Source organism: uncultured Actinomyces sp., assembly GCF_963542285.1.
Classification (GTDB): Bacteria; Actinomycetota; Actinomycetes; order Actinomycetales; family Actinomycetaceae; genus Pauljensenia.
Genome location: NZ_CAUTWQ010000003.1, coordinates 57,672 through 115,136 on the forward strand (window position 1 = coordinate 57,672; position 57,465 = coordinate 115,136).

The 57,465-nt window shown below is 55.2% G+C and carries 55 protein-coding genes (1 of these 55 cut by a window edge); 6 read left to right on the plus strand and 49 right to left on the minus strand.

Annotated features, from left to right (window positions below):
- Together RW023_RS02295 and RW023_RS02300 are read right to left on the minus strand one after the other, a co-directional pair.
- Window positions 1-606 carry the 5' portion of an SseB family protein gene (locus tag RW023_RS02295; protein ID WP_315579701.1) on the minus strand. 159 nt of this gene lie to the left of the window's left edge, so the window shows 606 of its 765 coding nt (coding positions 1-606); it begins with the start codon at window positions 604-606; its stop codon lies off the left edge, out of view.
- Complete coding sequence (locus RW023_RS02300) at window positions 606-1,319, minus strand: hypothetical protein (RefSeq protein WP_399499245.1); 714 nt, start codon at window positions 1,317-1,319, stop codon at window positions 606-608. Before RW023_RS02300 ends, RW023_RS02295 begins: the two co-directional genes overlap by 1 nt.
- Window positions 1,320-1,372: 53 nt before the next feature.
- On the opposite strand from RW023_RS02300, the gene RW023_RS02305 reads away from it, so the two are divergent.
- A complete protein-coding gene (locus RW023_RS02305; RefSeq protein WP_315579702.1) occupies window positions 1,373-1,606 on the plus strand; it encodes an RNA-binding S4 domain-containing protein in 234 nt (77 codons plus the stop codon).
- A gap of 75 nt (window positions 1,607-1,681) precedes the next feature.
- Here the strand turns inward: RW023_RS02305 and dnaE are convergent, their stop codons facing one another.
- The 21 genes from dnaE to dinB all read right to left on the minus strand — a co-directional run bounded on the left by dnaE (window position 1,682) and on the right by dinB (window position 24,968).
- On the minus strand, window positions 1,682-5,230 hold the full coding sequence (gene dnaE, locus RW023_RS02310) for a DNA polymerase III subunit alpha (protein ID WP_315579703.1): 3,549 nt from the start codon (window positions 5,228-5,230) through the stop codon (window positions 1,682-1,684).
- 57 nt (window positions 5,231-5,287) lie between these two features.
- Window positions 5,288-6,202: an RluA family pseudouridine synthase gene (locus tag RW023_RS02315; protein WP_315579704.1), complete on the minus strand. Its 915-nt coding sequence runs from the start codon at window positions 6,200-6,202 to the stop codon at window positions 5,288-5,290.
- 2 nt (window positions 6,203-6,204) lie between these two features.
- Window positions 6,205-6,669 (minus strand): signal peptidase II, encoded by a 465-nt coding sequence (lspA, locus tag RW023_RS02320; protein WP_315579705.1) that lies wholly within the window; start codon window positions 6,667-6,669, stop codon window positions 6,205-6,207.
- A gap of 82 nt (window positions 6,670-6,751) precedes the next feature.
- On the minus strand, window positions 6,752-7,369 hold the full coding sequence (locus RW023_RS02325; protein WP_315579706.1) for a DivIVA domain-containing protein: 618 nt from the start codon (window positions 7,367-7,369) through the stop codon (window positions 6,752-6,754).
- Between the two features lie 194 nt (window positions 7,370-7,563).
- Window positions 7,564-7,872 (minus strand): YggT family protein, encoded by a 309-nt coding sequence (locus RW023_RS02330; protein WP_048712172.1) that lies wholly within the window; start codon window positions 7,870-7,872, stop codon window positions 7,564-7,566.
- A gap of 2 nt (window positions 7,873-7,874) precedes the next feature.
- Window positions 7,875-8,339, minus strand: a complete 465-nt coding sequence (locus RW023_RS02335) for a cell division protein SepF (RefSeq protein ID WP_315579707.1) — start codon at window positions 8,337-8,339, stop codon at window positions 7,875-7,877.
- A 59-nt stretch (window positions 8,340-8,398) separates the two neighbouring features.
- Entirely contained in the window at window positions 8,399-9,145 is a 747-nt protein-coding gene (locus tag RW023_RS02340) for a polyphenol oxidase family protein (protein WP_315579708.1), read from the minus strand.
- Window positions 9,145-10,383: a cell division protein FtsZ gene (ftsZ, locus tag RW023_RS02345; protein WP_315579709.1), complete on the minus strand. Its 1,239-nt coding sequence runs from the start codon at window positions 10,381-10,383 to the stop codon at window positions 9,145-9,147. The genes RW023_RS02340 and ftsZ overlap by 1 nt, the downstream gene beginning before the upstream one ends.
- Before the next feature lie 136 nt (window positions 10,384-10,519).
- A complete protein-coding gene (locus RW023_RS02350) occupies window positions 10,520-11,605 on the minus strand; it encodes an FtsQ-type POTRA domain-containing protein (protein WP_315579710.1) in 1,086 nt (361 codons plus the stop codon).
- The gene (gene murC / locus RW023_RS02355; protein ID WP_399499266.1) at window positions 11,602-12,960 is read right to left on the minus strand and encodes a UDP-N-acetylmuramate--L-alanine ligase; all 1,359 of its coding nucleotides are present in this window, start codon (window positions 12,958-12,960) and stop codon (window positions 11,602-11,604) included. The genes RW023_RS02350 and murC overlap by 4 nt, the downstream gene beginning before the upstream one ends.
- Window positions 12,961-13,004: 44 nt before the next feature.
- Window positions 13,005-14,132, minus strand: coding sequence for an undecaprenyldiphospho-muramoylpentapeptide beta-N-acetylglucosaminyltransferase (gene murG, locus RW023_RS02360; protein WP_315579712.1), 1,128 nt, complete (start codon window positions 14,130-14,132; stop codon window positions 13,005-13,007).
- Complete coding sequence (locus RW023_RS02365; RefSeq protein WP_315579713.1) at window positions 14,129-15,412, minus strand: putative peptidoglycan glycosyltransferase FtsW; 1,284 nt, start codon at window positions 15,410-15,412, stop codon at window positions 14,129-14,131. The genes murG and RW023_RS02365 overlap by 4 nt, the downstream gene beginning before the upstream one ends.
- Window positions 15,409-16,863 carry a UDP-N-acetylmuramoyl-L-alanine--D-glutamate ligase gene (murD, locus tag RW023_RS02370; RefSeq protein WP_315579714.1) on the minus strand — a complete coding sequence of 485 codons (1,455 nt, stop codon included), beginning with the start codon at window positions 16,861-16,863 and terminating at the stop codon, window positions 15,409-15,411. The genes RW023_RS02365 and murD overlap by 4 nt, the downstream gene beginning before the upstream one ends.
- Window positions 16,845-17,930, minus strand: coding sequence for a phospho-N-acetylmuramoyl-pentapeptide-transferase (gene mraY, locus RW023_RS02375; protein ID WP_315579715.1), 1,086 nt, complete (start codon window positions 17,928-17,930; stop codon window positions 16,845-16,847). Before mraY ends, murD begins: the two co-directional genes overlap by 19 nt.
- Window positions 17,927-19,321, minus strand: coding sequence for a UDP-N-acetylmuramoyl-tripeptide--D-alanyl-D-alanine ligase (murF, locus tag RW023_RS02380; protein ID WP_315579716.1), 1,395 nt, complete (start codon window positions 19,319-19,321; stop codon window positions 17,927-17,929). Before murF ends, mraY begins: the two co-directional genes overlap by 4 nt.
- Window positions 19,322-19,363: 42 nt before the next feature.
- Window positions 19,364-21,067 carry a penicillin-binding protein 2 gene (locus tag RW023_RS02385; protein WP_315579717.1) on the minus strand — a complete coding sequence of 568 codons (1,704 nt, stop codon included), beginning with the start codon at window positions 21,065-21,067 and terminating at the stop codon, window positions 19,364-19,366.
- Between the two features lie 56 nt (window positions 21,068-21,123).
- Window positions 21,124-21,519, minus strand: coding sequence for a hypothetical protein (locus tag RW023_RS02390; RefSeq protein WP_315579718.1), 396 nt, complete (start codon window positions 21,517-21,519; stop codon window positions 21,124-21,126).
- Window positions 21,516-22,529: a 16S rRNA (cytosine(1402)-N(4))-methyltransferase RsmH gene (rsmH, locus tag RW023_RS02395; protein ID WP_315579719.1), complete on the minus strand. Its 1,014-nt coding sequence runs from the start codon at window positions 22,527-22,529 to the stop codon at window positions 21,516-21,518. Before rsmH ends, RW023_RS02390 begins: the two co-directional genes overlap by 4 nt.
- A gap of 72 nt (window positions 22,530-22,601) precedes the next feature.
- Window positions 22,602-23,033 carry a division/cell wall cluster transcriptional repressor MraZ gene (gene mraZ, locus RW023_RS02400; protein ID WP_019127157.1) on the minus strand — a complete coding sequence of 144 codons (432 nt, stop codon included), beginning with the start codon at window positions 23,031-23,033 and terminating at the stop codon, window positions 22,602-22,604.
- A gap of 333 nt (window positions 23,034-23,366) precedes the next feature.
- Window positions 23,367-23,741 carry a DUF3040 domain-containing protein gene (locus RW023_RS02405; RefSeq protein ID WP_315579720.1) on the minus strand — a complete coding sequence of 125 codons (375 nt, stop codon included), beginning with the start codon at window positions 23,739-23,741 and terminating at the stop codon, window positions 23,367-23,369.
- A gap of 9 nt (window positions 23,742-23,750) precedes the next feature.
- Window positions 23,751-24,968: a DNA polymerase IV gene (dinB, locus tag RW023_RS02410; protein ID WP_315579721.1), complete on the minus strand. Its 1,218-nt coding sequence runs from the start codon at window positions 24,966-24,968 to the stop codon at window positions 23,751-23,753.
- A gap of 30 nt (window positions 24,969-24,998) precedes the next feature.
- On the opposite strand from dinB, the gene RW023_RS02415 reads away from it, so the two are divergent.
- Window positions 24,999-25,796 (plus strand): fused MFS/spermidine synthase, encoded by a 798-nt coding sequence (locus RW023_RS02415; RefSeq protein ID WP_315579722.1) that lies wholly within the window; start codon window positions 24,999-25,001, stop codon window positions 25,794-25,796.
- Here the strand turns inward: RW023_RS02415 and RW023_RS02420 are convergent.
- Window positions 25,793-26,980, minus strand: a complete 1,188-nt coding sequence (locus RW023_RS02420; RefSeq protein ID WP_315579723.1) for a PAC2 family protein — start codon at window positions 26,978-26,980, stop codon at window positions 25,793-25,795. The two genes, RW023_RS02415 and RW023_RS02420, sit on opposite strands and share 4 nt — an antisense overlap.
- A gap of 174 nt (window positions 26,981-27,154) precedes the next feature.
- On the opposite strand from RW023_RS02420, the gene RW023_RS02425 reads away from it, so the two are divergent.
- A complete protein-coding gene (locus RW023_RS02425) occupies window positions 27,155-29,410 on the plus strand; it encodes an AAA family ATPase (RefSeq protein WP_315579724.1) in 2,256 nt (751 codons plus the stop codon).
- An 84-nt stretch (window positions 29,411-29,494) separates the two neighbouring features.
- Here RW023_RS02425 and nrdR read toward each other — a convergent pair whose 3' ends face one another.
- Window positions 29,495-29,977, minus strand: a complete 483-nt coding sequence (gene nrdR / locus RW023_RS02430; protein ID WP_178707089.1) for a transcriptional regulator NrdR — start codon at window positions 29,975-29,977, stop codon at window positions 29,495-29,497.
- 72 nt (window positions 29,978-30,049) lie between these two features.
- The gene (locus RW023_RS02435) at window positions 30,050-30,496 is read right to left on the minus strand and encodes a LysM peptidoglycan-binding domain-containing protein (RefSeq protein ID WP_315579759.1); all 447 of its coding nucleotides are present in this window, start codon (window positions 30,494-30,496) and stop codon (window positions 30,050-30,052) included.
- A 194-nt stretch (window positions 30,497-30,690) separates the two neighbouring features.
- Between RW023_RS02435 and lexA the strand changes: the two genes are divergently transcribed.
- Complete coding sequence (lexA, locus tag RW023_RS02440; RefSeq protein ID WP_315579725.1) at window positions 30,691-31,377, plus strand: transcriptional repressor LexA; 687 nt, start codon at window positions 30,691-30,693, stop codon at window positions 31,375-31,377.
- A gap of 81 nt (window positions 31,378-31,458) precedes the next feature.
- On the opposite strand, the gene RW023_RS02445 is transcribed toward lexA, so the two are convergent.
- The 3 genes from RW023_RS02445 to hflX form a co-directional block, all read right to left on the minus strand.
- Complete coding sequence (locus RW023_RS02445; RefSeq protein WP_315579726.1) at window positions 31,459-32,445, minus strand: L-lactate dehydrogenase; 987 nt, start codon at window positions 32,443-32,445, stop codon at window positions 31,459-31,461.
- A gap of 94 nt (window positions 32,446-32,539) precedes the next feature.
- Window positions 32,540-34,489 (minus strand): ATP-dependent DNA helicase, encoded by a 1,950-nt coding sequence (locus RW023_RS02450; RefSeq protein WP_315579727.1) that lies wholly within the window; start codon window positions 34,487-34,489, stop codon window positions 32,540-32,542.
- Window positions 34,486-36,033, minus strand: coding sequence for a GTPase HflX (hflX, locus tag RW023_RS02455; RefSeq protein WP_315579728.1), 1,548 nt, complete (start codon window positions 36,031-36,033; stop codon window positions 34,486-34,488). Before hflX ends, RW023_RS02450 begins: the two co-directional genes overlap by 4 nt.
- 139 nt (window positions 36,034-36,172) lie before the next feature.
- On the opposite strand from hflX, the gene RW023_RS02460 reads away from it, so the two are divergent.
- The gene (locus RW023_RS02460) at window positions 36,173-36,790 is read left to right on the plus strand and encodes a methyltransferase (protein ID WP_315579729.1); all 618 of its coding nucleotides are present in this window, start codon (window positions 36,173-36,175) and stop codon (window positions 36,788-36,790) included.
- A 101-nt stretch (window positions 36,791-36,891) separates the two neighbouring features.
- On the opposite strand, the gene RW023_RS02465 is transcribed toward RW023_RS02460, so the two are convergent.
- The 16 genes from RW023_RS02465 to RW023_RS02540 all read right to left on the minus strand — a co-directional run bounded on the left by RW023_RS02465 (window position 36,892) and on the right by RW023_RS02540 (window position 53,166).
- On the minus strand, window positions 36,892-38,181 hold the full coding sequence (locus RW023_RS02465) for a S8 family serine peptidase (protein ID WP_315579730.1): 1,290 nt from the start codon (window positions 38,179-38,181) through the stop codon (window positions 36,892-36,894).
- Window positions 38,182-38,201: 20 nt separating this feature from the next.
- Window positions 38,202-38,750: a hypothetical protein gene (locus RW023_RS02470; RefSeq protein WP_315579731.1), complete on the minus strand. Its 549-nt coding sequence runs from the start codon at window positions 38,748-38,750 to the stop codon at window positions 38,202-38,204.
- A 65-nt stretch (window positions 38,751-38,815) separates the two neighbouring features.
- On the minus strand, window positions 38,816-39,808 hold the full coding sequence (gene miaA / locus RW023_RS02475; RefSeq protein ID WP_399499255.1) for a tRNA (adenosine(37)-N6)-dimethylallyltransferase MiaA: 993 nt from the start codon (window positions 39,806-39,808) through the stop codon (window positions 38,816-38,818).
- Window positions 39,801-41,339, minus strand: a complete 1,539-nt coding sequence (miaB, locus tag RW023_RS02480) for a tRNA (N6-isopentenyl adenosine(37)-C2)-methylthiotransferase MiaB (protein WP_315579733.1) — start codon at window positions 41,337-41,339, stop codon at window positions 39,801-39,803. The genes miaA and miaB overlap by 8 nt, the downstream gene beginning before the upstream one ends.
- Before the next feature lie 12 nt (window positions 41,340-41,351).
- Window positions 41,352-41,852, minus strand: a complete 501-nt coding sequence (locus RW023_RS02485; protein WP_315579734.1) for a CinA family protein — start codon at window positions 41,850-41,852, stop codon at window positions 41,352-41,354.
- Entirely contained in the window at window positions 41,842-42,438 is a 597-nt protein-coding gene (locus RW023_RS02490) for a regulatory protein RecX (RefSeq protein ID WP_315579735.1), read from the minus strand. The genes RW023_RS02485 and RW023_RS02490 overlap by 11 nt, the downstream gene beginning before the upstream one ends.
- A 3-nt stretch (window positions 42,439-42,441) precedes the next feature.
- A complete protein-coding gene (recA, locus tag RW023_RS02495; RefSeq protein ID WP_315579736.1) occupies window positions 42,442-43,533 on the minus strand; it encodes a recombinase RecA in 1,092 nt (363 codons plus the stop codon).
- Between the two features lie 201 nt (window positions 43,534-43,734).
- The gene (locus RW023_RS02500; protein WP_315579737.1) at window positions 43,735-43,983 is read right to left on the minus strand and encodes a DUF3046 domain-containing protein; all 249 of its coding nucleotides are present in this window, start codon (window positions 43,981-43,983) and stop codon (window positions 43,735-43,737) included.
- Window positions 43,980-44,303, minus strand: a complete 324-nt coding sequence (locus RW023_RS02505) for a helix-turn-helix transcriptional regulator (RefSeq protein ID WP_315579760.1) — start codon at window positions 44,301-44,303, stop codon at window positions 43,980-43,982. The genes RW023_RS02500 and RW023_RS02505 overlap by 4 nt, the downstream gene beginning before the upstream one ends.
- A gap of 199 nt (window positions 44,304-44,502) precedes the next feature.
- Window positions 44,503-45,147, minus strand: a complete 645-nt coding sequence (gene pgsA, locus RW023_RS02510; protein WP_315579738.1) for a CDP-diacylglycerol--glycerol-3-phosphate 3-phosphatidyltransferase — start codon at window positions 45,145-45,147, stop codon at window positions 44,503-44,505.
- An 18-nt stretch (window positions 45,148-45,165) separates the two neighbouring features.
- A complete protein-coding gene (locus RW023_RS02515; protein ID WP_315579739.1) occupies window positions 45,166-47,844 on the minus strand; it encodes a DNA translocase FtsK in 2,679 nt (892 codons plus the stop codon).
- Window positions 47,845-47,916: 72 nt separating this feature from the next.
- Window positions 47,917-48,849, minus strand: a complete 933-nt coding sequence (locus tag RW023_RS02520) for a PfkB family carbohydrate kinase (RefSeq protein ID WP_315579740.1) — start codon at window positions 48,847-48,849, stop codon at window positions 47,917-47,919.
- Between the two features lie 54 nt (window positions 48,850-48,903).
- Window positions 48,904-50,595, minus strand: a complete 1,692-nt coding sequence (locus RW023_RS02525; RefSeq protein WP_315579741.1) for a ribonuclease J — start codon at window positions 50,593-50,595, stop codon at window positions 48,904-48,906.
- Between the two features lie 47 nt (window positions 50,596-50,642).
- Window positions 50,643-51,194, minus strand: a complete 552-nt coding sequence (locus RW023_RS02530) for a GNAT family N-acetyltransferase (RefSeq protein WP_315579742.1) — start codon at window positions 51,192-51,194, stop codon at window positions 50,643-50,645.
- Window positions 51,191-52,522, minus strand: a complete 1,332-nt coding sequence (locus RW023_RS02535) for a pitrilysin family protein (RefSeq protein ID WP_315579743.1) — start codon at window positions 52,520-52,522, stop codon at window positions 51,191-51,193. Before RW023_RS02535 ends, RW023_RS02530 begins: the two co-directional genes overlap by 4 nt.
- Entirely contained in the window at window positions 52,522-53,166 is a 645-nt protein-coding gene (locus RW023_RS02540) for a hypothetical protein (protein WP_315579744.1), read from the minus strand. Before RW023_RS02540 ends, RW023_RS02535 begins: the two co-directional genes overlap by 1 nt.
- Before the next feature lie 168 nt (window positions 53,167-53,334).
- Between RW023_RS02540 and RW023_RS02545 the strand changes: the two genes are divergently transcribed.
- A complete protein-coding gene (locus RW023_RS02545; protein WP_315579745.1) occupies window positions 53,335-54,054 on the plus strand; it encodes a LacI family DNA-binding transcriptional regulator in 720 nt (239 codons plus the stop codon).
- A 39-nt stretch (window positions 54,055-54,093) separates the two neighbouring features.
- Here RW023_RS02545 and RW023_RS02550 read toward each other — a convergent pair whose 3' ends face one another.
- The 4 genes from RW023_RS02550 to RW023_RS02565 are packed head-to-tail and all read right to left on the minus strand — an operon-like array spanning window position 54,094 to window position 57,366.
- A complete protein-coding gene (locus RW023_RS02550) occupies window positions 54,094-54,390 on the minus strand; it encodes a 4Fe-4S dicluster domain-containing protein (protein ID WP_314501086.1) in 297 nt (98 codons plus the stop codon).
- 13 nt (window positions 54,391-54,403) lie between these two features.
- A complete protein-coding gene (locus RW023_RS02555; RefSeq protein WP_315579746.1) occupies window positions 54,404-55,708 on the minus strand; it encodes an FAD-dependent oxidoreductase in 1,305 nt (434 codons plus the stop codon).
- Between the two features lie 8 nt (window positions 55,709-55,716).
- Complete coding sequence (locus tag RW023_RS02560) at window positions 55,717-56,589, minus strand: electron transfer flavoprotein subunit alpha/FixB family protein (protein WP_315579747.1); 873 nt, start codon at window positions 56,587-56,589, stop codon at window positions 55,717-55,719.
- Between the two features lie 15 nt (window positions 56,590-56,604).
- Window positions 56,605-57,366, minus strand: coding sequence for an electron transfer flavoprotein beta subunit/FixA family protein (locus tag RW023_RS02565; RefSeq protein ID WP_315579748.1), 762 nt, complete (start codon window positions 57,364-57,366; stop codon window positions 56,605-56,607).
- Window positions 57,367-57,465: the final 99 nt, after the last annotated feature.

The following is a 57,465-nucleotide window of genomic DNA, read 5'->3' on the forward strand; positions in this document are numbered from 1 at the left end:
AAGAATGATGCGACAGATTTCCTGGCCGGCATATTCCACGTGGAGATCGCTCACTGGCGAGAATTCCTGGCTTGCCTGCTCAAGTAGCAGATTCTTAAGGTCTCGATCTTTCCACGCAGGAAGCCAATGATCACCCTGAGCCAAAGCCGCGGTTGCACTTCGAGGAACCACGATATCTGCGCTGTGGGGGTCAAAGACGACGCGCCCTGCGCTTTCAACCAAAGCGACCAGAGCAACTCGCTTGAAAGGAACTCCCATGGGACGCGAACTCGGATCAAAATCCGAAAGTGATGCAGAGGAGCTAAACGCAGCAATTGCTGGGCCCGCGGAGGTTTCAACCACGAGAAACCCAGCTGGATCATGCCCCAACTCGCCCGCATGGACTCCAGTTACTCGAGGATCCTCTTCGACACGGATTGGGACGATCACACGCTCATCCTCAAGAGCATAGACCAGCTCTTCGAGTTGCTGTGCGCTACCCTTAGGGCACTCAAGCGCATGCTGAGTTTTACTCAGCACCTGCCCGTGATCATCTCGGTTGTGCGTAGCCATCGAAAGACGCTGCGCCAAACGGTTCTTCTGTTCTTCGCCAATTGCCTCGGCCATCAACGCTTCCTAAACCACGAGAAGGGACCGCGGCGCCCTCCCTTTCCATCCGCTTGAATAGAATCGGGATAGTCGGAGGGAAGAGTTCGACCAAGCAATAGATCCTCGGTCGCCTGAGGCATTGCCCCCAGCAACAGTCCTGCCGGAATATCATCCTCGCTACTTCCATTAACGTAGCGCTGCGCAGTGATCTGGCCTGACACACCGGGCTCAACACCGTCGCCTTCAACCAGCCAGGACATAATCGCAACGGCACCATACTTCGACAGTCGCGAAATCACCGAGGCAATCCGATCAACTTCCGGTGGCATTGGACGACGTCCTGTCAGAAGCACATTGAGTTCTTCTTCTTGAGTCGTCTGGGTCTGCACTCGCAGCCACACCCCCGTCCACGGCTTCAAACGCACCACGGCCTCGTGAATACCGGAAAGAGCGAGCAGCGAATGGAGGGCTTCGGCGGAAGGGATGGGAGCAAGTACGAGGGCAACGGAGAGCTTGCCCCCCTCAAGGTGAAGCGACTCATCAACGGGGGTATCAAGAGCGTCTCGTGTCGACGATGCATTCTCCCCCGCATCTTGTGGCAGATCCCCCTCGAGATCGGACTCCATGTCTGCGACTAGATCACGAAACTGCGCATCCAGATCCCGATTATTGTCTTCAGACACAAGGGCCTCCACTTCCTGTTGGGTAACAGCGTTATCGTATCGCGACATAGCGGCGTGTGATAATACAAAGCGAGAAACACCCCTCAAGCACAGGAGCGCACATGCCTTCTATCCCCACTATCGAGGTCCGCGGCTCGATCCGACTAGGCCAATTCCTCAAGCGCGCTGGTCTGGTTGAGGATGGTGCAGAGGCGCGCGACTTGATCCAAAGCGGTGACGTGAGTGTCAATGGCGAAGTTGAAACCCGCCGCGGGCACGCCCTAGAAGATGGCGAGATCGTCGAGCTTCGCACGCCACAGGGAGTCTTTGCCGCTCAAGTTCGCGTCATCGACTAGCAGTCGAGGCCAACGCGCCCTCTCGTCGCGCCGGTTCCCTTCTCTAAGTCCACGAGGCCTGCACGAGTGCACGTCTCAGTGAGAGGTCAGTACTCCTTCAGCACCAACAACCGCCTTCACGTGGCTAAAGAATGGCCCCGATTGGGTGACGCGCAGGGATGAATCCAATTCGACAATTGTCACGCGTCCAGGTTCACGCAGGTGCAAACGTACGGGTGAAGAGCCCGGGAAGGTCTCCAGCACTTCCTTCAACTCACGCAAAAGCTCAGGAGTGCAACGCGAGGCAGCCAGTTCCAAGTCAAGGGGAACATTTCCGTCTTCGCGTAGCTCGAGAATGTTCATCGACTGACCATAAATTGACACCTGCTCATCGCGAGTGTTGACACGACCCTCAATCTGAACAACAAGGTCAGGAGCTAGGAAGGTTTGTACTGTCTCATAGGCGCGCGGGAAGAAGAGCACTTCGACCGAACCGCTCAGGTCTTCGATTGTCGCAATTGCCCAGGGATTACCCTGCTTCGTCACTTTGGTTTGAAGCGATGAAACCAAGCCCGCGATTTTGACAGTGCGGTCGACCACGCTCTCATCGCCGCCAACAATCTGCGCAATCTCGACGTCTTGGTGGCGCTCCAAGGCACCTTCAAGCCCGCGCAAAGGATGGTCCGAAACGTAGAGCCCCAGCATCTCGCGTTCTTCGGCGAGCTTTTGACGACGGTCAAACTCAGGAAGATCCGGAATTTCGATTGCCAGAGAAGAACCTGAATCCTCCCCCATGCCCATTCCGCCAAAGAGATCAAACTGTCCGATCGCTTCATTACGCTTAACGTCAATCACCGCATCCACGGCCTCGTCACAGCGCGACAGAAGAGCGCGGCGCGTGTAACCCAGCGAGTCGAAAGCACCTGCGCGCACGAGCGACTGGATCGTTCGCTTATTGCACACCACCTGAGGAACCTTGTCCAAGAAGTCTTGGAAGGTTACGAACTTGCCCTTCTCATGACGCGTCTCGACAATCGCGTCAACGACGTTGGCACCAACATTCTGAATAGCATTCAGACCGAAGCGAATGTCCTTGCCATCAGGAGCAAAGGTGCCCATCGAGGCATTGACATCCGGAGGAAGGACGGTAATTCCCATATGGCGGCACTCCGCCAAGTAGAGCGCGCGCCTGTCCTTATTGTCTTTCGTCGAGGTCAAAAGAGCGGCCATGTACTCGGTGGGATAGTTTGCTTTAAGGTAGGCAGTCCAATACGACACCAAACCGTAGGCTGCAGAGTGGGCCTTGTTGAATGCGTACGCCGAGAAGGGAACAACCACATCCCACAGAGCCTTGATTGATTCTTCGGAATAGCCGTTATCTAGCATGCCCTGCCGGAAGCCCTTGAACTGTTGGTCCAGAACTTCCTTCTTCTTTTTACCCATGGCCTTACGCAAGATATCTGCTTGGCCAAGAGAGTAGCCAGCAAGTTTCTGGGCAATCTGCATGACCTGCTCTTGATAGACAATCAGACCGTAGGTCGTTCCCAGAATGTCCTTCAAAGGCTCCGCAAGTTCGGGGTGGATCGGAGTGATCTCCTGGCGCCCGTTCTTACGCAAAGCATAGTTTGTGTGCGAATTTGCACCCATAGGACCGGGACGATAGAGCGCACCTACAGCGGAGATATCTTCGAAGTTATCCGGTTTCATCAGCTTGAGAAGGTCACGCATACCGCCACCATCAAGCTGGAAAACGCCCAAGGTATCGCCGCGGCCCAACAACTCATATGTCGCCGAATCATCTAGCGGGACATGGTCTAGATCGGGATCCTGCTTGCCATTGAGTTTGATGTTTTCAAGAGCATCAGAAATAACCGTCAGGTTGCGCAGTCCCAAGAAGTCCATCTTGAGAAGCCCAAGACCTTCACAAGTCGGGTAGTCGAATTGGGTGATGATCGCCCCGTCTTGAGGGCGTTTCATGATGGGGATAATGTCCGTCAGCGTATGCGATGACATGATGACCGCACATGCGTGGACGCCCCATTGACGGGTCAGGCCTTCAAGCCCCAGTGCGTACTGAACAACCTCGTGGACATCGGGGTTCTCTTCATAGTACTTACGGAACTCCGCAGCTTCGGCGTAGCGTTTATCCTTCTCGTCGAAAATACCCGCAACCGAGATGTCCTTGCCCATAACCGAAGGAGGCAGTGCTTTCGTCAGCTGCTCCCCCACCTTGAAGTCGCGTCCCAAGATTCGCGCAGAATCTTTCAGGGCCTGCTTGGTCTTAATTCGACCGTAGGTGACCACTTGTGAAATGCGGTCTTCGCCGTACTTTCGTTTAACGTACTCAATGACCTCATCGCGACGACGTTCGTCAAAATCAACGTCAAAGTCGGGCATCGAAATACGCTCAGGGTTCAAGAAGCGTTCGAAGATCAGTCCGTGGTTGAGCGGATTGAGCTCGGTGATCTTCATGGCGTAGGCGACCATGGACCCCGCACCCGAACCACGACCGGGCCCCACGCGGATTCCCTGACTTTTTGCCCAGTTGATGTAGTCGGCAACGGTGAGGAAGTAGCCCGGGAAGCCCATCTTGATGATGACGTCTTCCTCGTATTCAGCCTGCTTGCGGACATCATCCGGAATGCCTTTGGGGAAACGCTCCTGAAGGCCCTTTTCAACTTCTTTAATAAACCACGAGGTCTTATCTTCCCCTTCCGGAACAGGGAAGTCAGGCATGTACGAGGCCCCCTCAGCAGTGGTCCTGAAGTGGACATCGCATCGCTCTGCAATTTCCAGCGTCGAATTGCAGGCTTCTGGCAGTTCCTTCCAGATCGAGCGCATCTCTTCGGAAGAACGAATGTAGTAACCGTCTCCGTCGAACTTAAAGCGATCCGGATCAGAGATTCGAGAACCCGAGTTGATGCACAGCAGTGCGTCCTGAATTCCGCGGTCTTCCTTTTTGACGTAGTGTGCGTCATTTGTAGCGACCAGCGGTGCGTCCATGAGCTTCGCAAGTTCGAGGAGTTGTTTTTGCGTACGCCTCTCGAATTCAATTCCGTGGTCCATAACTTCCACGTAGAAATTCTCGGGTCCAAAAATGTCGCGCAGCTCTGCGGCCTCAGCCACGGCCTCGTCCCACTGGCCCAAACGCATGCGTGTCTGAACTGCACCTGAAGGGCAACCGGTGAAAACGATCAGTCCTTTGTGGAAGCGTTCAAGCAGTTCCTTATCGGCGCGAGGCCACTTACCGAATTGCCCATCGACCGAGGCGTAACTTCCCAAGCGGAAAAGGTTGTGCATTCCCTCTGTTGAGTACGCAAGCAAGGTGAGGTGGTTATACGAACCCGAAGCTGATACGTCGTCAGCTCGCTGCCAAGGCTCACCCCAAGTCACCTTTTGACGATCGAAACGTGAAGTACCTGGAGTGACATAGGCTTCCAAGCCAATGATGGGCTTGATACCGGCCTTTGTCGCAGCATCGTAAAACTCATATGCACCGAAGAGGTAGCCGTGATCGGTCAGGCCAATTGCGGGCTGCCCCAGCCTTGCAGCTTCTGCAACCATCGGCTTGATTCGTGCTGCTCCATCGAGCATCGAGTATTCCGAGTGATTGTGCAGATGCACGAAAGAGTCCGCTGGTGCCATGGTGTCAGTCTAGTGTTTCTTGAGCCAGCACACTGGGCGAAGCATGAAACAAAATGCTTACGCGTGACGCAAAATCTCCAAAGCGTGATTGAGGTCATCCGGGTAAGGGGCTCGCACTGTCACAGGAAGTTGAGTTCGCGGATGCGTAAATCCAAGCTCAACCGCGTGCAGCCACTGACGGTCCAAACCCAACTGTTCTGCTTTCTTGGGATCGGCTCCATAGAAGACATCGCCAACACAGGGATGGCCGATAGCAGCCATATGCACGCGAATCTGGTGAGTACGTCCGGTTTCCAGATGCACATCCACAAGCGCGGCACCCGCCATGAGCTCGAGGGTGTCGTAGTGCGTCACCGCACGCTTCCCCCCGTCTATCACCGCCATACGCCATTCCCGTGAGGGATGGCGTCCAATCGGCGCGTCAATCGTTCCCGAGGCCGGGTCTGGGTGTCCCGCAACCACCGCATGGTAGATCTTGCGTACAGTACGTTCCTTGAAGGCGCGCTTCATCACCGAGTACGCGAGTTCGGACTTGGCAACCATCATTGCGCCCGAGGTTCCTACATCCAGTCGATGAACAATTCCTTGACGTTCAACTGGGCCATGAGTAGTGATTCGATATCCCGCCGCCGCGAGGTTGCCAACAACAGTAGGACCTGTCCAACCCGGACCCGAATGCGCTGCAACACCAACCGGCTTGTTGACGACGACAATATCGTCATCGTCGTAGAGGATATCCATCCCGACTACTGGAGTTACAGGAGTTTCCACTTCAGGGATCGTAATTTCTAAAAGGTCGCTCGCTCCAAGCCTGTCCGATTTAGAGGCGCACCTACCATTAATCGCCACATTCCCATCAAGGATGAGCTCACTACAACGTGAACGCGACAGACCGAGAATACGCGAAAGCGCTGCGTCGACGCGCTCTCCAACCAACGCATCGGGCACGGGCATCAAACGAGTATCGGACATATTCAGCGCACCGAGTGCTTGTTACCGGTAAAGCTTGCAATGAGCAGGATAACGACCGCACAGACAATCCAAATATCTGCAACGTTACCAATGAACCAAGTCCCGTATCCTATGAAGTCGACGACGTGGCCACTTCCCCATCGGGGTTCCTGAATAAAACGATCAATTAAGTTACCAGCCGCACCGCCAAGGAGCAGAGCGCATCCGCTGGCAACCAAGCGCGACTCAACGCGTGGAAGATACATAACAATCGCAGTAACAACAACGCAGGCGATACAGGTGAAGATGATTGTCGTCTGCGAGCCCAAGGAAAAGGCTGCGCCTGGATTCGCAGTGAGCTCCAGCCTAAGGAAGGATCCAAGGAGCGGGCGTTGCTGCCCATCACTCAGATTCCTCAGTGCCCAAAACTTTGAAGCCTGATCCGTTGCCAATGCGATTAAGGCAATGATGTACGCCCAGATGAGCATGCTGCGATTATTTTTCTTCACATAAAGAATTATGACGGTGGCGCCGCGAAGGCGCCACCGTCATAGAGATCTTGATCCGAAATCAGTTCTGAGTTCCAGCGTTCACTTCCTGGAGCAAACCTTCCAGGTGCTCGCGCAGATTTGCACGGTACTCGGACTCGAAGGAACGCAGTTCGTTGATCTTGCCTTCGAGCAGTGCGCGCTCCTGATCCAGCTGAGAAAGAATGTTCTGGTGCTGGTTCTGTGCGTCAGCAATAATTTCGTCACGCTTTGCATTTGCGTCGGAGATGATGCGATCGGCTTCTTCGCGACCGTCGCGGACGTACTCGTCGTGGACGCGCTGTGCCAGTGCAAGCATCGAGGTTGCCGACTCTGCGCTCTCGGGAGTAGCAGCGACTGCAGGGGCAGCAACAGCAGTCTCGGTGACGGAAGGCTCGGATACAACGGGCTCTTCAACGACAGGAGCAGCGGCCTCTTCTGCAGGCTTGTAGCTGGGGGCTTCGCCACCGGACAGCTCAGCGACACGACGCTCAGCAGCCTCAAGCTCTTCGCGCAGGTTCTGGTTCTCAGCCTGGAGAGTATAGATCGTGGAGACAACCTCATCGAGGAAGTCGTCAACCTCGACCTGGTCATATCCTTCACGGAACTTCACGATGTTGAAGGTTTTTTCCAACACATCTTCGGTTGTGAGCAGAGCCATTTGTTTACCTCTCGGTACTTGTTGTGTGACGCTCGTATGCTTGCGTCACCGGATCACCGATGAGGATGACCCGAACTACACACTGGAATAATAGCGGAACTAGCGTCACAATAACACCAATTTCCCCATATTTCACTTATTACTCAGGTGACATGCAACCGCGATAGAACCGAGGTCACTGCCAAACGCAGGAGCTAAAAGCCCAAGCTGCGAACGAAAACCCCAAGGTTTTCAACAATGATCGTGGCCAAGAACAGGATCATAAATCCCAGATCAATGGCAACGTTCCCTCCAAGACGCAGCGGCGGAATAATCCTGCGTAGGAAAGAAAGAGGAGGATCAGTCAGCGCATAGACCAGGTTCGCGATGGGCAGAATGACCCCTGACGGCCGCCACAGTGGAGAGAAGAAGCGAATCCAATCAAAAATCATGCGCGCGATCAACACGAGCATGTACAGACCCGCAAGAAGAGCAATCGCTCCCCCCAACCACTGGGAGATCATGATCAGCGCCCGAAGAGCGAAGTCGCCGAACGGTTCGAGCCGGTCACGTCGCCGGTTACCTCAACGCTGTGAGGCGAAAGAAGGAAAACACGATCGGTGACGCGTTCAAATACGCCTTGAAGCCCATAGGTCAAGCCGACAGCGAAGTCAATGAAACGCTGTGCATCCTTATCTGAGACCTCAGAAAGATTCATGATGACGGGAACACCATCACGGTAGGGCTCGGCAATTGCCGGCGCATCGTTGTAGTTCAGCGGACGCACGGTGACGATACGCGAAAGATCCGCCTGCTGAACGCTGCGGCGTTCCTCGCGGTGAATGGGCGTGACATTCGACGCGGGGGTAATGCGAGCCACTTCTGTCTCCTCAACTTCTTCGGGAAGGAAGTCCAAGGTGCTCTCATCGACCTCTTCCGGGGTGTACCAACCCATGAATTGGCGTGCTTTTGCTCCGAAGCCTGACATCATGCTCTCCTCTACGTAATGGGACCTGAGCACAAGGTAATGCTCCGGAGCGATTCACACGGTTAAGACTGTCGGCATGTCGCAATTACTGATGCGAAACGCCCACAGCCTGGGTCTCGACGAAAGGAATGATATAAGGGATTTTCCAGAGTGCATTCATTGATCCACGAGGCCGTGATCCCGCGCTCCGCAGCCCATGCCAATGCCGCACCGGGAAGATCTAGGGCATCACTCCCCCACGATGTGCGCGAGACTATCGCGGGAGCAATAAGCGCGCTCTGATCTTTCATTGAAGTCGGGACTTCGTAGCACCGGCCGCAGATAGACGGCCCAATAAGCATCTGAATATCGGCGGTGTCCACACCAAAAGAAGCAAAAACCTCACATGTTCGGTCGAGAATCCCTCCGAGGAATCCCACACGTCCAGCGTGAACTGCGCCGATGACTCCGTTTCCACTACTCAGCAAGATCGGCATACAGTCTGCCGTCATCACGGCTAAGGCTGGAGCTTGCTCCCACTGACGTGCGTCGATCACGACACCATCGCAGTCAAGGGGGCCTATTTCCCCTTGATACTCCCGTGACGAAAGAGAGGCACCCGCAGGGGTAAGCGCTTCAACATTCACCGAATGCGTCTGATTCATCCAAACAATTGGATGACCAATTAGGGCAGAAAGCTCACGACGACGCTCATGCACAAGATCCGCGCTATCGCCAACGTGCGTCCCAAAGTTGTCCCGATATGGGTCAGTGCCCGCGCCGACTTCAGTGAAGTAAACGCGGGCACCGTGCAGGTCAGTGTGCTTCATCAGCGCAGGAAATCAGGAATATCCAAGACGTCCGAAGGCTGTTCCTCTTCGAAGACACGAGGTACTTCGAGGGAAGGAACTTCCTTCGACGACTCTTCTTCGCTCTGGCGGGCAATCGGAATCTGGTTGGTGCGCGTTGGCAATTCAGGATCCGCGCGGTGAGCTGCGGTGTGAGCCGAGGCCACCTCCCCGATGCGGCGCTGAGGAGCTGCTGGAGCTTCGGTCTTTTCCTGACGAGCGTGGACCGGTCGAGGAGCCACGACGGGCTCATTTACCGGAGAAGATTGGGATGCCACCTCGTCAAATCCCGCCGCGATGACGGTCACGCGAATTTCGTCGCCAAGGGAGTCATCGATGACAGAACCGAAGATGATATTTGCCTCGGGATGCGCGGCCTCGCGAACCAAGAGCGAAGACTGGTAGATCTCCTGCAAGCCCAGGTCGGAACCACCCTGGAAGAACATGAGGACGCCGTGTGCACCATCGATCGAAGCTTCAAGAAGCGGCGAGGAAATGGCGGACTCGACTGCCCGCAGAGCGCGATCTTCACCGGTTGCCGAGCCAATACCCATGAGGGCGGAACCCGCGTCCTTCATGACGGACTTCACATCGTTGAAGTCCACGTTGATCAGACCGGGGGTGGTGATCAGTTCAGTAATACCTTGAACGCCAGAAAGCAGAACCTGATCGGCGGCACGGAAAGCTTCGAGTACCGAGATATTGGCATCTGAGATCTGAAGCAGACGATCGTTCGGAATGACGATCAGGGTGTCGACCTCTTCGCGGAGCTTCTCAACACCAGCATCAGCCTGGGATGCGCGGCGGTTTCCTTCAAAAGAGAATGGGCGGGTGACAACACCGACGGTCAGGGCACCTGCAGTGCGCGCAATCTTCGCAACAACGGGAGCAGCACCGGTTCCGGTACCACCACCTTCACCTGCGGTCACGAAGACCATATCCGCGCCTTCAAGGGCCTCGGTAATTTCGTCAATATGGTCTTCAGCTGCCTGTCGTCCCACTGCGGGGTCTGCTCCGGCGCCGAGGCCATGGGTAAGGTCACGACCAATGTCCAACTTCGTCTCTGCATCGGACATCAGCAAAGCTTGCGCGTCGGTGTTCACAGCAATGAACTCAACGCCTTTCAAGCCAACTTCAATCATTCGATTGACGGCGTTAACACCGCCGCCACCAACTCCGACGACTTTGATAACCGCCAGATGATTCTGCGGTGCGACCATAACCTTGCCCTCTTTCTGCGCACCAACCTTAAACCTCAAGTAGAAGGTTGATGTTTGACCTGCGTGTAGACGGGAAGAAGGTAGGGGCAAGACCCGAATTCTTCAAGACAATTCGCGGGCGTGTCGCTTCTCTAAGTTAAGAAGTGACAGGATGCACGGGCGAGGACACATCATAGGTCCGCGCCTGACGCTGCGAAATCAAAACAGCCGCCACTTTTGCCTTGAGATCGTTGTCCTTCGCTACTCCCCAATTGAGCGTTCGAGAATTTGTCAAGGTCATGGAGACAGTTTGGCCATCGTGAGTGATCATCGTGATATTCGAGCGCAGATCATCCCCCATCGCTGTCCAAATCGCCGCGACATCAGCTGCAGCTTGTGAGCGGTGATCACCGTCGGGAAGGGTCGTTGGGGCCATTCCCTCGGGAGCCGTCGAGGCAGAAGAAACCTCTACGCCCTGATCGTCGACCAAAGCCCACGAAGTCCCCTCTTTCACCGCCAAAATCGCTTGCCGGGGACGGACCTGAACGGTTAATCCGCGCGGCCAGGAACGCTGGGCATGAGCCTCACGAACCAAACGCACCTTCGCGATTTGCTCGTCGATCGCAGAAGTCTTAAGGCGCGGAAGCGGAACAGAGGCAAAAGGTTCGATCGCGGCACGTACCTCGTTTTGAGTAGTCGTATCATCACCAAGTCCCTCGATCGATACCTTTGACATATCGAGGGCAAAAAGAGGCGAGAAGAAGACTCCCCACACCAAAGCACACACGACAATGACCGCGCCACAGACGGAGGCAAGTCGCGTAAGGAGAAGACGTCGATGCGCATGCGTGCGTTCACGACGCCTCTCATTCAAATCAGCCGTTGCGCTCTCATCGCTAGACCCCAAAATCGCAGCCGCATCCGATTGCCCCAGTGGGCGGTTGAGCAGTTCTCCACTACTGGGTGGCTGTGCACTTGCCTCACGCCTCGCGCGACGCAACTCGCGGTTCCGCTTCCTACGCGCAGCGCGTTCTGTCTCTTCCTTCTCCTCGGCCGACGAGGCCTGAGCCGAAGAGAGCGCAGGGCGATCCGAAATCGAAACCTCGGGAGAAGAAGCGACGGTATCGGAAGAGGAAGCTTGCCCGGATGCTTCCTCGGGCGCGGCAAAGCCCTCCGGGGACTCAGACGAGGCCTCAGATACAGAAGAAAAACGAGAACGACGGGGACGCGGGGGCTGCTTCACTGGCCACTCCCCTGTTCCACACGCTCCCACTCATCCAAAACATCACTACCGGCCTGTGTAATTGAGCCAGCACCCATAGTAACTAAGATTCCGTCCTCGCCGAGCTCGCGGGCAGCCATACGCGCAGCCTCATACATATCTGGAACGTAGTGTGCTCGAGAGAGATGCGAAGTAATGAGCTGCGAAGTCACGCCGGGCACCGGATCCTCACGCGCGCCATAAATATCGCAGACGTAGACGTAATCCGCATGTGAAAGCGCTTGAGCGAAGCGCTCGGCGAAAGCCTGAGTACGCGAATACAGGTGCGGTTGGAAAACCACGCTTACTTCCCCATCACCAGCCGCAGTACGAGCCTGCTGCAATGCTGCAGCGACCTCGGTGGGATGGTGTGCATAGTCATCAAACAGCCGACGAGTGCCAACTTGTCCCTTGAACTCGAAGCGCCGAGAAGTTCCAGCGAATGCAGCCAGAGAGTGAGCCATAGTCTGCGCGTCGGTTCCCAGGCGAACGCCTGCAATCCACGCCGCACAGGCATTAAGAAGATTGTGAATCCCAGGAACTGCCAGATGAATTTCGGCCTTCACATCACTCCAGGCCACCAGCGCCGAAGCGGTATGGCCATCAGTATGAGCCTCTTCGATGATGACATCTGCGCTTCCGCCCAAGTCTGCGCTCTCATGACCGGAGCGCGCATAGGTCACGGTATCGATGCCCTGAGTTCGAGCATATCGGGCCAAACGGGCACTTCCACCATCTTCACCGCAGCACACCAAGGTTCCGCCCGGGCGCAGACAGCCAACAAAATCAACGAAAACCTGCTCAAAAGCTTCGCGCGACCCATAGCGATCCAAGTGATCAGGTTCAACATTGGTGACAATCTCGATCCACGGAGTGTAGTTGAGGAAGGAGCCATCGGATTCATCGGCTTCGGCAACGAAAACATCACCGCTGCCCAAGTACGCACCCGAACCCAGCTGAGGAATCACCGCGCCTACCGCAATCGACGGATCCTCACCGGAATCACGAAGGGCCATCGAAAGCATCGCTGAAGTCGTCGTCTTCCCGTGTGCTCCCGCAACTGCCACGAAACGCATACCGCTTGCAGCCAGAGCCAGAGCCTGGGAACGGTGAATGACGCTTTGTCCACGTCGACGGGCCTCGGCCAGCTCCGGGTTACTCTCACGCACTGCGGTGGACACAACAACTACCGCGTCAGCGGGAACATGGGCAGCATCATGACCGACAAAAACTTCAATTCCTGCATGACGGAGGTGATCAAGAATGGGAGATTCCTTCTGGTCAGAACCCGAAACTTCAAGACCGCGATCCTTGAGAAGCTCAGCAACCACTGACATTCCAGCGCCGCCGATACCGATGAGATGGAAGCGATGGGTTGTGCTCACTTCTGTTCCTTCTTCTGAAGAGTCGATTCAATAAGGTCAGCAAGTTGTTGAGCGCCGTCGGGGCGCGCAAGCGCGCGGGAAGCGATGGCCATTTCAGAAAGCTTTTCGCTTCCCAACAGCGGGAAGATCATGCCTCGAACGTAATCGGCGGTCAGGTCGTGGTCAGCAACAAGAATCGCACCACCCTGCGCAACATGATCCGCGGCATTCAGCTTCTGTTCTCCATTACCAATGGGCAGTGGAACATACACGCAAGGCAGTCCGAGTGCGGTCATTTCGGCAACCGTACCCGCACCCGAGCGACACACGACCAAATCAGCAACGGCAAGTGCATCTTCCATTGTTGAGAGGTAGTCAATGACATGCCAACGGTCAGCAACACCTGCTGCCTTCACCGCATCGCGAACCTCTTGGTCCTTCCCCCTGCCGGTGAGGTGAACGACCTGCACCCCGTCGGGTAGCTCAGCAGCGACTTTCACCATCGCACGGTTCACATTGAGAGCCCCCAAGGAGCCACCCGTGATCAGCAGAGTCTGCATATCGGGGTCGACCCCCAATTTCGAGGCCGCCAAGCGGCGCGCAGATTCACGTCCTTCTTCGGTGGTACGGGCGGCAGCAAGAGCCTGGATGGCGGGACGCAGAGGAAGGCCCGTCACCACAGTTACTCCGTGCTGCGCTTTTAGAGGAGTCGAGGGGAAAGTCAATCCCAAGGCCGATGCCCAGCGCGCACCTACTCGGTTGGCAAGTCCGGGACGGGCGTTCTGCTCATGGATGATGATCGGAAGGCTCATCTTTCGTGCGGCAAGGTAGGCGGGAGTAGAAACATATCCGCCGAAACCAACGAGCGCATCTGCGCCGCTCAGGGCTGAGCGGCACTGCGCGATCGCACGCTTCATGCGTTCCGGGAGCGAGAAGAACTGTAGAGAAGGTTTACGTGGCAGCGGAACACGCTCAATAGTCACCAACTCGACACCCGCAGCGGGAACCAGCGTTGTTTCCAGACCTTGAGAGGTTCCAAGAGCAACGACGTCATAACCGCGTGAACGAAGTTCCAGTGCGGTCGACAGTAAGGGGTTCACATGCCCAGCGGTGCCGCCACCTGCAAGAACAATTTTCTTTGTCATCGTGTTCCTTCCGTAGATCCAGCACTAGCCTTTCCTGCGCGGCGGCGTCGACGCGAAAGACGTGGGTCGCGCGAGGAACCCGCCGAAAATTTCAGGCCCATAGTCATACCCGCGTTCTCACGCGCGCAAGCAGCAACCAATGCAATAGCCGAAATCGTGAAGAGATAGGACGAACCGCCATAAGACACCAGCGGCAGAGGCACACCAATAACCGGACCAAGCCCCGTCACAGAAGCGATATTAATAATCGCTTGAGTGCCGATCCAAGCAGCGACGCCACCACTGACAATTGTTGCGAAGAACGAATTAGTTGAGTGGATGAGCCGTACCATCCCCCAAATCATCAAACAGATGCACGCAACAACGGTCAGTGTCCCCAAGAGGCCGAATTCTTCTCCAATAATTGCCAAGATAAAGTCTGTATGCGCGGCCTGGAGATAGTTCCATTTTTCTCGAGATGCGCCAGGACCAAGGCCAGTTAGCCCTCCCGAGCCAAGTGCCCACAGCGCGTGATCAATCTGCTCGGGGGCCGAAAGGTTACGCGCGGGGCGGTTCCACGGAAGAACTGCAAGAATTCGCTTCAGGCGCGTGGGGTTTTGGAAAACTAAGAAGACGACAACCGGAATCGCGGAAAGAAAAATAACTGCAAACCACTTGCGCGGAAGCCGTGAAACCCAGATGGCGCCGAATGCACCCGCAGCCATGACCATCGCGGTGCCCATGTCCTTACCGAGCATGACGTCAACAAGAGCAACGAGAATAGGGAGCCCTACCGTGACTGCCATCTGTCGCCAGTCATTGCGGCGAGCACCTTCCCGTGACAGTGAGCGTCCCAAGGCAACGATCAACGCCAGTTTGAGAAACTCCGAGGGCTGGAATGTTCCAAGTCCGGGAAGCGACACCCAGTTAGTGTTTCCGCCCTGCGATGCCGCCAGTGGTGTCATGACTAGCGCCTGAAAAAACAGGGCTGCGAGATAAATGGCCGGTGCAAGGCGGTACCAGACTGCCGAGGGGATCCTTTGGATAAAAATCGCTGCAAGCAGGAAGGAGACGCCAATAATGAGCAGCTGACGCAAGAATGCAGCGTAGGGACTGCCACCACTGGCGATAGTTGTCACGGCAGAAGCTGAAAACCCCATCACCAAACCGAAAACGGTCAAAATGAGCGCGGGAATAACGATCAGATAGTAGGTGGCGACAGGCGAATACACCCGATCTCCACGTTCTTTCGACGCAAATTCGAAACGCGGGATATGCAGGCGCTCCAGTAGGGAGCTCATTGCGCCGCCCAATTCGCTTCAAGACGTTTCACCGCATCGCGGAAGACATCCCCGCGTTGCGCATAGGAACGGAACTGATCCCAGGATGCACACGCCGGGGCGAGCACAACAGTATCTCCCGGGCGGGACAGAGCCACGGCCTCGTTAACGACAGAGAACATCCAATCCTCATGTCCGTCGACCTCAACGAAGGGAACTTGAGGTGCACGCTGGTGCAGCGCGTTCACAATCGCACTGCGATCCTTGCCAATGACAACAACACCTCGCAAAAGCGGAGCAACGCGGGCAACCAGGTCGCCAAACTCTTGGCCCTTCGTATCTCCTCCTGCAATCCAAACCGCAGTGCCAGGAGTAAGTCCAGACAGCGAAGCGACAGCCGCATGGGCATTTGTCGCCTTAGAGTCGTCAATCCAAGTGACATCGGCTGCATGTGAAATTACTGCACGCCGGTGATGAGCAGGGGTAAAGCTTCGAAGGCCTTCCGCAACCGCTTTAGGCGAAACCCCAAAGGCACGCGCAAGACCGGCTGCAGCAGTTGCATCCATACGCGCAGCATCCGTAACACCGTCGTGGTAGGCAACGCGAAGGTCATCAACTTCAGCTAAAAATTGAGCCTGCATATGGCGTTTCTCAACAAAGGCACGTTCAACGAGCGCATCCTCAACCCAACCGACCTGAGAAATTGAGGGGATCCCCAAGGTCAATCCAATTGCCCGAGCTCCCTCGACGACATCGGCCTCGGCAACCATGTTTTCCACGGTGATATCGGATGCGGGATAGAAACAGGCTTTTTGAGTCAGGTGATAAACCTTCGCTTTATCTGCTGCATAGGCCTGTGCACTGCCATGCCAATCAAGATGATCGGCATCGACATTCAGACACACAGAAGCCAACGGAGAAACAGTCGATACAGTGTGCAGCTGGAAGGAGGAGAGCTCGACAGCGAAGACCGTTGCATCGGTGTCAATAGCTTCACAAATGGGAAGGCCGATATTACCTACTTCGACGGCATTTTCACCTGCTGCTCGCAGCATCGCTCCCAGCATGCCAACCGTCGTGGTCTTGCCGTTGGTTCCAGTAACGCATAGCCATGCACGGCCTGCGTGCTCGGAATCTTCTTGAAGACGCCAAGCCAGTTCGACCTCGCCAATCAGCTCAATACCGGCAGTTGCGGCCGCTGGAAAAATGGGATGGTGAGCGGGGATTCCCGGAGAGACAACAATGCAATCGGGCTTCCAATCAATGGCCGCCCGAGCGAGCGCATCGGAATCAGCTTCGCTGACAAACTCGATGTTCGCGTCGTTTTCAGACTGGTCATCCTCGCGGGCTCTCCCGTCAAAGGCGCACAGCTGCGCACCGCGTTTTACAAGTGCGTGTGCTGATGCCTTCCCAGACACTCCCCAACCGAGGATTGCAAAGCGGCCCTGCCAATTCACAGTCGTGACACCCATTCCGCGTAAAAGAGACCGGCTCCCATCACAGCGAAAAGCGCTGCGATGAGCCAGAAGCGAATAACGATGGTGATTTCTTTCCAGCCCTTGAGCTCAAAGTGGTGGTGCAAAGGAGCCATTCTGAAAACACGCTTGTGCGTGAGTTTGAAGACGCCGATCTGGATGACATCCGAAAGAGTCGTAATGACGTAGAGCCCGCCAATCAAAATTGCAAGGAACTCAGTGTCGGTCAGGATTGAAACACCTGCGACTGCGGCACCAATGGCTTGGGAGCCGGTGTCGCCCATGAAGATCTGGGCAGGCGAAGCATTCCACCACAGGAAACCTGCCAGGGCACCAACCAAAGAGGAGCAGAAAATTGCGATGGAAAGAGGATCTCGGGTGTCGTAGCACGCAGCAACATTAATCGTGTCCCCCCAGCAGGACTGAAGCAGCTGGAAGTACGAAATGAAGGTGTAGGCGACGAAAACAAAAATACCTGCACCGGCGGCCAAGCCATCCAAACCATCGGTCAAGTTCACTGCGTTGGACCAGGCGGAAACGATGAAATTCACCCACAAGACAATAAGAATGACGGCCACAATAATCCCCCACTGGATAAAGGTCAATCCGAGGGGACGAGCAAGAGAAATATCAAAGATGCCCGGAGTGCGACCGTGAACATTCGGAATCGTCAAAATACCCCACGTGAACAGCGAGGCAACAGCAACTTGCCCAACGATCTTTGCCCATGCATGCAGGCCAAGCGAACGCTGATGCATGATTTTTAGTGCGTCATCAAGCAGTCCGATGAACCCGATTCCCACGAACAGGAATACCAGCAGGATTCCCGACCATGAGGGAAGCCCACCGTTAATCAGGGTTCCGATAAACCACGCAACGACAGTGGCGAGAATGATAACAACGCCGCCCATTGTCGGGGTGCCACGCTTCGTCATATGCGACGTGGGGCCGTCTTGTCGAATGAACTGTCCGAAATGGTTGTGTACCAAGTAACGGATGAACAGCGGGGTGAGCGAAATTGAGAGGACTAGACCAACTGCAAAGGCAATAATGAGTCCAATCATAAAGTGCCCTCCTCCACTAGGTGATCGGCGACTTTCCAGGCACCGGAGCCATTCGAGCCCTTGATGAACACAACAGAATTATCTTCCAGTATGCCGTCTAATGCACTAAGTACCTCGTCAACATTCCGCAGGTGACGGTGAGTGTGGTCCTCGCCTCGCTCAGTGAAGTAGTACTGCGAGTCTTCCCCCAGCGCAAGAACACAATCAGCCCCCGCTTCATCAAAGAAACGCGCAACCTGTTCATGGGTACTTTGCGAGGCTTCACCAAGTTCAAGCATTCCGCCGGCAACGACGACCAACTGCCTGCCCGCCGCCAAATCTCCAGCGGCTTTACATCCCGCGCGGAAAGAATCGAGGTTTGCATTGTACGAATCATCGATAAGAGTCACTTTCTTACCCTTGAGGGTAAGTTCATGGATACTCATTCGATGTGGGCTGGCTGGCCTGCGACCTTCAACAGCGGCGCAGGCTTGATCAAGATCAATTCCGAGCGTCCATGCTCCGGTAATTGCAGCAAGCGCATTGGCAACATGGTGAATACCAACAAGCCCGAGGTGCACAGGGAGCACTCGCCCATCGAGGTGGAGTTCGAAAGAAGCCTTCCCCTGTTCATCCAAGGAAATCGCGTGGGCGCTGCTATCTGCCTGACTATTTCCCGAGGCCGAGAAGGTGACCACTCGCCCGGGCGCATGAGCGGCCATCTCCATGACGTGCGGGTCGTCAAAGTTCAAGATCGAGGTTCCCGATGGTACGAGCCCCTGAATCAGCTCGGCCTTGGCATCGCGTACGCCTTCAACAGAGCCGAAGCCCCCGAGGTGCGCATGCCCAACCATCAGTTCGATTCCGGCGTCAGGTGGGGCAATTCGCGTGAGATAGGCGATGTGTCCAGGTCCGGAGGCTCCCATTTCCAGAACAAGGTGGCGGGTCGACTCATCGGCACGCAGAACCGTGAGAGGAAGTCCGACCTCATTATTAAAAGACAGCTGAGGAGCAACGGTCGGGGCATCGGCGCTCATGATCGCCGCAAGAAGGTCCTTGGTCGTTGTTTTTCCCACCGAACCGGTCATTGCGATCACGTCCAATTTCTGGTGCGAACGCAAATCTGAAAGGTAGGCCCGAGCCAATTCGCCCAGCGCGATCGTCGAATCCTCGACAATGATCTGCGTCAAAGGCGAGTCACACGGGTGTTCAACGATTGCCGCCACCGCGCCATTGCGCTCAGCTGCACCCAGATAGTCATGGCCATCGCTATTTTCCCCACGCCGGGCAACAAAGAGAGAGCCTTGACGAATTTCGCGTGAATCCGTTTCAACTGTCCCGGTGACCTCGACGTCGTTTCCGTGGAGCTGTGCGCTCAATGCCTGAGCGATCCAGCGACTGGACCTATGCATTCCTCTCCTTAGGGTCTACCCAACGATCTGGACACTAGCCTACTAGGGTGTCGTGGGATACAGCTGGGCACTTTCTGTAGACGCGGGGATCCCCAGGTTGCGAACGGCCTCGGTCGTGACTTCACTCCACAGAGGTGCGGCCGCATCAGAGGACAAACCAGCAACACGCGGATTGTAGAGGACGACCGAAATGGCCAAGCGCGGCGATTCTGCGGGGACCAAACCAGCAGTGTTCGAAACGACCGCATCCGCACCATTGACTTTAATATCAGCAGTACCTGTCTTGACTGCGACGCGGTAGCCTTCGACCTTTGCTAACTGACCGGTACCCTGCTCATCCGTAACGACGGATTCCATCATGGTGATGAGTTCTTTTGAACGATCCGCGGACATCACTTGCTTAGGTTGCGGTGAGACAGTCTTCTCGGTTCGCCCCTCTGAATCAGTTGTCGAATCGATAATTCGCGGCGCAATCATGACCCCGCGGTTTCCGATCGCTTGGATGAACTGATTCTGCTGGATTGCTGTGATTGCGTAGGACTGACCGAACATCATGGCGTAGCGATCACGCCCTTGAATGGCATCAAAATCGCGCATAATGCCCTGAGATTCACCAGGCAATTCAATTCCAGTGAGCTGGTTCAGGCCCATCCTCGTCATGAAGTCGTAGCGATCACGGTCGCCCACTTGCTCGCCCACTTCGATGGTTCCAACGTTCGACGATTGGGTAAGAATTCCCGTGGTCGTCATCATTTCGGTCCCGTGTTCATGGTAATCCGAAATCGGACCTCCCGCGTCTGCGGGGCTAATGCTGTAGGGAACGGAGTATACGGTCGTAGGAGTGGTCGTTCCCTTTTCTAGGGCCGAGGCCATCGTGAGGAGTTTACCCACCGAGCCAGGTTCGTAGGGCGCTTGGACTCCCATTACGGATTGAGGCTTTGAGGGGTCCGGTGTCGTAGACCCAGAGTCTGCAAGAACTAAGATTCGACCAGTCGAGACATCGGAAATCACGACGACACCCCAGTCCGCATTGTGCTTACGAACACGAGCATCCAGAGCGTCTTGAACCAAGTGCTGAAGATCTGCATGGAGGGTTGTACGGACCGATCCGCCGTCTTGAGGTTCCTTGGTGATCTTCTTCCCACCGGGCATCACAGCACCGTTGGGAGAGATCTCGTAGGCCTCTTCTCCAGAGGTTCCCTGCAAGAAATTATTGAAATAGGCCTCCAGGCCTGAGACACCGTCTCCTTCAGCATTGACGGCACCCACGATCGGACCCGCTGTATTGCCATTGGGATAGGTCCGGTCAAAGACCGCTTCCCATTCAATACCGGTAATGTCGAGCTTGCGGATTTCGCGATAGGTAACAGCATCGACATTCTTTTTCAGATAGACATAGGTCGAATCCCCGAGCATCATGCCGCCCAGTTCCGCTTGGCTGATACCGAGGAGAGGAGAGAGCTGTTTCGCGGCCTCAGCCGGACCACGGCCGACAACATTTCCGTTGTCATCTTTATGCTCGTAGGTCGTAATCGCTTTCTGATTCACCGCAATGTGGTAGGCCTGAACCGAATCGGCCAGAACAACACCATTAACGTCAAGAATTTCCCCACGTTTTGCGCCAATTTCACTGACGGCTGTACGCACTCGTTCACCCTCGGAGGCGAGGGTTGAGCTTTGGAATACCTGAATAACGATGAGCTGGAGAACACAGAACGCAAATCCCAAGAACAGAAACCCAGACATCCAATTCGCGCGATGAGGCGAAGTGTCTGGCGCCTTGAAAATGCGTTGTAACCAGCTCATCGCGCGGCTACCCCACCCTCAACTTGGCCATCGGCCAAACGGATTGTTCCCAGCTTTCCAGCGTGCACCATTCCCTGTGCCTTCGCTGCCTTTTCAAGCTCGACGGGAGAAGCCTTCTCCTGAAGCTGCGTCTGCAGGGTCCACGATTGCGCTTCCAACTCGTTGAGCTGGATCTGGTATTCGCGAATCTGGTAGGAGGTCTGAGCCATGTGCGTGTTGATCAGCATCGGGACAACAATGGCAATAGCAATCATCACCAAGGCAATAAAGGTCATCAGGATGACCGAGCGACGAGGCTGGTCAGAGTTCACCACTGTGAGCAGTGGGCGTACATCTTCACGTACGTATGCCGGACGAGAGGTCGCGCGTGCGCGCGCGGTGGCTCCGCTCATGGTCGTTCCTTCCAGGGGCGTATCATCTGTGCGCCGCGCAGCCGCACAGAAGCGGAGCGCGGATTATGGGATTTTTCTGTGTCATCAGCCAGCTGTGCGCCACGTGTCAGTAGACGCAAGCGGGCTTGAAGTTCTTCTGGGATCATGGGCACACCAGCAGGGGCCTGATCAGTGGCGCCGCGACGGAAGATGTCCTTCACCAGACGATCTTCAAGGGAGTGGTACGACTCGATAACGATTCGACCGCCAACGCGCAGGTGCGCAAGAGCTGCGGGAAGCGCGGCTTCGAGAATGGTCAGTTCGTCGTTGACCGCAATACGCAACGCTTGGAAGGTGCGCTTTGCGGGGTTGCCCCCCGTGCGACGTGCCGGTGCGGGGATACAATCGCGAACGATCTGAGCCAGCTGCGAAGTACGGGTTAGAGGCTCGCTCTCTCGGGTTGCGACGATACGTCCAGCGATCTTCGAGGCGAACTTTTCTTCCCCGTAGACGCGAAGAATCCGCGTAATTTCCTCTTTCGAGGCCGAGGCCAAAAGTTGCACTGCACTGATGCCCGTCTGGGGGTTCATTCGCATATCAAGCGGGGCATCATGCGAGTAAGAGAAACCTCGGTCCTCTTGGTCCAATTGGAGCGAAGATACACCCAGATCCATGAGGATCCCATCGACCATTCCAGAGGGGGCTTGCGCAGCAACCTCATCCATCTTGTCGTAAGTGGTGTGGAAGGCACGGAAACGCGGGCCAAAAGCCTCAAGGCGCTTCGATGCGAGGGCGATCGCCGAAGGATCTCGGTCGATACCGAAAACGGTGAGCTCGGGGAAACGTGTGAGTGCTGCTTCCGTGTGTCCACCCATTCCGAGAGTCGCATCGATGAGAACAGCACCGGGAGCATCAATTGCAGGCGCAAGCATGTCCAAGCACTCATTGAGGAGAACAGGAACATGCAGCTGCGCGGGATCGCGGTCGACAGACACTTCTGCCCTCCTTCTGTGTGATGGGTGTCCGTCCATCCAGGTCCCCCACCGTGCTCTGCCATCGGGGAAGTGACGTCAGAACAACGGGAGGAGACCTGGAAGGGCGGACTAGAACATTCCTGGGATAATTTCGTTTTCAGTTTGCGAGAAGACGTCTTCCTGGACGGATAGGTAGTCATTCCATGCCTGTGAATTCCAGATCTCAGCACGTGAACCCGCACCAATGACGGTGAGCTCACGATCAAGACCGGCGTATTTACGCAGATCCGGCGGAAGGGTAATTCTTCCCTGTTTATCCGGAACTTCCTTATACGCACCCGAGAGCAACACGCGGATATAGTCGCGTGCCTGTTTGGAGGACAGCGGAGCCCTGCGAAGCTCAACCGTCATCTGCTCAAACTCTTGGGCAGGAAAGGCATAGATGCAGTGTTCTTGGCCTCGAGTGAGGACAATCCCACCTTCCATATCCTCTCGGAATCGGGCAGGGAGGATCACGCGCCCCTTGTCGTCGAGCTTTGGCTCGTAGGTACCAAGGAACATCGTTCACCACCTTCCCCTATGTGACATCTTCCCCCACTTTACTCCACGATTTACCAATTTGGCGCCATTTCGAAAGACATTTCATATACATTTAGGGCAAAATCCGCTTAATTCCAACAAAAATTTAAGGTGGAGGAAAGTGGGGGAAATTTTCAGTGTTTCTCGTTAGTAATCTCAGAAATAGCGATTTTCTGCAGAAAACGAGTCTCCGCTCTAAACAATGGCGGAAAGTGGAGACTCCTTGGAAAGCAGGAATGAAGGTTTACCCCGCGTCTTCGGGAGGAATAAAAAAATTCCCGGTGACGGTGTCACCGGGAACCAAAGTAATAAGAATTAGCGATCGTCCGACAAGCGTTGATCCCACTGTTCTTGTTGACGTTCCATAAAGGAGCCGCGCTTTTGGTCCGAACTCGAGGAACTTCCCTTCGCAGTGAGCGCATACCAAGCGCCACCGACCATCAAGAGGAAGCCGACCACGCCGACAATTAAAGAGATTGCCGAATAGCCAAGAGACACAGCAGCAATCAAGACCAGAAGACCAGCAACGATCATCAATGCGCCTGCGGCGACTTTACGCGGCGATAAACGGCCCGTTTGCTTCTCCGCATTGGCATTCGGACGTGAATGATCATTGAAAGAGGCAGGCTGAGAGCCAAACTGTGCCTCCATCTCCTCGAGAACTTGCTTCTCATAATCCGAAAGTGCCATAGCCCCATCCTACTTGTTTTCTTCAAGCAGTGATGCAAGCGATATCGCGCCTGCACCATATTTTCCCCGGATTTTATCCATAGCGCGCTCGGCCGCTTGAGGGCGTTCATCCTGATCAAGGGCAACTTCAAATCCCTCATCGCGCGCAATTAAGCCCTCAGCACGAACGCCAAATAGGCGCACCCCCCCACTTGGAAGAGTCTCCCGTTCAAATAGCTGGTGAGCAGCCAAAGCGATTTCTCGACCTAAATCCGTGGGAACCCTCAGACGTTGCTGACGTGTAATGGTCGAAAAATCCGCTCCACGCATTTTGATTGCAACCTGCTTACAGAGCCAATTTCCCGCACGCAACCTCCTCGCACATTCGTGAGAGGCCTTCGTAATGAACTGATCGAGAAGTGCTCTATCGCGAATATCGGTTTCGAAAGTACGTTCCATCCCCACCGATTTTTCTTCACGCGAAACGGTCACCGGCCTCGGGTCAATCCCCCACGCCAAATTATGAAGGCTGTGAGCCGCAGCAGCACCGAGCAATCGTGATAACCGAGGCAAGGGGTGCGCCGCCAATTGCCCGATTGTTTCGATTCCCTCACGCTCAAGTACCTGCGCGCTCTTGGTGCCAACGCCCCAAAGTGCCCCCACAGGAAGGCCATGAAGGAACTCAATCGTGGCCTGGGAAGGAACTAAAAGCACACCATCTGGTTTCGCATTCGAGGAAGCAATTTTTGCCACAGATTTTGTCGAAGCAATGCCAACGGAAGCAGGAAGGCCAATTTCTTCTCGAATCTGGCGTCGAATCTCGGCGGCAATATGCATTGGTTTCCCGAAACGCAGCCTCGAACCGCGAACGTCAACAAAGGCCTCGTCAACACTAACCTGCTCAACGAGCGGGCTAAAGCGCCCAATCACTGACATGACACGCTTCGAATACTCACGGTAGAGCTCGAAATGTCCCGGAACGAATACGGCAGTGGGGCACAGCGCGCGCGCTCGTGCAGTAGGCATTCCCGCGCGCACACCCAAAGCACGAGCCTCGTAGGTCGCAGAGGTCACGACACCACGGTTGCTACTTCCGCCAACGATGACAGCTTTCCCTACCAACGATGGATCTTCACGAATCTCCACCTGCGCGAAGAAGGAATCCATGTCAATGTGCAAAATATTCGTCTGGGAATCATCATCGCCCCAATAGCGTTTTCCACGACGGTCGCGCGGAGCATTCGACATCGCATCCTCCTTCCCACGTACAGTAGCCCTATGACTACTCTAGACTCCCCGTCAATCGAGATCCGCTGGGACGGCCCGCGAGCGACCCTTCTCATTAACGGAGCGGAGTCATCGTGTATCGATATTTCTGATCCCAGTTACCTAGATTTCGAATACATGCAACAGGCGACCTGCGCACTGCAAGCAACTTACGCAAACAACGACCCCATTCGCGTGCTACATCTGGGTGGCGCGGCTTGCGCGCTCCCCTGGGCCTGGTCCATTCTCTTCCCCGCCTCACGCCATACCGTTGTTGAAATTGACCAAACTATCGCGCAATTTGCTCGAGATAACTTTGATTTACCGCGTTCTCCGATTCTAAAAATTCGCATCGGCGAAGCACGACAAGTCATCGATAGCCTGCGAGACTCTTCCTTCGACGTCATTGTCCGCGATGCTTTTGCCGGAGAATCTGTCCCCCCGCAATTGCGGACCACCGAGTTCACAGCCCAGTGCCGACGAGTCCTCCGCAGCGACGGGATCCTCCTTGAAAACAGTGCTCACGGCGGTGGCGACAACGCGCGCCTGGACTTAGCTGGGATGAGTGAATCCTTCGCAGACGTACAAGCACTATGCGATCCCAAAGTTGGTCGTGGAGCTCGCCGAGGAAATATTGTCTTCCTTGCACAAAGCGCTCCGGGCCGCACCGATGAGGTCGAGCTTGACCGCCTCTTGCGCAAACTTCCCCTTCCCGCCCGCCCACTACGCAGGAAGGAACTGAGTAAGTGGCGCGCCGGGACCCGTCCCCTGACTGACGAGGCCGTCGGCTGGACAGAAAGCACGCTCTAGTCCTGCGGCTTGGTTTCATCCTTAGAATCAGCCTCGGCTTCAGCCGGCGACAGGGTCGTCTGTTCCTCATCAGCATCTGAATCCATAGAGACATCTACTGAACTTGCATTACCGCGATGACGAGGAGTATGCGGAGCAGTGCCGCCTTCGCCTTTCTTTTCACGCTGTGCGATGCGCTCAAGTGCCTGAGCCAAAAGCTCCTCAGTTGAGGGTGCTTGAGCGGGCGCCTGCACCGGCTCTTCACTGTCATCTAGGGCAACAGCCCCATCAGTCACCGAGGCAAGGTAGGCCTCGATCGCATCGGTAATGCCGCTCGCATCACTCTCTTTATCCTGAGGATTTGGGACATTGAAAGCTGAGGGAACAGCATTGAGCGGAATTCCCAAGCCCTCTCCCGAGAAAGAGTCGTAGTGCTCTTCCAATGCACGAACTGTGTGCTGGACCTCAGGGTTGGAATCGACAAGGGCTGCGAAGCTATCCAAATCCTCTGCTGCTCCCTGCTCTAGATCACCGACAGGTAGGGAAAGCCCCGAGAATTCAGTGAGCTTACGCAAAATCGCTGAGGAGGCTGCGGGATAGGCTGACTCTGACATGTAGTAAGGAACGATCGCCAAGAGCGTCATTCCATCGATCCCCGCTTGTTTGAGCTTCCACTGCAGGAAGGACACGATCGAGCCGGGAAATTGCATCGTCGCAGCCATATGCGGCTGTGCAGGAACAAGGGAGGCATCAGTCGTGTGGACGTGAACCGGAGTTGGGCGCGTATGCGGTACACCTGAAGGAACGCCGGTCATCCCAAACACGACCTCAACGCCGGCATCGCTGACGATCTTGTGAACACGCTCAGCGAACTCTTCCCAGCGGTAGTCCGGCTCAGGACCGTGGAGCAAAAGGAAAGATTCTCCCCGATCATCACGCAGGAGATCCAACGAAATCTTAGGAATCTCAACCTCCTGCGTCACCCAGTTCTTTACTGTGATCACTGGGCGATGCGAACGATAGTTAATGAAGTCTTCTGCTTCAAAGTCAGCAATATGCGTCGTTGGAAGGGCGCGCAACATCTGTTCAGCGGCCATGCGACCAGATGCTCCCGCATCCATTGCGCCATCGAAGTACATGACCAGAATTCGCGCACGGGTTTGGGCGACCTGGTGGCCGTCCCCATGAGTGTGGGTTTCGGTCATGTTCCCCTCCTTCGGTTTCCAACCGCCTCAGCTGTTATCACTCATTCTAAAGCTACATTGTCGAGCCGCCCTTGGCGCGGCTAATCCCACATTTGCGCCATCGGCTTAGAGAGTGAAAATCACTGAAAATTAGGGCAAAATAGAACGCCAGACTTTTTCTACCGGAAGGTCCCAATGTCTGACTCCGCTCGCGCTACTACCCCAGTAGCTGAAGAACAAGAATTTGTTGATCGCGCGTACTCACGCTTGGATCAACTGCGTTCTCAATACCGCGAACAGCGTCAGAAGATCGATGCTAACCATGGCGTCGGAAACGCTCAGGGATGGACGGAGCGCGATGCTCTGGCCACTCACTTTGCCGAGTTGTCTTCCAGACTGGATAACGTCGAAGAGCGCTTAGTATTCGGGCGCCTCGATATGAAGGACCACGCGACCCACTACATCGGCCGAATCTCCCTTCTCGATGAGCACTCCTCTCCCCTTCTTGTTGACTGGCGAGCTCCGATTTCTGCCCCTTTCTATCAAGCGACAGCCCAAGAGCCTCTAGGGGTCGTTCGCCGTCGCCATATTGCGACTCGCGGGCGTACAGTCACTTCGGTTGAAGATGAACTTCTTGATGTCGATCAGGCGCAGCATCAAGGACTGACCCTTCAGGGTGAAGGCGCTTTGATGTCTGCCCTTTCTTCGGCGCGTAGTGGCCGAATGGGAGATATCGTTGCGACGATCCAAGGCGAACAGGACAGAGTGATCCGTGCAAGCGATCGCGGAATCCTTGTGGTTCAAGGTGGCCCCGGCACAGGAAAAACTGCCGTTGCCCTTCATCGCGCTGCCTACCTTCTCTACACGCAGCGCGAGAGACTTGAGCGTTCGGGTGTGCTCATCATTGGCCCCTCTCGCACCTTCCTCCGTTACATCGAGCAGGTTCTTCCGTCCCTCGGCGAATCCGGTGTGGTCCAGATGACCATCGGTGACATCGTCCCCGGCTTAAGCGCTCAAGACGATGATCCCGTCGATGTCGCTGCGATTAAGGGACGCGCGGCTTTCAGTCGCATTCTGCGCGAAGCGGTCCGCCTAATCCCTCGTCTTCCCGATCGCGACCAGGTTCTTCAAGTCTGGAATCGCCGCGTGACGTTGCGAATCAAGGATGTGCAGGAAGCTCTTTCGCGAGCGCGCCGAAGCGGCCGTCCACACAATGTTGCCCGAGAGTCTTTCGCGATGGGCCTCATGGAGCTTCTTGCTGGACGTTTGATCGTAGAAGCTGGTGATGCCTCCAGCACGGCAGATATCGATCCTGATGATTTGAAGACCTGGATCTCTGAGATCCGCGACTCAGTCGATGCCCGTCGGGCAATTAACTTGGCATGGATGCCCACACAGGCACCTGCCTTCCTTCGCAAGCTCTGGTCGCGCCCTGATCTCTTGGCCCAAGCGAACCGTAAGGCAGGCACTCCCCTGTCGGTCGAAGACCTCAACCTCTTGTACCGTGCTCAAGAGGAACCACTGACCATCTCAGATATTCCACTGATCGACGAACTCGACGAACTCTTGGGGACACTCGATCTCGCCTCAGCCCAGAAGCGCCGGGCCGAAGAACAGCGAGAAAAAGAGGAACGGGAGCGTGCGAACGAAGCATTGAAGGCAACGGGTCTCGGCGGCGGAATTGTCACTGCAGATATGCTGATGCGCCAGACTCAGGAGGCACCCTCGCTCCGCCCGCTTGCTGAACGTGCGCGAGCAGACCGTTCTTGGACCTATGGGCATATTGTCATTGACGAGGCCCAAGATCTTTCACCTATGGCGTGGCGGTGCCTTTTGCGACGCTGCCCAAGTCGCTCAATGACGGTTGTTGGCGATCTCGACCAAAAACGAGGCCACCGGCGTCCGCATTCATGGAAACACGCTCTTGGTCCAGCGGCTCGCGCGTTCAGCGAAGAGTTCGTACTTTCGATTTCCTACAGGACTCCTCGGGCGTTAACCCGAATCGCACAGGCCGTTTTGGCACAGCACGGCACTCCCGTTCTCTACCCCATGGAAGCCGTCCGCGACGTTCCCGAGTGCTACCAGGTTTCACATACGCAAAAGGAAACGCTCAAGGACTGCGTCTCTCAAGTCATCTCCACAATGGAGGAACGCCTTGACCGCGAAGAGGGCAAAGGAAAGGGCCGTATTTGCGTTATCGTTCCTGATACTCAGGCGCAGCTGTGGCATGCGGATGAATCGGGGGCAAGCGCTTTGGACCAGCGAGTGAGTTATCTGACTGCAGCGGGATCTAAGGGTTTGGAATTTGATTCCGTTGTCGTTGTCGAACCACGTGACATTCTTGAACAAGGAAGTGGCGATCTTTTCGTTGCTCTCACCCGTGCAACTCACGATCTGCATGCCGTCACGACTACGCAGCTGCCACGCGGCATGGAAGAGTGGGACGCCTAAAGGCAAGTCAAGCTCTTCGAGCCATTTCTGCGAGATTCTTCTTAGAAAAGGCAAACGCACTATTCGCTCAGCTGCAGCTCTGACCTATTTGTTTTTCGCAGTCTTTGTCAACTTTTTAGCTTGAGAACGTTCACGCAGTGAATCAATCGCATCTGCGAAGTCGTCGAGCGAATTAAACGCGTGGTAGACGGAGGCAAAACGTAGGTACGCGATCTCATCAAGATCCTGAAGGAAGGGCAGAATCGCTTTCCCAACCTCATCGCTGGATACAGAAGAGACGCCGGAGGTACGAAGATGCTCTTCAACCTGTTGGGCTAAAAGTGCTAGCTCATCATCGGAAACAGGACGCCCTTGGCACGCTTTCCTTACCCCAGCAACAACCTTATTTCGCGAGAAAGGCTCAATGACACCAGAGCGCTTAACAACCTGGAAAGAAGACGTTTCCAATGTTGTGAAGCGTTTCTTACATGAGGTACATTCCCTACGCCGGCGAATCGAGGCGCCATCATCCGCAATACGTGTATCAACCACACGCGAATCAGGGTTATGACAGAAAGGGCAGTGCACCCTCTAAAACTACGGTTGATCGATCAGATTCGCAACTAAGACACCACGTCGACAGGGAGAATAAAACGCAGGTCAACGAGTCGGGACACGCACTTCCTGACCAACTTGCAATGCACCCTGAACATCATTGAGCTCTTCGATGTCATTGACAACATCTTTCAGTGGACGAGTGGTCGAGACTCCCTGAGCCAAACTCCACACGCTATCCCCGCTTGTCACAGAAACCACGCGGGTCGGACCGTCATAAGGCTGAGTTTGCAAAGCAAGACCCGCACCAACTGCAATTCCCGTAGCAGCAATAAACGCTACAGCACCGCTCAGCAAGCGCCGAAGTCCCAGAGACGAACGCGTAGCGACGACCGGGCGACGACGCATCGAAGGATCATCGTTGCGAAGGAGCTCACGGCGACGTCGAGCCGACGGGGCCTGACGAATGTCATAAACAGAGGCCAGGGATTCCTCGGAGACGAGTTGAAGGTGCGGACGACGAGCCCCCTCTTGAGACGCTGCAACAGTCATTGTGCTCACGATATTCCCCTTTCGGTCGTACAGATGTTCGTCGAACACTTGTACGATAGCAATTCTTTCGGCAGATGTCGAGCCACTTTCGAACATATGTTTGATTTACTCATTTTCTCCAGTATTCTTAACACTGTGAGTGGACCATCGAGCACGCTCACTTCCGTCCAGTTTTTAGTTCCGAAGGGATAATCGTGAGCAGCGACACAGAATTGACAGGCCGACAAATCGAAATTCTGCGCCTGATCAACACTGAGGTGCGTCGACGCGGCTTCCCTCCTTCGGTACGTGAAATCGCACAAATCGTCGGTCTTTCTTCACCTTCGACGGTTAAGCACCATCTCGATACGCTCGAACGCCTCGGCTACCTTCAGAAGGTTCCCGGGCTTCCCCGAGCACTCGAAGTATCTGAATCTGGAAGAACTCTTCTCGGAGAAAAGGACACAAAAGCCTCATCGCCCCAAGAGATCGTGACGGTCGAAATTCCAACCGGCCACGTAGATGAGGACGCCTCAGCAATTCCCTTGGTCGGACGAATCGCAGCTGGCTCACCGATCACCGCCGAACAGGCAATCGAAGATATCTTCCAGTTACCGACACGATTGACTGGCCACGGCGAGCTCTTCATGCTTGAAGTCCACGGCGACTCCATGGTGGACGCCGGCATCCTCGACGGCGATTTCGTTGTCATCCGCAGCCAATCCACTGCGATCAACGGCGAATTTGTTGCTGCAATGATTGACGGAGAGGCAACGGTCAAAGAATTTTCCAGAACTTCTGACCATATCTGGCTCCTCCCCCACAATCAGGACTACGCGCCGATCCCCGGTGATAACGCCATAATCATGGGCAGGGTCGTCACTGTCATTCGTTCGCTGTAGGAAACGGCAACTCCTGAGACTTAATGGGTGTGGCCCCGACGCAACGCGTCGGGGCCACACCCATTAAGTCAATCCCTCAAATTAGAAACCCAAATCTCGGGCGACTTGACGAAGGCGAGTTGCCGATTCGGTCAATCCATCGCGCTCAGCAAGAGTGAGCGGAGGGTTCAGCACTCGGCCCGCTCCATCGCGACCAACCAAGGTCGGCGCCGCCATGCAGACATCCGAGATGCCTTCCCAGTCTTCAAGGAGTGTCGAGATAGTTAGCACACGCTGCTCATCACGCAAAACCGCACGTGCGATATTCGCCCCAGCCAAGCCGATAGCATAGTTTGTCGCACCCTTACCTTCAATGATCTTGTAGGCAGAGTCCACGACGTCCTTTGCAATCTGTTCGCGAAGCTCCGCATCAAAGAGACGGCCTGAAAGGGTCGGCCCCCAGTGACGTAGAGGAACATTACCAATCTCAGAGGAAGACCACAGGGCAACTTCAGAATCTCCGTGTTCACCGGCGACATACGCGTGAATGTTCTGAGTGGCAACACCTGTTTCGCGCGAAACGAGGTAACGCAGACGTGAAGTGTCCAAAACCGTACCCGAACCGAAGACCTGATTACGCGGAAGCCCAGTAATCTTCAGCGCCGCATAGGTCACGACATCGACGGGGTTCGTGATGAACATAAAGCGCGCTTCAGGGGCAACGTTCAACAGATTAGGGAGGATCTTACGCATGAGGTCAACGGTGGAACCGGCAAGTTCCAGTCGTGACTGACCGGGCTTTTGCTTGGCACCGGCAGTGACGATGACCAGGTCTGCCCCACGAACGATCTCAACATCATCCGAGCCCTCAATGGAGCCAGAAGGTGTGAATTGAATACCGTGCGCCATATCCAAGGCTTCGGCTTCCACCTTCGGCTTGTTGATATCGTGCAAGACGATGTCACGCGCATCTCCGCGCATCAAGCAGGCGTAGGCAACGGCGGTGCCAACAGCACCTGCGCCAATAATCGCAATCTTTGAAGGACGGCCAGAAGAGCTGGGATACAGGCTTTGTGAATGAGTGGGCATGAGCAACCTCCTAAACAAGTGAACAGCCCTATTCTCTCAGATCGCCCTTCATAGTGATAGGCCAAAATCCCCTTATTGAACGAAGTGTGCTGCTTCAGTCCTCGTGCAGCTCAGCATTGAGTCTTTCCAATGCACCCGTCACAACATCAAGGTCACGGGTACGCCAAAACTCAGGCATCGACTGAATAATAAAACGCCCGTAGCTGCGGGAGTGAAGCCGCGAATCAAGAACGGCAACAACGCCTCGGTCGTTGTGGGATCGCAGTAGACGTCCGGCTCCTTGCGCCATCATGAGTGCTGCCCTAGTTACGCTCACTTGGAAAAAGCCCTTGCCTCCCTGCCGATCAGCATCTTCGGTCAGCGCCTTGACTATCGGATTTTTTGGATGAGGGAATGGAATTTTATCGATGACAACCAAACGACATGAGTCCCCGACGACATCGACGCCCTGCCACAGCGACATCGTCCCAACCAAAACGGAATCACGCTTCGAACGGAAGCGCTTGATCAACGCCGGTAGAGAGTCCTCTCCCTGGAGCAACACCTCTGAGACCCCTTCGTCTCGAAGCTTTTGCGCGCCCTGTCGCGCCGCCGCCCACGAGGCATAAAGAACAAGAGCTCCACCGCCGCTGGCCTTGACCAGAGCGACCATCTGCTCCAATGCTGCTGGACTAGGTTGCCCATTACTCGGTGCTGGAAGCCCTGCTGCGATGTACAAGATCCCCTGGCGAGAAGCATCAAATGGCGATCCTACATCCACTCCCCTCCACGACAGTGGAGCCAAATTTAATCCCGTACTATACGCAACCGATTCAAAACTCCCACCCAGACTCAATGTGGCGGAAGTTAGAATTGCCGGCCGTTCACCAAAGGCGTTGTCAGCCAAAGAAGGCGCAACATGCAAGGGCGCGATCATCAAGGACGATAGGCCTCGATCTTCATCGCGCTCAACCCAGGTCACGCTCTTCTCAGCGTCACGCCCCCACGCTTGCAGGACCTCGTCAAGTTCATCGCTGAAGGCTCGCACCAGAACTTTTGTCGCGGCCTCAAGTTGAAGAGTGGCGATCTGCGTTTCAAGATCTCGTTGAGCCGTGTCCAACGCGGACATCACTGGTTTGAGGCTTGTCCGGTCAGTCACTAATCCGACGTGGAAGCTTTGAAGGACAACATCAAGCTGCGCGGCAACATGGTCAAGTACATCAGTGTCCACAGAGGCCAAACTTCGAAGCCTGCGTGAAATCCGCGTCATGGACTTCAAGGAGAGTGCAACCGATGCCTGTTCACGCACTCGCTCAGCAAGCTCATGAGCCTCGTCAACCGCGAGCGCGCCAATCTGACCAAACAGATCGCTATCACTCAAAGCACTGATCCCCAACAACGAATGGTTGGTGACGACAACGTCTGCTTCTTGTGCGGTTTCACGGGCCGCTTGGGGAAAACAGTCATCAATCATCGGACACTGTTTGCCCAGGCATTCCTGACGTGACACTGAAACTTGCGACCATGCTCGATCGCTTACTCCGGGGTCGAGTTCATCTCGATCCCCCGTTGCCGTTTGCGAGGCCCAGCGACGTAAACGGACAATCTCCGCGCCTAGCTCGCTGGCCGGCGCGGCCTCGTCATCATCATCGCGCTGGCTTGGGAGATCAAAGAGCGTTCCTTCCAGGGGGTATCCGCCGCCAAGTCGGAAGGTGCACAGATAGTTATTCCATCCTTTAAGGAGTGCGACCCGAGGCCTGCGTCCGTGAACGTCTTCGATTGCTTGGGCTGCAACCGGGGCATCTTTGGTGAGGATTTGGTGTTGGAGGTTCAGCGTCGCGGTAGAGACAAGGACTCTTTCATCTCGACTAACCGCAAAATCCATCAGAGGAATCAAGTACCCAAGAGATTTACCCGTACCGGTTCCTGCCTGAATGAGAAGGTGCTCAGGAGCTTCAAGGGCACTGCAGATTTCATCGACCATCGTCTCTTGTCCACTGCGCACTTGGCCGCCCATTTCGCGAACAGCCGCGCTTAGCGCTTGCTTCGCCGTTGTGAGGCTCATTCGAAGTCCTCGGCAGGGGCCGCTACGTCCGGATCGGCGACGCCTTCAAAACCTGCGTCCTGAGCATTTCCGCGGGCTGGAAGAGCAACTGCTCGCAGGGCCGCAGCTAATGCACCGTCGACACGAGCCCGAATGTGCTCTCCTTCAGCAAGGTACTCCTCCAGAAGGACCTCTCCTTCTTCGTGGATACGATGAAGGAGCGCTCCATGAATATAAGGAACGACGCAGTCAATGACCTCGCGTGGACGAGGAAGCATCGATGCGATGACAGTTTGAAGTTCAGAAATCCCCTCGCCAGTCACGGCACTGACAAGCACCGCACGTTCACTCAGAGAACGGACAAACGCGCGTTGTTCATCACTGGCAAGATCGGCCTTATTGAAGACGATGAGCTCGGGAATATCTCGCGCTCCCTCAATCGTATCCAGAACCGAATGAACAGCTTGGATCTGGCCAATTGGATCGGGGTGCGCAGCATCAACAACGTGAAGGATCACATCGGCCTCGCCGACTTCTTCCAAGGTCGAACGGAAGGCTTCAACAAGCTGGGTAGGCAGACGCGACACAAAGCCAACGGTGTCTGAAAGCGTGTAGGCACGCCCATCCTCTGTTTGCGTACGACGAACCGTTGGGTCAAGGGTTGCAAAGAGAGCATCTTCAACCAAGACATCCGCACCCGTCAGCGCATTGAGAAGCGTGGATTTTCCAGCATTCGTGTACCCCGCGATGGCAACAGAAGGAATAGTTGAACGCGAGCGATTCGCGCGCTGCGCTTGGCGTGCTGGCTCCATTCGGCGAATCTGCTCACGCAGTTTTGCCATACGGTTTCGAATGCGGCGTCGGTCGAGCTCAATCTTCGTTTCACCTGGACCGCGCGAACCAATACCTTCACCCGAGGCGACGCGGCCGCCGGCCTGACGCGACATCGAATCGCCCCACCCGCGAAGACGCGGAAGGAGGTATTCCAACTGTGCCAATTCGACTTGAGCTTTACCTTCTCGCGATTTGGCATGTTGGGCAAAGATGTCCAAGATCAACGCGGTTCGGTCAACCACCTTGATCTTGACAACGTCTTCCAAGCCGCGCCTTTGAGACGGGGCAAGATCACCATCAACAATGATTGTGTCTGCACCATCAGCAGCAACAAGCTCAGCCAGTTCGCGAGCTTTACCAGAGCCCAAATAGGTTGCGGGATCTGGATGCGAACGTTTCTGAATAACACCGTCGAGGACTTGCGAACCAGCTGTTTCAGCAAGTGCTGCCAGCTCACGCAAAGAGTTCTCTGCTTCTTCTTCAGTTCCCGTAGTACGCAGCCCTACAAGCACGACCTTTTCAAGACGAACCTGTCGGTACTCGACTTCAGAAATTTCTTCAAGGTCATTCGAGAGCCCTTGGATACGACGGGTCCCCGCACGTGCCTCTCGTTCAAGTTCACCCGCCTGCGCGTGATGATCTTGTCCTTGAGTCGATTCCAGGGCGGTTCCTGTGCGCGCAAGGATACGCGCGACAACACCTTTTGCCCGCTCAGTGGAATCTTCGGTCATTCAGTATCTCCAAGATGATGAAAGTTCGGGTGGGATCCGCTTTTTATTTTCCCATGTTTGGACTATCTGCGAGCGCACCTGCGGAGAAAAAGAAGAGAGTTTCTCGCCGGGCGTAGCACTTCTCAAGTACCCTTGAAGCGTGGATGAACAGTACTTCACCGATTCTGAGCCCGCGTCAGATGATGAGCTTCACCTGATTCGCGATCGAGTTCGCGGTTTCGATCTGGAAATGTGGGTGAGCGACCGAGTTTTTTCTGGTTCGCGTATTGATTTGGGGACCCGCCAGCTTCTTGCCGAGGCCCCTGCCCTCCCCGAGCGCGGTAACTTCCTTGACTTAGGCTGCGGCTGGGGTCCTTTAGCCGTCACCATGGGCTTGGAGTCCCCCGAGGCAAGCGTTTGGGCCGTCGACGTCAATTCGCGCGCACTTGACCTGACCGCGCGCAATGCCTCCTTGAACGAGGCCGACAATGTCCATACGCTGCGTGCCGAAGAGGCTCCTGAGAAGCTTCGCTCTCAAGGAATCACCTTTGACGTGATCTGGTCTAATCCTCCTATCCGCATTGGAAAGAATGCTCTTCACGAGCTGCTGATGACGTGGCTTTCCATGCTGAGCACAGACGGTGTTGCCTACCTAGTTGTTCAGAAAAATCTTGGCGCCGACTCGTTAACACAGTGGCTGTGCCAGCAAGGTTTTCCTGCAGAAAAGATCGCATCCAAAAAGGGCTATCGGATTATTGAGGTCCGTGCGCATTCCTGAATCTGCATCCCAATAATTTCAGGATTGTTTTGACATGAATGAGTGGGTGGGAGGAAACCCAGGGTTTCCTCCCACCCACTCATTTTCAGATCGATAAACGCCTACTTCTTTTTCTTGTGGAAGCGCGGGCTTGTGCCCAGGTGGACTGGAGACGAAATATAGTCGCCGCCCGGGGAAGCCGCGGAATCATCAAGGCCACGATAGACATAGTTGGGATTTTCATCCTGCAGGCTTAGTGGGAACTTGATGCCATCAGCGTAATCTGCAACCTCTTGAGGAAGAGGGACCGAACCACCTTCACCAGAGCCGAATCCCGAGGAAACTGAACCGTCAAGAAGGTGTGGCAGTTTCGCCTTATCCGCAAGGGGATTCTCATCTGGATATTGAGAGGGGTCGGTGCTGAGCATTGTCTCAAGATTTGTTGGACCGAATCCTGTTCGTTCGTTCCAGGAGTTCCCAGGATTCGTTCCAGATCGAACCAAAAGCTGAAGAAGCTGGTTTGAGGTCGCCTGTGGCCATTTCTCACGCGCCAAGGCAAGAAAACCCGCAGTGATTGCGGGAGAACAGCTTAGGCACTCCACCTTTTCGACATTCTTGTCTGGATATACCCGCGCATTGATGTTGGCACCAACAGAAGCGGTAACCGTCTGTTGACTCCACGAAGAACGCGCCGTGAGCTGCCCATCGGTCGAGATAGTCGTAACCCCAACGACACCGGACAACGCTGAATATGAATAATCTGTTGCGTCCTGCGGTTCATCACCAACGCTCGCGACGACCGGTACCCCCTTCGCCATCGCGTGTGCGAAGGCCCACTTGTAGTACTCCTTCATGTCCCCCAAGAAAACATCTCTGTCGAAGCCAAAATCACCATAGGGAACCGCAAGCACAATAAGTTGTGCGCCATCGTCTACAGCTTGATGAATAAGATTCAGTATGTTGAACTTCGGCAGTCCCTTGTCGTCTTCACAGGTACCTGAAACATCATAATGAGATCCCGAAAGACCGTAAGTCATCAGCGTCGCTCCTGGGGCAACGCCATACGACTGCGATACCAAGACCGACGCCATGACAGTTGGACGTGTCAGTGTTTGAGCAACAGGATCAAATTTGCACGGGCTTTGATCAATAATTGATGCCCCAGCAAGTTCAGGAGCAGAGGTGTCGACTTGGCCACCAATGAGAGCGATCTTGACTCCCTTACCGGTGATGCCTTTCGCTTTCACTTGGTCCAGGTGATAGTAAGAAACATAATCTTGCCCGGTGATGGCATCATCTGCCGCTGCGTCACGAAGCGGGAGGAACGCACCGGCGACAACCAAAGCACATGCACTTCCTGCACCAATAAGTGCCCGCACTACCTTGCGATGTGAAAAAAGCATCGATTTCATTTCGCCTCTCCTTTGGCCTTTCACTTCGCAGCCTGGAAACGACGAACTAGGGGCTCTCCACCTACCTGCGTCGCATCGCCGTCAATCGTCAGGGTCCAGACGTATTCTGCCCCGCCGTATCCTTTTTCAACCTCGACGGTCCATTCTGAGTAGTATTCGCATCCCTGATCCACACAGAGTTCGTAGCCGTCTTCGCCCAAGCGCCAATAGTCCGCGGCTGACATATACAGGTAGGCATAATCGTTCTTATCGGCTTCGACCGTACCGTCGGTTTTAAGCTCGTAGGTCCGCTGATAGGCGATCGGCGGCTCCTTCATCAAGAGTTTGGTTCCGACCATCTTGTTTAAGGCCACTGCTTGCTGTCCGATTTCTGCGCGTTTAGAGGCAGAAGATGCCGCTTCCATCCGGGAAATCAAGGTATTTTTCTGCCCTTCGGGAATATTCTTCATCGCGCGAATATCATCACTGCTCACATTCGATGTTCCCAATAAGGAACATCCGGCAAGGCTTCCCCCAAGAACAAGGGCACACAGCGCCGCGACAATGCGGCACCCCTTATTGACAGACATCTCGCCTCTCTTTCTCTTGAACAGAAAACAGAATACGGGAGCCTAAGGAGCAATCTCAAATATCTCTATTGAAGTACTGACAACACAACCCGACGGGCAGTTTGTAACGCCGCCTCGGCACTGGTGACGGCGCCCTCGGAGCTACGATCAATCCACACGATTCTTGGGTCGCGGCGCAGCCACTTAACCTGCCTGCGAGCCAACTGACGCGTTGCCAAGGCAACAGAATCAATGGCCTCGGGGATCGTCATATCACCGTCAATAACAGCAAGCGCCTGCGCATAACCGGTTGCTTTGGCTGCAGTCTTTGCATGTCGAAGCCCCAATCGGTCTAGTTCCCGTGTTTCCTCAACGAGTCCCTGGTCAAACATCATGCGAGTGCGCTGCGCAATGCGTTGATCGAGCTCATCCATCGGCCAACGAAGCGCAAGCATGACGGTGGGTGCCGCATACACGTACTGCGGCATCGACGAAGAGTAGGGTTTGCCCGTCAGCTCAATGACTTCAAGCGCTCGAATAATTCTGCGTGCATTGTGTGCGTCAATGCGCTGCGCAGAGACCGGATCTAATTCCTCGAGTCGATGAAAAAGAGCGGCCACTCCCCCGGGCCCACAAGACTCTTCCTCAAGACGTTTCCGGAGCTCAGGATCTGTCCCAGGAAAGTCAATCTGGTCCAAAAGCGCCCGCTGGTAAAGCCCCGAACCGCCAGCGACAACTGCAAGGTTCGAGCGAGCGTGAATCTGTGCGATATCGGCGCGAGCATACCGCTGGTAGGAGGCGACAGAAGCCTCGTCGCTAATCTCCAAGACATCAATTTGATGATGAGGAATTCCGCGGCGCTCCTCAATCGGAGTTTTCGCCGTACCGATATCCATTCCGCGATAAAGCTGAAGCGCATCTGCAGAAACCAGCTCCCCTGCGTGTGCCCCCATATCCGCGGGGAGGCTCTGCGCAAGGTCTAAAGCAAGATCACTTTTTCCCGAGGCCGTGGGCCCCACCACCGCAATGATCAGTTGCGATGGCTGAGCTAGGCGAGGTAAAGATGCGTTATTAGGCATTTCCATTCGGAGCCCCGATACGGATGCGAGGCATACCAAGGGAGATCTTCGAATCTTCTTCGTGTGCTTGACGCTTTTGCCAAGCATCTCCCGCACGAGTCCGACGAAGTTCAAAGAGACCGCCATCTTCCAATGCTGAATCAGCAATGAGATGGTGAGGCGCGCCGTGCGTGACACGAGCGCGAAGCATGTCACCAGGACGCGGACGATCGGTTTCACTCATTCCCAGGGGAAGGGCAACGTGAACCAGACGGTTATCACGCGCTCGTCCAGAAATACGGTGGGTTGCTCCGTCTTTCCGACCTTCTCCTGCGGCGACAAGCACCTCAACTTCATTTCCAACAAGTGCTGCATTGTCCTCGGCACAAATGCGTTCTTGCAGAGCTAATAGGCGCTTGTAGCGTTCAAGAGCAACGTCCTGGGGCACCTGATCCTCTCGGTCAGCTGCCGGGGTACCGGGACGCGGAGAGTATAGGAAAGTGAAGGCGGAACTGAAGCGTGCTTCTTCAACAACTTCGAGAGTCTGCTGGAAGTCTTCTTCAGTCTCTCCAGGGAATCCGACGATGATGTCCGTGGTAATTGCTGCGTCGGGAATTGCAGCGCGTACTCGCGAAAGAATTCCCATGAAACGATCACGGCGGTAGGAGCGGCGCATCTGGCGCAGGACCGCGTCCGAACCCGACTGAAGCGGCATGTGCAAAGAGGGCATGACCGTTGGAGTCTCGGCCATCGCCTCAATCACGTCATCAGTAAAGGCCGCCGGGTGTGGACTTGTAAAACGCACGCGTTCCAAACCGTCAATCTTGCCTACGGCTCGCAGAAGATCAGCGAAAGCACCGCGCTGACCGAAGCTTACGCCGTACGAGTTAACGTTCTGTCCCAGAAGGGTAATTTCAATTGCGCCTTCATCAACAACAGCTTGCACTTCTTCGAGAATTTCGCCGGGACGACGATCACGTTCTTTTCCGCGAAGATGAGGAACGATGCAGAAGGTGCAGGTGTTGTTACAGCCAACTGAGATTGAGACCCACGCTGCGTATGCACTTTCACGGTGAGTGGGAAGTGTTGAAGGAAAAACCTTCAGGGACTCTTCGATTTCAACAGCCGCTTCACGATTGTGCTCTGCGCGGCGAAGAAGCGCGGGAAGGACATCGATATTGTGAGTACCGAAAACTGCATCGACCCAGGGAGCTTTTTCGATGATCCCGTCACGCATCTGTTGGGCAAGACAACCGCCCACTGCAATCTGCATTCCGGGGCGTTCCCGCTTCACTGCCGCGAGCTGCCCGAGGTTTCCAAATAGACGCGTCGCTGCATTCTCACGCACGGAGCAGGTGTTGATAACAATGACATCTGCACCCATGTCTCCGGCGTCAGTTGCGCGCGCTGCTGCAGCAGGAACGCGATCGACGGGGACCAAGCCCGCCTTTTCTAAGAGGCCCGAAATACGTTCGGAATCGTGCTCATTCATCTGGCACCCAAGGGTGCGCACCGCGTAGGTCCGCGGGAAGTCCATCATTTCAACACTCATCGTCGTTGAATTCTAGCGCGTATGGATATTTGGTGTCGCTTTCAGCACTTCCCTGAATAGTTCGAGTGCGGCGATCACTGCGCCCTGCCGGACCTGGTCGCGGTCTCCACTCAAATCAAGTCGATGCACCCGCGAGCCACCTTCCCACGCGCAACCCACATAGACCGTTCCAGCGGGATGTCCATCAGCAGGTCCCGGACCCGCGACTCCAGTCGTTGACAAACCAAAATCCGCACCCATCAGTGTGCGAACACCGTGTGCCATTTGCCGAGCAACTTCATCATCAACGGGACCCGTCTGCGCAAGGCGTTGATCACTCACCTTCAAAACCGAATGCTTCGTATCCGTCGCGTAGGTGCAGACTCCCCCACGCACGGCGTTTGAGGCACCCGGCACATGAACGAAAGCCGCGCACAAAAGACCACCGGTTAAGGATTCTGCGACAGCAACAGTGAGGCCCGCATTGCTTAAATCAGTAATCAGTTCCTGACAGATTGCGTCTTCAGTACTCATCATCCCTGCCTTCAACGATTGCATCAAGCACGCGTATACAAACCTGAGGAGAATATCCTTTGCGCCCAAGCATCGAGAAAATACGTCGACGCGCAACCCGATCATCGCAATTTGGCATCGAACGCATCTTCTTCTGAGCAAGGTTTAAAGCCCGGTCAAATTCTTCATCGGCGCCGATTTCTGAGAGCACGGTATCGATGACCTCCGGGGAGATGCCCTTCCGATGAAGATCGACACGGAGTGCGGAACCTGTTTTCCCGCCTGCCTCAAAACGTCCCCGAGAAAAGGCTCGCGCAAAGGCAAGGTCATCTACCAACCCCAATTGAGTGAGGCGTTCAATAACAGAGTCGGCCACCTCAGAAGAAAAGCCTCGACTGGTTATTGCGGTTTCTAATTCGCTTCGCGAACGGGCACGAACATCGAGCTGGCGAAGGGCCACCTCACGGGCAGCCTCAAGCGCAGCTTGTCCTTCTAGAGCCGCATTGCGCTGGCGCATAAGAGCCTGGCGTTCCGCCGGGCTCTTAGTGCGCGTGCGCGGACGAACATCCTCTTCTGATGTTGTCTCTGGGTCGTAATAACGGACCATTGACTAGAAGCCAGCATCCTCGAGTGAGTCATCGATATCTGACGCAGTCGGCTCTGTCAGTTCGCCCTCTTGTACGCCGATCCCCAAAGAAACCAAGATCTTCTGTTCAATTTCATTGGCCAATTCGGGATTATCCGAGAGGAACTGGCGAACATTTTCCTTGCCTTGCCCAAGCTGGTCATCACCATAGGTAAACCAAGAGCCAGACTTACGGATGATGCCGGTTTCCACGCCCATGTCGATAATCGACCCTTCGCGGGAGATGCCCTTACCGTAGACAATATCGAACTCTGCCTGCTTGAAAGGCGGCGCCATCTTGTTCTTGACGATCTTTGCACGGGTGCGGTTACCGACGGGAGCTCCAGCTTCCTTCAGGGTTTCAATTCGACGAACATCAATGCGGACGGAGGCGTAGAACTTTAGAGCCTTACCGCCGGTTGTGGTTTCAGGATTACCGAAGAAGACACCGATCTTTTCACGAAGCTGGTTAATGAAGATTGCAGTTGTTCCGGTTGCCGAGAGAGCACCGGTAATTTTACGCAAGGCCTGACTCATCAAGCGGGCTTGCAGACCGACATGAGAGTCGCCCATCTCGCCTTCGATTTCAGCCTTTGGAACAAGTGCAGCGACAGAGTCAATAACAATGATGTCAATGCCACCCGAACGAATCAGCATGTCGGCGATTTCCAGCGCCTGCTCGCCGGTATCAGGTTGGGAGACCAAGAGGTTATCCGTGTCGACACCGAGGGCGCGCGCATAGACGGGATCAAGTGCGTGTTCAGCGTCGATAAATGCGGCGTTTCCGCCTGCTTTTTGCGCGCTGGCGACTGCATGAAGCGCAACGGTCGTCTTACCAGAGGATTCAGGACCATAGATCTCAATGACGCGCCCCCGAGGCAAACCGCCAATTCCAAGAGCGACATCAAGGGCCAGAGAACCAGTGGGGATCACCTGCACCGGGGGACGAGAATCATCTCCCAGTCGCATGACGGAGCCCTTACCAAACTGCTTATCGATCTGCGAGAGCGCGAGCTCTAAAGCCTTATTTCGGTCCCCATTCGCTGATGAAGAGGAACCCTTACGAGCTACTGCCATGGTGATACCTTTCGTCGAAGCCTCTCCGGCCGCTGTTCATCTGGTCTATGCAGCAGATCCCCTCTCCGGGGGCTACTCAGTGAAGATATGCTCGACCACAGGCATTTGCGACCACTTTTCCGTATCTGTGGAAAAACTGATCACACTTCACTTCTTCCACAGAATAAATGGAACAAATGTTCGATGCATGTCGACACGCCATTAGGAGCGCTTAGAACGACGAATCTTCTCACGCTCTTTCGCATCAAGACGATGAACCCAGCGCACGGCCTCGTCAGCTTCACTTTCACGAAGCAACTCAGACCAGACCATATCTGGAGAAACTCCCCTATCAAGGGCCTCTACACAGGTTCCCTGCAGCGAAGGTAAATATAGGTCAGCCGTCAATGAGCGTCCAAGGGTAGCTCCATAGACGTCATCGACGGCATCCCAAAATTCAGAAAGAGTCACGAGATCAGGGTCACCGGGACCAGATTCTCAGGAACAGTGTCCGGAACAACAGTTCCATCCAAGACAGCCATACGCTCAGAAACCTCACGCAGGATGTACCACAGCGGCACGCCTAGAGCCTCGCTAATCGCGTCAAGAAGTTCAGACGACGCTTCCTTCTGCCCACGCTCAACCTCGGAAAGATAACCCAGGGAGACTTGAGCCTCGGAAGAAACTTCTCGCAAAGTACGCCCCTGCTTACGCCGAATCTCACGCAGAACATCGCCAATTTCAGTACGCAGCAGCGGAGCGGCTGCACGATCATGGGTGGGGAGATTCATGGCTCGACGATAACCCGCGGCCAATGCCTTCTGCATGGCCAGCTCATTCAGTGGACGCACAGAACTCGGGGTATTGTTCTTCTGCTTCTTCATCATGTACTTCCTAACGTCTGAACGACCCTGCCTATTCCCACCATACACGAGGGATTTAAAACTTGCGTTTACGTCGCTCAACTTTGCGCTCAAGGCGCAACTGTTTTCACGCCTCGTTTTGAGGCTCAGGATCGCGAACCTCACGGGCAAGAACGAGGCCCTCACGCACATACGCGATACCCGACCAAAGAGTCGCAGCAAGCGCAGCACCCGCAACACACAAAGCCGACATTAAGGCAACTGACGCCCACCCATGATTGGCTGGATTGAGGAAGTAGAAATAATCCCACGGAATCAAGAGAAGGAAAATAGCCAAGACCTGAAGAACGGTCTTTATTTTTCCCGACTGCGAGGCCGAAACCACAATCCCTCGCCGCAGGAAGAATGCGCGCATGATGGTGATTCCCAATTCGCGGATTGCCACGAGGATCGTGAACCACCACGGGAGAACACCCTGAATGCTCAGAATAATGAATGCACTGAGGGTAAGAGCTTTATCTGCAATAGGATCGACGACACGACCGAAGTCGGTGACTAAACCGTAGGCGCGCGCAATTTTTCCATCCAGCTGATCGGTTGCAGCGGCGACGCAAAACACCAGCAAAGCCCACCACTGTGCACTCCACGTGTCCACAAACTTTAAGTAGATGAATACGGGGACTAGAAGCAGGCGAAAAACCGTCAGCGCATTGGGCACATTGATCGTAGAGCCCTTCGTATAGCGTTCAACACGCGACACGTGAGTAGCCACGACTTGCCCCTTTGCTTCTTAGCGCCCGGTCAACTGCCAGGCGTCCTCATTTTCTTCAGGCTCTTCATCGACCCAGTCGGTCCGACCACCAAAATCATGTCCGGAGTAAGGATCCGAGGAAGCTGTGTCTCCATCGTACCCGTTTGAAGGAGCCTTAGACGACTGGTCAGCAAAATTCGACGAAGAAACTTCCTGTTGCTGAGTAGGTGCGGCTGCGGGTTCAGGTGCGCTCTCTCCCCTGAGCATGGCAAGAATTTCGGGGAGCTGTTCGGGAGCTACCAACACTTGGCGCGCCTTCGAGCCTTCAGAAGGACCGACAATCTCACGCGATTCCAGGAGGTCCATCAGACGCCCTGCTCGTGCAAAACCAACGCGAAGCTTTCGCTGCAGCATCGAGGTCGAACCCAACTGAGTTGAAATAACCAGCTCAGCTGCTGCCAAGAGATCATCAAGATCGTCGCCAATATCCTCGGCAACCTTTGCGGTCTTCGCGGGGGCAAGAACATCCGGACGGTACTGTGCCTGCATCTGTTCTTTAACGTGGGAAACGATCGAATGGATTTCAGATTCAGTAACCCAGGCACCTTGAACACGCATCGGTTTACTTGCGCCAGAAGGAAGGTACAAGGCGTCACCTTGACCGATAAGCTTCTCCGCACCAGGCTGATCCAAAATCACTCGAGAGTCAGCCAACGATGAGGTCGCGAATGCCAAACGCGAAGGAATATTCGCTTTAATCAAGCCGGTAACAACATCAACGGAAGGACGCTGAGTTGCAAGGACGAGGTGAATACCAGCTGCGCGCGCAAGCTGGGTAATACGCTGAACCGAAGCTTCAACATCGCGCGGAGCAACCATCATCAGGTCCGCGAGCTCATCGACAACGACCAGCAAGTAGGGATAGGGTCGCAATTCACGATTAAGACCCGGAAGAGCCTTCACTTGGCCTGCAGACACAGCCTTGTTGAAATCATCAACATGTTTAAAGCCATATGTCGCAAGATCGTCGTAGCGCGCATCCATTTCCTTCACGACCCATTCAAGCGCTTCAGCGGCCTTCTTCGGATCGGTGATGATCGGGGAAATCAGGTGCGGGATACCCTCGTAGATCGTCAATTCGACTCGCTTGGGATCGACCAAGATCATGCGAACCTGCGAGGGCGTCGCACGCATCATGATCGAGGTAATCATCGAATTCACGAATGACGACTTACCGGAACCAGTCTGGCCAGCAACCAGAAGGTGCGGAGTCTTCGCCAGGTTGGTAACGACGTAGCCACCTTCAACATCCTTGCCAACACCGACAACTAGGGGATGCTGGTTGCGCTGAGCAGCGCCAGAGCGAAGAACATCTCCCAGCGCGACAGTTTCTCGGTCCGAGTTTGGAATCTCAATACCGATTGCCGATTTTCCGGGAATAGGCGCGAGAATTCGCACGTCTGCCGAGGCCACAGCGTAGGCAATATTCTTCGAAAGGTTTGTCAGGCGATCAACCTTCACGCCTGGCCCCAAAGTTACTTCGTAACGTGTCACTGTTGGGCCGCGAGAAAAGCCGGTCACTTGGGCATCAACATTGAATTCTGCAAATACCTGACGCAAGGCCTGCACGACTTGATCATTGACCGCCGAGCGAGTCTTATGGGGAGCGCCGCGCACAAGAAGTTCGCTTGAAGGAAGCGTGTAGGAGAGGTTCTCATCCAGTTCCGCTTGGAATCCACCTGCAGGCTCTTCAGTATGAGCAGGCGGCTCAGGGTCGACCTGGTCCTCAATATTTTCGGTGACTGAAAGAGCAGGGACCTGCATTGCCTCCGTTGGCGCATCCATTGCCGAGGAAGCGGACTGTACCTCGGGAACATGCGGAGCTGAGGCCGGCATCACCCGAGTACGCTGCGTATCCACCTGCGAAGGAACGTCTTCTTGGGGCTCGGATTCCACTGCGCGGCGGAAGTGTTCGTCGCCGTCGTAGGAATCTAAGAAAGGATCATCGCCAGCAGCAAGGGAGCGACGCGCCTCTTCACGCGCCCGCGCTGCCGGATCGCTTTCCCCCGGCCTCGTCCGCTTGGCAAGACGGTCAACACATTCACGGACCAAGGTCGGAACCTGTGCAACCTGCGTACGCGTCCCCAAAAGGATCGAGTAGAGGAAAAGAAGAATCAAGAGCGCCGCCGCACCCCACGACGACAGCATGAGAACCAGAGGGCGCGCAATAAACCAACCGAGGATTCCACCCGCATTCTCGATCGAGACAGCAGAGTCAAAAGCGGGGTTACCTTTGCTGACATGAACAAGACCGGTCAAAGAAAGGACAACACCAAGACTACCTGCGACGCGGTGAGGCAAGGCTGAATTTCCTGAGCGGACACGAACTAACTCAACGGCGAAGGCGACCAAAATAATGGGCAAAACGACGGAAAAAATCCCAACGAAGCCCGCTGCGCACAAGTGAATGAAATCCCCCGCTTGCCCCGAGATACCAAACCACTCACGCAGGGCGACCAGAACGGCAAGCGCCACGACAATGAAAGCAAGCGCATCGCGCTTCACCTGAGCATCGGTCGCACGCCATGCTCGGATCATTGCAAGAATGCCGCGTCCGATCCCGGAAAATACGCGCGCGAGAAGCCCCGGGGTCGCAGTGGACTTCCCGGCTCGTGAAGAAGATTTCGAAGATGCTGAAGATGGGGATTTTCGTGCCATGGTAAGAAAAACGCTACCGCCGCATACCTTCGAAAAGGCTTAGGCACGCCGCGAAAGCGCCTTCCGATTACGTCACACACGCCCGTTCTTCATAACTTCTCGGATCTGCTCCCAGCTTGGAACAGGAAGAGCCGACTCGTGAGAAATCGCGATCGCAGCAGCCGCATTCGCCATTCGGGCTGCTTCAACAAAATCATGTCCCAGAAGAAGTGCCGCACACATAGTGGCGATGTGGGTATCCCCCACCCCGGCGGTATCAACCGTCGTGGATTCATACGCCGGGATCGAAATTCTGGGTTCGTCAGCATGAAGCTGGAGTTCACAGCCCACAACGCCCAGACGACGAACGAAGACCGCGTCCGGACGCATGACTCCGCGAACTCCAGTCCCGTGCTCATAGGGAGCAAGAATGTCAGACAGGGTCGCGGCCTCGCGAATATTCATTGAAACAACGTCCGCGCGCCCCAGTAAACGTGGCCACACGGACACCGGGACCTGAGCGACGGCAGGGGAAACGGAAACAACTAGGGTGACGCCTTCAGGAAGATTCTCGGCCCATCCAGTGAGGATTTCTGCACTTGCGGGATTCGCTAGATCCGAGCCCGATACATGAACCAGATCCCCTTCGTGGATCTCCAAGGCATCCAAGGATTCACGCGAAGGTTCTGATTCCACCCCCGTAGTGACGATCGAGGTCATCGAACCATCGGCTTCGACCAGCTGAATCGCAACACCAATGTCACCGACAAGTTCGGGAAGAAGAACCTTCACGCGCGCTTCATGGAGGAGTTGACGAACCATATACGAATTAGGACCGGTCCCCAGAGGCGAAGCGGTCGCGGTATAGACACCGAGCTTTGACACAGCAGACAAAGCCGTGAAACCACCCGCTGGAAGCGAGGTTGCTGCAGCTGCGTGTACGGAGCCTCCCCGTTCTGGCAGCTGATAAATACGCATGGGAAGAGAGAGCACAATCGAATAGGTCGAGATAAAACGCCCGGTCATGCTTCTACCGTACCTTATGCTCGTGTCTCTATCGGCGTACTCAAGTCCCGTCCGCTACTGCAGGACGACAACCGGAACAATCATGGGGCGGCGACGCAAATGACGACCAACCCAGCGACCAATAACGCGACGCATCGCCTGCTGAAGGACGTGTGCATCAACATTTCCGCCGGAAGCGGCCTCTTCGAGGGCTGCGGTGACGTCGGGAAGAATCTCGTCAAAAACTGAGGAATCTTCGGCCATCCCAATTGCGCGAATTGTCGGTGGTGCAAGAACCATCCCCGACTCACCCTCAACAACCGCGTAAACGCTGACAAAGCCTTCAGATCCGAGGGTGCGTCGAGTAGCCAATTCATCTTCGGAGATCTCTCCGATAGAGGAACCGTCAACGTAAATGTACTCACAGGGAACCGCACCGACGACTCTGGCATGTCCGTCTTCGAGATCAACGACAACGCCATCTTCAGCAAGAACAACGTCTTCCGGTTTGACGCCGGTGAGTACCGCCAATTGCCCATTGGCAACCAAGTGGCGAATCTCCCCGTGGATCGGCATGACGTTCTTCGGCTGAACAATGTTGTAGCAGTAGATCAGTTCTCCCGAGGCCGCGTGGCCGGAAACGTGAACCTTAGCATTCGCTTGGTGAACAACCTTCGCACCCAAACGCGTGAGGTCGTTAATGACGCGGTACACCGAGTTCTCATTACCCGGAATCAAGGAAGACGCGAAAATCACCGTATCGCCGGGTTCGATACTGACAAAGCGATGCGATCCCTGCGAAATTCGAGAAAGGGCGGCCATTGGCTCTCCTTGAGACCCAGTTGCCATGTATACCCTCTGATTGGGAGGAAGCAGGGAAATCTCATTGGAATCGACAATGAGCCCCTCAGGAATTGTGAGGTAACCCTTTTCCTGAGCGATACGCATATTCCGTTCCATAGAACGGCCAACCAAGGCAACACTGCGGCCATGATGCGCAGCCGCATTGATGACCTGCTGGACGCGGTGAACATGCGAAGCAAAAGAAGCGACAATGATCTGACCTGTAGCCTCGGCAAAAACTTGATCCAAGACCGGGCCAATTTCGCGTTCTGGAGTAACAAAGCCGGGCACTTCCGCATTCGTTGAGTCCACCATGAACAAGTCCACGCCTTCTTCACCAAAACGCGCGAAGGAGCGAAGGTCTGTCAAGCGGTGGTCGAGAGGCAGCTGGTCCATCTTGAAGTCGCCAGTGATCAGAACTTTACCTGCGGGGGTGCGAACGAAAACAGCAAGTGCGTCTGGAATCGAGTGGGTAACCGCAACGAACTCGCAATCGAAGGGACCAATTGCTTGGCGGCCCCCTTCTTCGACAACGTGAAGGTTTTCGGCAGAAAGCCGGTGCTCACGGAGCTTAGGCTCAACAAAAGCTAAAGTCAGATCCGAACCATAAATCGGAATATCTTCGCGGAGTTTGAGCAGATATGGGACCGCGCCGATGTGGTCTTCATGCCCATGAGTCAAAACCATGCCGACGATGTCGTCAAGACGATCTTCAATCCACGAAAAATCAGGCAGAATCAGGTCGACTCCAGGCTGAGACTCTTCAGGGAAAAGAACGCCGCAGTCGACAACCAGGAGTTTGTCACCAAATTCCAAAACATTCATATTGCGGCCGACCTCACCCAGGCCACCCAGCGGGACAATCCTGAGATTCCCCTTCTTCAGAGGCGCAGGTTCAGGCAGGTTGTCGTAAAGAGGCATCATGCAATAAGTGTGCCACGTCTAGCCTTGAGAGGCCTGATGTGACCGCCTTAAGAACGCAATGCCCACCACAGGTGTTCATCCCGAGCCGCAGGGATTTCCGAGTCGAAAACAAAGTGACGACGCATCCCCGCGGGAGAAAACCCGCATCCCTGGATGAAGCGAATAGTCAGCGTATCTTCTGGCGCGACCCACAACCGCATTGACTCCGGGTGGAGGGTATCCACAAGAGCTGCTAGCAGACGCGATGCATGTCCAATACGCCTAAAACTACGGTGCACGTAGAGGCTGCTGATTTCTTGCCCCTCTGGGATGACGCGTCCTGACGGCTGCTCAAGTTCCAGAGCGGGCGCATGCGAGTATGCGATGAAACCAACGGGAGTCTGTTCTTCAAGGGCAACCAAGGTCTGCCCCTGCGTTGGCCTGTTTCCAGCAAGAGTTTCTTCCCACATCTGACGTGTCTGCGTCAGAACCTGTGCACGAAGCGGATGCGCGGCAGGCAGCGCACAGGCATTGAAGACTTCAGTGAAAAATTCTTGGGCCATTGCAGCAATGGCTGCGGCATCACTGGAAGTTGCTGGACGAACGCTTCGTTTAGTCACGCACGATCCTCCGGCACCACTTCAGCAGTAAAGACGCATCGCCTCGCAAGCTCCTGCGCAAGACTACGAACATCTTCAGCTTGGACCGCTTCGATTCGAGCAAGCACAGCATCAACACTGAAGTAACGACCACTCAGCTCAGCGCGTCCCAAGCGGGACATGCGAGAAAGCGTATCTTCCAACCCCAGTGCCATACCGCCGCGCAACTGCCCACGAACGCGAGCAAGCTCGTCTTCGCGCGGGCCAGTTGCGGCCAGTTTTTCAAGCTCCGCCTGCATGAGCTTTTCAACCTCGGAAGCGCGTTCCGGTGCTGTCCCGGCATACATTCCCCAGGCTCCCGTATCCGAATAGGGGGAATCAAAGGCATATGTTGTATAGGCCAAGCCACGCTTCTCGCGGATCTCTTGGAAGAGTCGCGAAGACATTGAGCCGCCCAGAATTGAAAGCAAAACCGACATCACGGGACGTCGATCGTCTCCGGCACGCATCGAGGGGCCACCAACAATGACATGTGATTGTTCAATATGACGGTGGCGCGTTGAACGCACCGGTTCACCAGCTGACGACCACGATCCCTGCGTCGAACGCCTCGGATGCGGAACTCGCTGCTCCTCTAATTCTTTTGCCCACGTTGGATGCAAGGAACGCTGCACTTGCTCGACAAGTTCATCGTGGTTGACGTCCCCTGCTGCGGCAATAATCAGCGAGGAGGGCGCGTAAACCCGGCGATAGTAGTCCCACACATGGTCTCGTTCGACGGCCCGAATCGTTTGGGCGCTTCCGCCAACCGGACGCCCCAAAGAGTTATCGCCAAACACTGCCAATTGGAAAGCCTCGTGGACAACCTCGAGAGGATTGTCTTCTGACATCGCGAGTTCATCGAGGATGACCCCGCGTTCGATCTCAAACTCTTCTGGATCGATAAGGGAGGCAGAAATCATGTCTCCCAATACTTCAACGGCCATTGGCGCGTCTTCGCTCAGTACACGCGCCCAATAGTTTGTGTGTTCTTTTCCAGTTTCCGCATTGGACTCACCGCCAACCGCATCAAATGCTTCGGCGATATCAAAGGCACTTCTCTGCGCGGTTCCTTTGAAGAGGAGGTGTTCAAGGAAGTGGGTCGATCCAGCACTCACCTCATCCTCGTCTCGTGAACCAGCCCCAACCCACCAGCTCAGTGCCAGTGAACGTGTTGCCGGCACCTTTTGAGTAATGATCCGAAGGCCATTAGGCAGAACGCTTCGTTGAACAAGTGCCCCCGAATCCTCCCATTCTTCAACCCCATGCGTTGTTTCCAGTGAAAGCTGGCGGAAACCCTCAGTTGTCATTAATGTGTCTCTTTTTCCGTTGCCGAGGACGCGCTTGCCTGATGTCCTTCTGTGCCCTGAGCGGTGGTAGCTGTCTTGCCTGCAGCGGAGGAAAGCATACCAGCGGAGGCTGGAGTCTTTGCTGAGGCAGAAGTCGCGGCCTCGTGAGAAGAAGTGGAGCTTGCCGAAGAAGAGTCCTTCTGAGTCGACGACGAAGCAGTTGGATGCGTCGCCTGATGCAGAGCGCGTGACTCCTCAGCTGTTCGAGGAATTCCACCGGTCAAGCCAACGATGAGGAGAATAAGGCTGACGATCGCTTGAACTGCGAAGAAACAAGCCATCCAGCGCAGGCCAACTTCCATTCCTTGGAAGGAGGACACCATAGCCGTCAGATAGCTGAACACTCCGGCCACAGCACTGACGAAAAGACTCCAGGAATAGAAAACACGAGCCGAAGTGCGGGTCACCAGTCGCGCGATCGCAGCAACCATACAGGTCGCAAGTGCCGGAGCAGCAACGATGATCAAGGCACTGAGAGAGACCGAGGCAATTCGACCTGGTTCCGAACGATCAAGACTTGAGAATGTGCTGACGATGAGCCACGCCAGAACATCGAGAACCAGAAGCACTGCGCAGACAATTGCGTCTGTCAGACGTCGAAGCATTATTCCTCCTCGCTCCAAGTATTCACAGCTTAATATGTGAACTTTGCACCCGCAGTGTGATTGATCCACAGGATGCACGATACCCGGCGTGTTTCCACAGATTCTGCTCCTGAGATTGGAAAGAAGGGCGGTTGCGGCACAGTAAAGGCGACAGGAGAGGAGGCTTTTATGGCCACGACACCGACGATTTCCGACGTTGCGCGTTTAGCTGGAGTATCTGTCGGAACCGTTTCGCACGTCCTCAGAGGAAAGGTCAGAGTCAGTGAGAACTTAACCCAGCGAGTTCACCAGGCGGCAAGGGCATTGGGATATGCTGTCGACCCTTCTGCTCAAGCACTTCGCTTGGGCTATCAAAACATCGTTGGTGTCGGTCTTTTAGGCCCATGCAAAGAAGTGGAACACGCTGTCTGCTCTTTCCTTCTCCCTTTCGCCCGGGAACTCGGACAAAACGGCATGGAAGCATTGCTCCTCTCCCCCGCTCATGATTCCGTCAAAGACTTGTGCATAGAAGATTTCACAGAGCTTGTCATGCGCGCGAAACGATCACGCCTACATTCGCTCCTCATATGTCTGAGTGCTCAATTTCCCTCGTGCACATTCATCAACGCCGAAGCGCATGAGGCGCAGACGGATACAGATACAGTTACGCATCGATTGTTTCCGATAGGTCAAAGCATCCCAGTACCTCGGACTCTTCCTATATTCGAGGTTCATCTGAATGCTCCTAGTACCCGAAGTCTCCATGGAGAACAGACGGCATCACTTGAATGGCGTCCGATACGCGTAGGCAGTGGTTCTGCAGAGGGCCATTCCTTCAGCAGCGGAAATATCGCCGATTGCATTACGGAAATCATGAATTCAAGAGACGAAACACAAGTGGTGGGTTGAAAGCAAACTCTTTCAACCCACCACATCAAGGAGAAGCTCTTAGCCTTCTCGGAACATGATTCCGAAACCGCTCCTGGGATAGTGCCACTTCAGAACACCTTCAGGGGCCACGGCCAGGCAGGTACCGCACTCTAGGCATGCGGCATATTCCACCCCAACGCTCCCGTCCTCTTCTACCGAGTACACATGTGCCGGGCAGATCCGCTCCAAGAGCTTGCCAGCGCCGGTGGCACGAGCGCGCTCCTGGTCGACCTCGATATGAGATTCTTCCTCGTCAAGGTTGTAAGTGTTACGCGAAAGCCGCGCGGGAACACTCTCAATTTTCAATGTGCTCATTGTTCCTCCTGCCTCACAATGCCTTGATACCGGCCAAGCCGTCACTGATGAGATCACGTAAACGCAGGCCAGAAGCCTTGAACGCATCCATCGCGACCTTCATGATGTGGCGACGCGGGCGAAGATCATGGTTGAAGACTCCGTAGAAAACCTCTGCAGCAAGGCGTCCATAGTCCTTGTACATACGAGGACGCTCAAGGAAAGCGGGGGCCTTAGCGTAGGTCTGCATGTCCTGCCCGACGAAGGAAGATTTCAACTCGCTGAGGTAACGATCCATCGCTGCCTGAGAGAAATCACCAGATTTAAGGGCAGCATGAACCGCCGTTGAAGCCGCGAGCGCAGAACCCGCAGCAAGATCCATCCCTCGAATGGTCAAACCAGTGTTAAGAGTGAATCCAGCTGCATCACCAATAATCACCAAACCTGGACGGGTGAGATCGTGGGTCACCATCTGAGGCCCATCTTCGATGGTCAGGTGGCACCCATACTCAAGCAATTCGCCGTCTTCAAGAAGAGGAGCAATTGCCGGATGAGTGAGCAGGTGATCATGGACATCCGAAGAGGACAAGCCCGATGCTTCCAAATCATCCAGACGCATGACAACACCAATAGAGACGGAATCTTTATTGGTGTACATGAAAGCTCCACCTGCAACGCCCTGCGTCGCATCCCCAACCATGGCGTAGGCTGCACCGCAGTTATCACGCACATTGAAGCGATCTTCAAGGACCTTCTCGGGAAGAGCAATCACCGACTTCACACCCACTGCAAGGTGTTTCTTCGGCTCTTTAGCGCGGATTCCCGCCTGCTGGGCAATGAAAGAGTTCACCCCATCTGCGGCAACCACAACGTGGGAGCGCAGCTCATCTTCTCCGGCACGAACACCAACAACCTGTCCGTTTTCGATGATGAGGGAGTCAACCTTTACACCCGGCATGACGGTGACACCGGCTTCCTCGCACTTCTCGCTCAGCCACAAATCAAGCTTTGCACGCAACACTGTGACTGCGTTGGCGGGCTCAGCAAGACGCTGATCCCAGTAGTCAATGTTGACCGCAGACGTTTCATTAAGCAGGCTGACGATATTACGTGTGATTCGGCGTTCTACAGGAGCTTCATGAATGAAGTCCGGGAAGACCTGTTCCATTACTCGGCAGTAGAAAACACCACCCGAGAGATTCTTGGAACCGGGTTCCATCGCACGCTCAATGAGAAGGACCTCGTGTCCTTGTCCGGCAAGAGTGTAGGCGGCAACACAACCGGCTACACCTCCACCGATGACGATGACCTCAAAATCAACCTCTACTTCTTCAGACATACTCTTCCTCAGGAAAGTGCTGCGGTGATCGCAGGCAGGACATCATAGAGGTCGCCCACAATTCCGTAGTCAGCAACCTCAAAGATCGGCGCATTGGCATCACTATTGACAGCAACGACGACCTTCGAATCGGACATGCCCGAGGTGTGCTGAACCTGGCCGGAAATGCCGGCGGCAAGGTACAGATCCGGAGCAACGTGCATGCCGGAAACACCAACATAGCGATCCTTGGACAGCCATGCGGTTCCTTCAGCCAGAGGACGGGAGCAAGCCAGCTCGGCACCCAGCGCTGCGGCTAGGTCGCGGGCAATCTGCAGATCTTCCTCGGCCTTGAAGCCACGACCGGCTGCGACAATGCGACGTGCGGCAGCAAGGTTGGCGGGGCCCGAGCCGGCGGGCTCCACAGCGCTCACGCTTGCCTCGTAGTGTTCTTCCAAGCCGGCCTCGGGCGCAACTTCTGCACCCTCCACGGGGGCTCCGCCTTCGAGGACGACAACAGCACCACCGGGGAAGGAAATGCTTTCCTGTGTCAGGCCACCAAAACGCGAAAGTTCGGCCTCGCCGGCGGAAACGCGAAGCGCACCGTTGATGAGGGGAAGGCCAAGGCGTGCGGCAACTGCACCGGCAAGGACACGCTCAACGGGACGGTTCGCGGCAAAGATAATATCTGCGCCAGCGCCTTCCAACGCAGCGTTCACTGCGGGGGCAAAAGCCTCAAGAGGCGCGTTGCTTCCACGACCGATGGTCACAACGCGGTCAACACCAGCGATTCCGGTGGCCTCGTCGCCAAGAGCGATGACGGTAACGGGACCGATCGCGCGTGCGGCCTCGACGAGGGATGCAATCTGATTCGATGTCGTGATGATCCATACGTTAGTCATTGTCCAAGTCCTTTCTCAGAGCACACCAGCGCTACGCAGCGCCTCAACCAGCTTCACAGCGGCATCGTCACCACTGAGAATTTCCTTCTTACGTTCCTGAGCAACCGGGCGCAGACGGCCGGTGACCTCAACGGCAATCGGTTCGATGCCCAGATCAGCAAGAGCAACGGTATCCATCGGCTTCTTTCCAGCCTGCAGAACATCCTTCATTCCGGGAACCTTGACGGTCGCAGCATCTGTCGTCACGGCTACGACGACAGGGCCCTCAACCGCAATCGTTCGGGTGCCAGAGGCGGTAGCCTGCGTGATGGTCCACCCATCTGCGTTAGCCTCGACTGCGGAAACCTCCTGGAAGCAGGGCCATCCCAGGTAACCTGCGACCAGAGCAGACATCATCTTGGCGGCTTCATCAATCGAAGAGTCACCGGTCAAGAGGATATTCGCGCCTTCAACCTTGCGAACCAGAGCGGCAAGCGCTCCTCCAACCTCAGTGGCGTTCAGATCACGAACGGCATCATCGGCGACGACCAACGCACGGTCGAATCCGCGCGAAAGAGCAGCCTTTTTTGCCATTGAGGAGGACACCTGTGCGTCTCCTACGGAGATACCAACGAGCTCTTCGCCCGTAGCATCTGCAACAGCGCGCGCCACCTGAATGGCAACAGGGTCGTATTCACTCACCGCGGCCTTCGCACGCGACCAGTCAACGACACCATCAGAACCCACGGTTGTATCCTGCGGGTTCGCAGCGTACTTATACGCGACAACGATACTCATCGTGTCCTTCTCTCTTGAGTGTTGTTTTCGGATAGATACAGGGAAGTCTCCCCCAGTTTTCTCAGCTCCCAAAAAGCGCACGCATTAACTCGCAAGGTG

Excerpts from the sequence above, each read along its gene's own strand:
- RW023_RS02515 (WP_315579739.1), bottom strand. The coding sequence starts at position 47,844 with ATGGCACGAAAATCCCCATCTTCAGCATCTTCGAAATCTTCTTCACGA.
- mraZ (WP_019127157.1), bottom strand. The coding sequence starts at position 23,033 with ATGTTCCTTGGTACCTACGAGCCAAAGCTCGACGACAAGGGGCGCGTG.
- RW023_RS02550 (WP_314501086.1), bottom strand. The coding sequence starts at position 54,390 with ATGAGCACATTGAAAATTGAGAGTGTTCCCGCGCGGCTTTCGCGTAAC.
- RW023_RS02545 (WP_315579745.1), top strand. The coding sequence starts at position 53,335 with ATGGCCACGACACCGACGATTTCCGACGTTGCGCGTTTAGCTGGAGTA.
- RW023_RS02535 (WP_315579743.1), bottom strand. The coding sequence starts at position 52,522 with ATGACAACTGAGGGTTTCCGCCAGCTTTCACTGGAAACAACGCATGGG.
- RW023_RS02420 (WP_315579723.1), bottom strand. The coding sequence starts at position 26,980 with ATGACCGAAACCCACACTCATGGGGACGGCCACCAGGTCGCCCAAACC.
- RW023_RS02305 (WP_315579702.1), top strand. The coding sequence starts at position 1,373 with ATGCCTTCTATCCCCACTATCGAGGTCCGCGGCTCGATCCGACTAGGC.
- RW023_RS02390 (WP_315579718.1), bottom strand. The coding sequence starts at position 21,519 with ATGAGCGGAGCCACCGCGCGCGCACGCGCGACCTCTCGTCCGGCATAC.
- hflX (WP_315579728.1), bottom strand. The coding sequence starts at position 36,033 with ATGACCGAAGATTCCACTGAGCGGGCAAAAGGTGTTGTCGCGCGTATC.
- murD (WP_315579714.1), bottom strand. The coding sequence starts at position 16,863 with ATGGGTGTCACGACTGTGAATTGGCAGGGCCGCTTTGCAATCCTCGGT.
- RW023_RS02470 (WP_315579731.1), bottom strand. The coding sequence starts at position 38,750 with ATGTCTGTCAATAAGGGGTGCCGCATTGTCGCGGCGCTGTGTGCCCTT.
- RW023_RS02435 (WP_315579759.1), bottom strand. The coding sequence starts at position 30,496 with ATGACTGTTGCAGCGTCTCAAGAGGGGGCTCGTCGTCCGCACCTTCAA.
- rsmH (WP_315579719.1), bottom strand. The coding sequence starts at position 22,529 with ATGGACGGACACCCATCACACAGAAGGAGGGCAGAAGTGTCTGTCGAC.
- RW023_RS02445 (WP_315579726.1), bottom strand. The coding sequence starts at position 32,445 with ATGCCCACTCATTCACAAAGCCTGTATCCCAGCTCTTCTGGCCGTCCT.
- RW023_RS02490 (WP_315579735.1), bottom strand. The coding sequence starts at position 42,438 with ATGGTCCGTTATTACGACCCAGAGACAACATCAGAAGAGGATGTTCGT.
- recA (WP_315579736.1), bottom strand. The coding sequence starts at position 43,533 with ATGGCAGTAGCTCGTAAGGGTTCCTCTTCATCAGCGAATGGGGACCGA.
- RW023_RS02520 (WP_315579740.1), bottom strand. The coding sequence starts at position 48,849 with ATGACCGGGCGTTTTATCTCGACCTATTCGATTGTGCTCTCTCTTCCC.
- murF (WP_315579716.1), bottom strand. The coding sequence starts at position 19,321 with ATGCATAGGTCCAGTCGCTGGATCGCTCAGGCATTGAGCGCACAGCTC.
- mraY (WP_315579715.1), bottom strand. The coding sequence starts at position 17,930 with ATGATTGGACTCATTATTGCCTTTGCAGTTGGTCTAGTCCTCTCAATT.
- RW023_RS02540 (WP_315579744.1), bottom strand. The coding sequence starts at position 53,166 with ATGCTTCGACGTCTGACAGACGCAATTGTCTGCGCAGTGCTTCTGGTT.
- RW023_RS02315 (WP_315579704.1), bottom strand. The coding sequence starts at position 6,202 with ATGTCCGATACTCGTTTGATGCCCGTGCCCGATGCGTTGGTTGGAGAG.
- RW023_RS02555 (WP_315579746.1), bottom strand. The coding sequence starts at position 55,708 with ATGTCTGAAGAAGTAGAGGTTGATTTTGAGGTCATCGTCATCGGTGGA.
- RW023_RS02300 (WP_399499245.1), bottom strand. The coding sequence starts at position 1,319 with ATGTCGCGATACGATAACGCTGTTACCCAACAGGAAGTGGAGGCCCTT.
- RW023_RS02385 (WP_315579717.1), bottom strand. The coding sequence starts at position 21,067 with ATGTCTGGGTTTCTGTTCTTGGGATTTGCGTTCTGTGTTCTCCAGCTC.
- RW023_RS02485 (WP_315579734.1), bottom strand. The coding sequence starts at position 41,852 with ATGAGTACTGAAGACGCAATCTGTCAGGAACTGATTACTGATTTAAGC.
- dnaE (WP_315579703.1), bottom strand. The coding sequence starts at position 5,230 with ATGGCACCAGCGGACTCTTTCGTGCATCTGCACAATCACTCGGAATAC.
- murG (WP_315579712.1), bottom strand. The coding sequence starts at position 14,132 with ATGACAAAGAAAATTGTTCTTGCAGGTGGCGGCACCGCTGGGCATGTG.
- RW023_RS02335 (WP_315579707.1), bottom strand. The coding sequence starts at position 8,339 with ATGATGTCAGGCTTCGGAGCAAAAGCACGCCAATTCATGGGTTGGTAC.
- RW023_RS02365 (WP_315579713.1), bottom strand. The coding sequence starts at position 15,412 with ATGAGCTCCCTACTGGAGCGCCTGCATATCCCGCGTTTCGAATTTGCG.
- RW023_RS02405 (WP_315579720.1), bottom strand. The coding sequence starts at position 23,741 with ATGGCACTTTCGGATTATGAGAAGCAAGTTCTCGAGGAGATGGAGGCA.
- dinB (WP_315579721.1), bottom strand. The coding sequence starts at position 24,968 with ATGTCGAATGCTCCGCGCGACCGTCGTGGAAAACGCTATTGGGGCGAT.
- RW023_RS02525 (WP_315579741.1), bottom strand. The coding sequence starts at position 50,595 with ATGATGCCTCTTTACGACAACCTGCCTGAACCTGCGCCTCTGAAGAAG.
- RW023_RS02330 (WP_048712172.1), bottom strand. The coding sequence starts at position 7,872 with ATGATCTCCCAGTGGTTGGGGGGAGCGATTGCTCTTCTTGCGGGTCTG.
- RW023_RS02325 (WP_315579706.1), bottom strand. The coding sequence starts at position 7,369 with ATGGCTCTGCTCACAACCGAAGATGTGTTGGAAAAAACCTTCAACATC.
- miaA (WP_399499255.1), bottom strand. The coding sequence starts at position 39,808 with ATGCCTAATAACGCATCTTTACCTCGCCTAGCTCAGCCATCGCAACTG.
- RW023_RS02465 (WP_315579730.1), bottom strand. The coding sequence starts at position 38,181 with ATGAAATCGATGCTTTTTTCACATCGCAAGGTAGTGCGGGCACTTATT.
- RW023_RS02340 (WP_315579708.1), bottom strand. The coding sequence starts at position 9,145 with ATGAAGCACACTGACCTGCACGGTGCCCGCGTTTACTTCACTGAAGTC.
- RW023_RS02560 (WP_315579747.1), bottom strand. The coding sequence starts at position 56,589 with ATGACTAACGTATGGATCATCACGACATCGAATCAGATTGCATCCCTC.
- lspA (WP_315579705.1), bottom strand. The coding sequence starts at position 6,669 with ATGCTCATCTGGGCGTACATCATTGCCTTAATCGCATTGGCAACGGAT.
- RW023_RS02505 (WP_315579760.1), bottom strand. The coding sequence starts at position 44,303 with ATGAATCTCCCCACCCATGATCGTGCAGCCGCTCCGCTGCTGCGTACT.
- RW023_RS02565 (WP_315579748.1), bottom strand. The coding sequence starts at position 57,366 with ATGAGTATCGTTGTCGCGTATAAGTACGCTGCGAACCCGCAGGATACA.
- murC (WP_399499266.1), bottom strand. The coding sequence starts at position 12,960 with ATGTCAGTGGTTGCTGAGCTTCTCAAGGATCGCGGTCTTGAAGTTTCG.
- miaB (WP_315579733.1), bottom strand. The coding sequence starts at position 41,339 with ATGAGTGTTGAAATGATGGACTTCCCGCGGACCTACGCGGTGCGCACC.
- RW023_RS02425 (WP_315579724.1), top strand. The coding sequence starts at position 27,155 with ATGTCTGACTCCGCTCGCGCTACTACCCCAGTAGCTGAAGAACAAGAA.
- ftsZ (WP_315579709.1), bottom strand. The coding sequence starts at position 10,383 with ATGGTCGCACCGCAGAATCATCTGGCGGTTATCAAAGTCGTCGGAGTT.
- RW023_RS02450 (WP_315579727.1), bottom strand. The coding sequence starts at position 34,489 with ATGAGCCTCACAACGGCGAAGCAAGCGCTAAGCGCGGCTGTTCGCGAA.
- RW023_RS02415 (WP_315579722.1), top strand. The coding sequence starts at position 24,999 with ATGACTACTCTAGACTCCCCGTCAATCGAGATCCGCTGGGACGGCCCG.